Origin of the sequence: Arthrobacter sp. P2b (assembly GCF_900168295.1) — a bacterium.
GTDB lineage: Bacteria > Actinomycetota > Actinomycetes > Actinomycetales > Micrococcaceae > Arthrobacter.
This window is the reverse complement of record NZ_FVZL01000001.1, coordinates 1-54,846: the sequence shown is the minus strand read 5'-3', so window position 1 is coordinate 54,846 and position 54,846 is coordinate 1. Positions and strand designations below refer to the sequence as shown.

59 protein-coding genes and 1 pseudogene (1 of these 60 only partly in view) are annotated in these 54,846 nt (G+C 67.1%); 33 read left to right on the top strand and 27 right to left on the bottom strand.

Translation table 11 applies throughout. The features are described 5' to 3' along the window. From B5520_RS00300 to B5520_RS00235, 14 genes are all read left to right on the top strand, one after another. On the top strand, positions 1-149 hold the end of the coding sequence (locus tag B5520_RS00300; RefSeq protein ID WP_079595078.1) for an ABC transporter permease. 775 nt of this gene lie to the left of the window's left edge; 149 of the gene's 924 nt are visible here — the last part of the coding sequence; its start codon lies beyond the left edge, outside the window; it ends in the stop codon at positions 147-149. Positions 150-152: 3 nt separating this feature from the next. Continuing rightward, positions 153-968 (top strand): ABC transporter permease, encoded by an 816-nt coding sequence (locus B5520_RS00295; RefSeq protein ID WP_079595077.1) that lies wholly within the window; start codon positions 153-155, stop codon positions 966-968. A 293-nt stretch (positions 969-1,261) separates the two neighbouring features. Next, complete coding sequence (locus tag B5520_RS00290; protein ID WP_079595076.1) at positions 1,262-2,050, top strand: LamB/YcsF family protein; 789 nt, start codon at positions 1,262-1,264, stop codon at positions 2,048-2,050. Between the two features lies 1 nt (position 2,051). Then, complete coding sequence (locus B5520_RS00285; RefSeq protein ID WP_079595075.1) at positions 2,052-2,783, top strand: 5-oxoprolinase subunit B family protein; 732 nt, start codon at positions 2,052-2,054, stop codon at positions 2,781-2,783. Beyond that, positions 2,780-3,787 (top strand): 5-oxoprolinase subunit C family protein, encoded by a 1,008-nt coding sequence (locus tag B5520_RS00280; protein ID WP_079595074.1) that lies wholly within the window; start codon positions 2,780-2,782, stop codon positions 3,785-3,787. Before B5520_RS00285 ends, B5520_RS00280 begins: the two co-directional genes overlap by 4 nt. Positions 3,788-3,842: 55 nt before the next feature. After that, positions 3,843-5,183: an MFS transporter gene (locus B5520_RS00275; RefSeq protein ID WP_079595073.1), complete on the top strand. Its 1,341-nt coding sequence runs from the start codon at positions 3,843-3,845 to the stop codon at positions 5,181-5,183. Between the two features lie 50 nt (positions 5,184-5,233). Next, on the top strand, positions 5,234-5,983 hold the full coding sequence (locus B5520_RS00270) for an SDR family oxidoreductase (RefSeq protein WP_079595072.1): 750 nt from the start codon (positions 5,234-5,236) through the stop codon (positions 5,981-5,983). Between the two features lie 36 nt (positions 5,984-6,019). Continuing rightward, positions 6,020-6,964: a 2-hydroxyacid dehydrogenase gene (locus B5520_RS00265; RefSeq protein ID WP_079595071.1), complete on the top strand. Its 945-nt coding sequence runs from the start codon at positions 6,020-6,022 to the stop codon at positions 6,962-6,964. Next, entirely contained in the window at positions 6,961-7,731 is a 771-nt protein-coding gene (locus B5520_RS00260) for an SDR family oxidoreductase (RefSeq protein WP_079595070.1), read from the top strand. The genes B5520_RS00265 and B5520_RS00260 overlap by 4 nt, the downstream gene beginning before the upstream one ends. After that, a complete protein-coding gene (locus B5520_RS00255) occupies positions 7,731-8,798 on the top strand; it encodes an L-idonate 5-dehydrogenase (protein ID WP_079595069.1) in 1,068 nt (355 codons plus the stop codon). Before B5520_RS00260 ends, B5520_RS00255 begins: the two co-directional genes overlap by 1 nt. Then, complete coding sequence (locus B5520_RS00250) at positions 8,795-9,337, top strand: gluconokinase (RefSeq protein ID WP_254865423.1); 543 nt, start codon at positions 8,795-8,797, stop codon at positions 9,335-9,337. The genes B5520_RS00255 and B5520_RS00250 overlap by 4 nt, the downstream gene beginning before the upstream one ends. A 287-nt stretch (positions 9,338-9,624) precedes the next feature. Continuing rightward, positions 9,625-10,980 (top strand): MFS transporter, encoded by a 1,356-nt coding sequence (locus tag B5520_RS00245; protein WP_079595835.1) that lies wholly within the window; start codon positions 9,625-9,627, stop codon positions 10,978-10,980. Between the two features lie 79 nt (positions 10,981-11,059). Beyond that, entirely contained in the window at positions 11,060-11,878 is an 819-nt protein-coding gene (locus B5520_RS00240) for an oxygenase MpaB family protein (RefSeq protein ID WP_079595068.1), read from the top strand. Beyond that, positions 11,871-12,785 carry a DUF817 domain-containing protein gene (locus B5520_RS00235; protein WP_079595067.1) on the top strand — a complete coding sequence of 305 codons (915 nt, stop codon included), beginning with the start codon at positions 11,871-11,873 and terminating at the stop codon, positions 12,783-12,785. The genes B5520_RS00240 and B5520_RS00235 overlap by 8 nt, the downstream gene beginning before the upstream one ends. On the opposite strand, the gene B5520_RS00230 is transcribed toward B5520_RS00235, so the two are convergent. From B5520_RS00230 to B5520_RS00215, 4 genes are read right to left on the bottom strand one after another with little or no spacing between them, the layout of a single operon-like run. Beyond that, positions 12,782-14,161 carry an LLM class flavin-dependent oxidoreductase gene (locus tag B5520_RS00230; RefSeq protein WP_079595066.1) on the bottom strand — a complete coding sequence of 460 codons (1,380 nt, stop codon included), beginning with the start codon at positions 14,159-14,161 and terminating at the stop codon, positions 12,782-12,784. The two genes, B5520_RS00235 and B5520_RS00230, sit on opposite strands and share 4 nt — an antisense overlap. A 25-nt stretch (positions 14,162-14,186) precedes the next feature. Continuing rightward, the gene (locus B5520_RS00225; RefSeq protein ID WP_079595065.1) at positions 14,187-14,930 is read right to left on the bottom strand and encodes an ABC transporter ATP-binding protein; all 744 of its coding nucleotides are present in this window, start codon (positions 14,928-14,930) and stop codon (positions 14,187-14,189) included. After that, positions 14,906-15,769, bottom strand: a complete 864-nt coding sequence (locus tag B5520_RS00220; RefSeq protein WP_079595064.1) for an ABC transporter permease — start codon at positions 15,767-15,769, stop codon at positions 14,906-14,908. Before B5520_RS00220 ends, B5520_RS00225 begins: the two co-directional genes overlap by 25 nt. After that, on the bottom strand, positions 15,766-16,881 hold the full coding sequence (locus tag B5520_RS00215) for an ABC transporter substrate-binding protein (RefSeq protein ID WP_079595063.1): 1,116 nt from the start codon (positions 16,879-16,881) through the stop codon (positions 15,766-15,768). Before B5520_RS00215 ends, B5520_RS00220 begins: the two co-directional genes overlap by 4 nt. A gap of 462 nt (positions 16,882-17,343) precedes the next feature. Here B5520_RS00215 and B5520_RS00210 point away from each other — a divergent pair, with 462 nt between their 5' ends. Then, positions 17,344-18,501 carry a PQQ-dependent sugar dehydrogenase gene (locus B5520_RS00210; RefSeq protein WP_079595062.1) on the top strand — a complete coding sequence of 386 codons (1,158 nt, stop codon included), beginning with the start codon at positions 17,344-17,346 and terminating at the stop codon, positions 18,499-18,501. 4 nt (positions 18,502-18,505) lie between these two features. After that, a complete protein-coding gene (locus B5520_RS00205) occupies positions 18,506-19,240 on the top strand; it encodes an SDR family NAD(P)-dependent oxidoreductase (RefSeq protein ID WP_079595061.1) in 735 nt (244 codons plus the stop codon). A gap of 8 nt (positions 19,241-19,248) precedes the next feature. Here B5520_RS00205 and B5520_RS00200 read toward each other — a convergent pair whose 3' ends face one another. Then, the gene (locus B5520_RS00200; RefSeq protein ID WP_079595060.1) at positions 19,249-20,142 is read right to left on the bottom strand and encodes a helix-turn-helix transcriptional regulator; all 894 of its coding nucleotides are present in this window, start codon (positions 20,140-20,142) and stop codon (positions 19,249-19,251) included. A 137-nt stretch (positions 20,143-20,279) separates the two neighbouring features. On the opposite strand from B5520_RS00200, the gene B5520_RS00195 reads away from it, so the two are divergent. From B5520_RS00195 to B5520_RS00180, 4 genes are all read left to right on the top strand, one after another. Further along, complete coding sequence (locus B5520_RS00195) at positions 20,280-21,518, top strand: multidrug effflux MFS transporter (RefSeq protein ID WP_217700295.1); 1,239 nt, start codon at positions 20,280-20,282, stop codon at positions 21,516-21,518. A gap of 100 nt (positions 21,519-21,618) precedes the next feature. Further along, positions 21,619-22,659 (top strand): NAD(P)-dependent alcohol dehydrogenase, encoded by a 1,041-nt coding sequence (locus B5520_RS00190; RefSeq protein ID WP_079595058.1) that lies wholly within the window; start codon positions 21,619-21,621, stop codon positions 22,657-22,659. Positions 22,660-22,837: 178 nt separating this feature from the next. After that, positions 22,838-23,614, top strand: coding sequence for a hypothetical protein (locus B5520_RS00185; protein ID WP_079595057.1), 777 nt, complete (start codon positions 22,838-22,840; stop codon positions 23,612-23,614). Positions 23,615-23,664: 50 nt separating this feature from the next. After that, on the top strand, positions 23,665-23,844 hold the full coding sequence (locus B5520_RS00180; RefSeq protein ID WP_079595056.1) for a hypothetical protein: 180 nt from the start codon (positions 23,665-23,667) through the stop codon (positions 23,842-23,844). Between the two features lie 15 nt (positions 23,845-23,859). Here B5520_RS00180 and B5520_RS00175 read toward each other — a convergent pair whose 3' ends face one another. From B5520_RS00175 to B5520_RS00125, 11 genes are all read right to left on the bottom strand, one after another. Further along, positions 23,860-24,456 carry a GNAT family N-acetyltransferase gene (locus B5520_RS00175; RefSeq protein WP_079595055.1) on the bottom strand — a complete coding sequence of 199 codons (597 nt, stop codon included), beginning with the start codon at positions 24,454-24,456 and terminating at the stop codon, positions 23,860-23,862. Beyond that, positions 24,443-26,650: a penicillin acylase family protein gene (locus tag B5520_RS00170; protein ID WP_079595054.1), complete on the bottom strand. Its 2,208-nt coding sequence runs from the start codon at positions 26,648-26,650 to the stop codon at positions 24,443-24,445. The genes B5520_RS00175 and B5520_RS00170 overlap by 14 nt, the downstream gene beginning before the upstream one ends. 131 nt (positions 26,651-26,781) lie before the next feature. Beyond that, a complete protein-coding gene (locus B5520_RS00165) occupies positions 26,782-27,060 on the bottom strand; it encodes a hypothetical protein (protein WP_079595053.1) in 279 nt (92 codons plus the stop codon). An 82-nt stretch (positions 27,061-27,142) separates the two neighbouring features. Continuing rightward, positions 27,143-28,171 carry a LacI family DNA-binding transcriptional regulator gene (locus B5520_RS00160; protein ID WP_079595052.1) on the bottom strand — a complete coding sequence of 343 codons (1,029 nt, stop codon included), beginning with the start codon at positions 28,169-28,171 and terminating at the stop codon, positions 27,143-27,145. A 105-nt stretch (positions 28,172-28,276) separates the two neighbouring features. Beyond that, positions 28,277-29,122 carry a CPBP family intramembrane metalloprotease gene (locus B5520_RS00155; protein ID WP_254865461.1) on the bottom strand — a complete coding sequence of 282 codons (846 nt, stop codon included), beginning with the start codon at positions 29,120-29,122 and terminating at the stop codon, positions 28,277-28,279. Between the two features lie 84 nt (positions 29,123-29,206). Continuing rightward, entirely contained in the window at positions 29,207-30,151 is a 945-nt protein-coding gene (locus tag B5520_RS00150) for a tetratricopeptide repeat protein (RefSeq protein ID WP_139386190.1), read from the bottom strand. 110 nt (positions 30,152-30,261) lie between these two features. Continuing rightward, complete coding sequence (locus B5520_RS00145; RefSeq protein WP_079595050.1) at positions 30,262-30,459, bottom strand: hypothetical protein; 198 nt, start codon at positions 30,457-30,459, stop codon at positions 30,262-30,264. Positions 30,460-30,651: 192 nt separating this feature from the next. Further along, positions 30,652-30,834, bottom strand: a complete 183-nt coding sequence (locus B5520_RS00140) for a hypothetical protein (protein ID WP_079595049.1) — start codon at positions 30,832-30,834, stop codon at positions 30,652-30,654. Positions 30,835-31,023: 189 nt separating this feature from the next. Continuing rightward, on the bottom strand, positions 31,024-31,884 hold the full coding sequence (locus B5520_RS00135) for an ABC transporter ATP-binding protein (RefSeq protein ID WP_079595048.1): 861 nt from the start codon (positions 31,882-31,884) through the stop codon (positions 31,024-31,026). Beyond that, a complete protein-coding gene (locus B5520_RS00130; protein ID WP_254865422.1) occupies positions 31,881-32,981 on the bottom strand; it encodes a FecCD family ABC transporter permease in 1,101 nt (366 codons plus the stop codon). Before B5520_RS00130 ends, B5520_RS00135 begins: the two co-directional genes overlap by 4 nt. Continuing rightward, positions 32,978-34,054, bottom strand: a complete 1,077-nt coding sequence (locus tag B5520_RS00125) for a FecCD family ABC transporter permease (RefSeq protein ID WP_079595047.1) — start codon at positions 34,052-34,054, stop codon at positions 32,978-32,980. The genes B5520_RS00130 and B5520_RS00125 overlap by 4 nt, the downstream gene beginning before the upstream one ends. A 125-nt stretch (positions 34,055-34,179) precedes the next feature. Between B5520_RS00125 and B5520_RS00120 the strand changes: the two genes are divergently transcribed. Beyond that, positions 34,180-35,187 carry an ABC transporter substrate-binding protein gene (locus B5520_RS00120; protein WP_254865421.1) on the top strand — a complete coding sequence of 336 codons (1,008 nt, stop codon included), beginning with the start codon at positions 34,180-34,182 and terminating at the stop codon, positions 35,185-35,187. 8 nt (positions 35,188-35,195) lie between these two features. Then, complete coding sequence (locus B5520_RS00115) at positions 35,196-36,113, top strand: siderophore-interacting protein (protein ID WP_079595832.1); 918 nt, start codon at positions 35,196-35,198, stop codon at positions 36,111-36,113. Between the two features lie 3 nt (positions 36,114-36,116). Here the strand turns inward: B5520_RS00115 and B5520_RS00110 are convergent, their stop codons facing one another. The 5 genes from B5520_RS00110 to B5520_RS00090 form a co-directional block, all read right to left on the bottom strand. Next, positions 36,117-36,884, bottom strand: coding sequence for a GAF and ANTAR domain-containing protein (locus B5520_RS00110; protein WP_254865420.1), 768 nt, complete (start codon positions 36,882-36,884; stop codon positions 36,117-36,119). Continuing rightward, entirely contained in the window at positions 36,881-37,132 is a 252-nt protein-coding gene (locus tag B5520_RS00105) for a hypothetical protein (protein WP_079595045.1), read from the bottom strand. The genes B5520_RS00110 and B5520_RS00105 overlap by 4 nt, the downstream gene beginning before the upstream one ends. Before the next feature lie 2 nt (positions 37,133-37,134). After that, on the bottom strand, positions 37,135-37,863 hold the full coding sequence (locus B5520_RS00100; RefSeq protein WP_079595044.1) for a GAF and ANTAR domain-containing protein: 729 nt from the start codon (positions 37,861-37,863) through the stop codon (positions 37,135-37,137). 184 nt (positions 37,864-38,047) lie between these two features. Beyond that, positions 38,048-38,383, bottom strand: a complete 336-nt coding sequence (locus B5520_RS00095) for a hypothetical protein (protein WP_079595043.1) — start codon at positions 38,381-38,383, stop codon at positions 38,048-38,050. Between the two features lie 9 nt (positions 38,384-38,392). After that, complete coding sequence (locus B5520_RS00090; RefSeq protein ID WP_079595042.1) at positions 38,393-39,112, bottom strand: GAF and ANTAR domain-containing protein; 720 nt, start codon at positions 39,110-39,112, stop codon at positions 38,393-38,395. Between the two features lie 71 nt (positions 39,113-39,183). On the opposite strand from B5520_RS00090, the gene B5520_RS00085 reads away from it, so the two are divergent. Continuing rightward, positions 39,184-39,918, top strand: a complete 735-nt coding sequence (locus B5520_RS00085; protein WP_079595041.1) for a GAF and ANTAR domain-containing protein — start codon at positions 39,184-39,186, stop codon at positions 39,916-39,918. 26 nt (positions 39,919-39,944) lie between these two features. On the opposite strand, the gene B5520_RS00080 is transcribed toward B5520_RS00085, so the two are convergent. Next, on the bottom strand, positions 39,945-40,682 hold the full coding sequence (locus B5520_RS00080; RefSeq protein ID WP_079595040.1) for a Type 1 glutamine amidotransferase-like domain-containing protein: 738 nt from the start codon (positions 40,680-40,682) through the stop codon (positions 39,945-39,947). Positions 40,683-40,736: 54 nt separating this feature from the next. Between B5520_RS00080 and B5520_RS00075 the strand changes: the two genes are divergently transcribed. Together B5520_RS00075 and B5520_RS00070 are read left to right on the top strand one after the other, a co-directional pair. After that, positions 40,737-41,069, top strand: coding sequence for an ArsR/SmtB family transcription factor (locus B5520_RS00075; RefSeq protein WP_079595039.1), 333 nt, complete (start codon positions 40,737-40,739; stop codon positions 41,067-41,069). 14 nt (positions 41,070-41,083) lie between these two features. Continuing rightward, the gene (locus B5520_RS00070; RefSeq protein WP_079595038.1) at positions 41,084-41,581 is read left to right on the top strand and encodes an SRPBCC family protein; all 498 of its coding nucleotides are present in this window, start codon (positions 41,084-41,086) and stop codon (positions 41,579-41,581) included. A gap of 104 nt (positions 41,582-41,685) precedes the next feature. Here B5520_RS00070 and B5520_RS00065 read toward each other — a convergent pair whose 3' ends face one another. Continuing rightward, entirely contained in the window at positions 41,686-42,204 is a 519-nt protein-coding gene (locus tag B5520_RS00065) for a PaaI family thioesterase (protein WP_079595037.1), read from the bottom strand. Positions 42,205-42,272: 68 nt separating this feature from the next. Continuing rightward, on the bottom strand, positions 42,273-44,630 hold the full coding sequence (locus tag B5520_RS00060) for a beta-galactosidase (RefSeq protein ID WP_079595036.1): 2,358 nt from the start codon (positions 44,628-44,630) through the stop codon (positions 42,273-42,275). Between the two features lie 124 nt (positions 44,631-44,754). Between B5520_RS00060 and B5520_RS00055 the strand changes: the two genes are divergently transcribed. Further along, entirely contained in the window at positions 44,755-45,351 is a 597-nt protein-coding gene (locus tag B5520_RS00055) for a DnaJ family domain-containing protein (RefSeq protein WP_079595035.1), read from the top strand. 64 nt (positions 45,352-45,415) lie between these two features. Here the strand turns inward: B5520_RS00055 and B5520_RS00050 are convergent, their stop codons facing one another. Beyond that, positions 45,416-45,949 (bottom strand): GNAT family N-acetyltransferase, encoded by a 534-nt coding sequence (locus B5520_RS00050; protein ID WP_079595034.1) that lies wholly within the window; start codon positions 45,947-45,949, stop codon positions 45,416-45,418. 485 nt (positions 45,950-46,434) lie between these two features. On the opposite strand from B5520_RS00050, the gene B5520_RS00045 reads away from it, so the two are divergent. The 3 genes from B5520_RS00045 to B5520_RS00035 all read left to right on the top strand — a co-directional run bounded on the left by B5520_RS00045 (position 46,435) and on the right by B5520_RS00035 (position 49,662). Beyond that, positions 46,435-47,784 (top strand): HNH endonuclease, encoded by a 1,350-nt coding sequence (locus B5520_RS00045; RefSeq protein ID WP_079595830.1) that lies wholly within the window; start codon positions 46,435-46,437, stop codon positions 47,782-47,784. 300 nt (positions 47,785-48,084) lie between these two features. Continuing rightward, positions 48,085-48,702 carry a uracil-DNA glycosylase gene (locus B5520_RS00040; RefSeq protein ID WP_079595033.1) on the top strand — a complete coding sequence of 206 codons (618 nt, stop codon included), beginning with the start codon at positions 48,085-48,087 and terminating at the stop codon, positions 48,700-48,702. An 18-nt stretch (positions 48,703-48,720) separates the two neighbouring features. Next, complete coding sequence (locus B5520_RS00035) at positions 48,721-49,662, top strand: hypothetical protein (protein ID WP_079595032.1); 942 nt, start codon at positions 48,721-48,723, stop codon at positions 49,660-49,662. A 9-nt stretch (positions 49,663-49,671) separates the two neighbouring features. On the opposite strand, the gene B5520_RS00030 is transcribed toward B5520_RS00035, so the two are convergent. Together B5520_RS00030 and B5520_RS00025 are read right to left on the bottom strand one after the other, a co-directional pair. Continuing rightward, entirely contained in the window at positions 49,672-50,916 is a 1,245-nt protein-coding gene (locus tag B5520_RS00030; RefSeq protein WP_079595031.1) for a type II toxin-antitoxin system HipA family toxin, read from the bottom strand. Next, positions 50,913-51,179 (bottom strand): helix-turn-helix transcriptional regulator, encoded by a 267-nt coding sequence (locus tag B5520_RS00025; protein WP_079595030.1) that lies wholly within the window; start codon positions 51,177-51,179, stop codon positions 50,913-50,915. The genes B5520_RS00030 and B5520_RS00025 overlap by 4 nt, the downstream gene beginning before the upstream one ends. Before the next feature lie 233 nt (positions 51,180-51,412). On the opposite strand from B5520_RS00025, the gene B5520_RS00020 reads away from it, so the two are divergent. From B5520_RS00020 to B5520_RS00005, 4 genes and pseudogenes are all read left to right on the top strand, one after another. After that, complete coding sequence (locus tag B5520_RS00020) at positions 51,413-52,102, top strand: FadR/GntR family transcriptional regulator (protein ID WP_104443662.1); 690 nt, start codon at positions 51,413-51,415, stop codon at positions 52,100-52,102. Positions 52,103-52,125: 23 nt separating this feature from the next. After that, on the top strand, positions 52,126-53,184 hold the full coding sequence (locus B5520_RS00015) for an asparaginase (RefSeq protein WP_079595028.1): 1,059 nt from the start codon (positions 52,126-52,128) through the stop codon (positions 53,182-53,184). Between the two features lie 6 nt (positions 53,185-53,190). Further along, complete coding sequence (locus B5520_RS00010) at positions 53,191-54,606, top strand: aspartate ammonia-lyase (protein WP_079595027.1); 1,416 nt, start codon at positions 53,191-53,193, stop codon at positions 54,604-54,606. A gap of 10 nt (positions 54,607-54,616) precedes the next feature. Further along, positions 54,617-54,846, top strand: a pseudogene (locus B5520_RS00005) (amino acid permease); the annotation flags it as partial.

Here is a 54,846-nt window from a genome sequence, read left to right as displayed (position 1 = left end):
GCGTGCAGGTCCTGGCCACCGAGATCTACGACCAGACCACCGGCCTGCTCAACTGGCCCTTCGCCGCGGCCCTGTCCGTCATCCTGCTGGTCCTTTTCGGCCTGATCATCGCCGTCTACCAGCGCCTCACCAAAAAGATCGGAGGCTGACCCGTGAGCGACGTCAAAGTATTCAAACCGCGCTTCAACCCCGCCAAACCCGCCTTTGGGCTGCTGGTGTTCCTGCTGTACCTGTTCCTGCTGGCACCGCTGCTGATCGTCTTTGTGGTGTCCTTCGCATCCAACCAGTACCTGTCCTTCCCGCCGGAGGGGCTGACGCTGAAGTGGTACGAGATGCTGCCGCAGGAAAGCACGTTCATGGAGGGCATGAAGGTCAGCCTGATCGTGGCCGTCATCGTCACGCTCATCGTTTTGGCCCTGGGCGTGCCCGCGGCGCTGGCCCTGGACCGGTTCGATTTCAAAGCCAAGGCAGCCGTCCAGTCGTTCTTCCTTTCGCCGCTGCTGATCCCCAGCATCGTGCTGGCCCTGGGCATGGTCCTGCTCTTCGGGCCGCTGGAGCTGAACAACACCTACGCGGGCATCATCATCGGCCACGTGGCCATCACCATCCCGTTCGTCATTCGGACCACGCTGATGAGCCTGGCAACGACTGACACGTCGTGCGAGGCGGCCGCCCGCATCCTGGGTGCAGGCTCGTGGACCGTGTTCCGGCGCGTCACCCTGCCCATCATCCAGCCGGGTGTCATCGCCGGGGGCGTCATTGCCTTCATCGTCTCTTTCGACGAAGCGGTCATTTCGCTGTTCGTGGCTGAATCAGGACTGCCCACCCTGCCCGTGCAGGTGCTGCGGTACGTGGAGAACTCAGCGGATGCCGCCGTCGCCGCCCTGTCCGTGATCCTGATCCTGATCTCCCTCGCCGTGGTGGTGGTCGTCGAGCGGGTCATGGGGCTGCGCAAAGCCCTCCGCTGACGCTCACGCCAGCCACGCCACCTTCCTGAGCACGAAAGCGTCCTGCCCGGTCCGCAACAGCGGGCCGGGCAGGACGCCGTGCAGGGCAGGCGTGGGTCATAACCGGCACCTATCCCGTGACACCTATTACGTCTTTGTGTGATCAAAGTCCCGGTGTCAGACTTTTTCTACAAGCCCGGTAATCCGGGCCACGGGACCAGGCCCCACCGGCCGGTCCACCCACTTCCGCTTCCGGCAGCCGCCGCTGTGCCCCTGGCCAGTGCTGCGCCAACACCCCACAAAGGAGGGCTCACATGGGACCCACAGTTGATCTCGTAGCAGATCTCGGAGAAGGCTTCGGCGCCTACTCGATGGGCGACGACGCGGCCCTGCTCGAAGTGGTGTCCAGCGCCAACATTGCCTGCGGCTTCCACGCGGGCGACCCGGACATTATGAACGCCACGGTCGCCGAATGCGTGCGTCGCGGCGTCAGCATCGGGGCCCACCCGAGCTTCCCGGACCTGCGGGGTTTCGGCCGCCGCGCGATGGACCTCACCGCAGATGAAGTCCGCAATGACATCCTGTACCAGTTCGGCGCCTTGAGCGCCTTCGCCGCCTACCACGGGGCCGGCGTCGTCCACCTTGCACCGCACGGGCGCCTGGGCAACCTCGTGGCCACCCGGGCGGATTACGCAGAAGCAGTGGCTGACGCCGCCGCCCGCATCAACCCGGACCTCATCGTTTTGGCCCAGGACGGCGAGCTCGCTGACGCCGCTGCAGCCCGGAACCTCCCGCTGGGCATCGTGGGCATCGCGGACCGCGCCTACGAGGCGGACGGCACGCTGGTACCCCGCAGCCGCCCTGGCGCCGTCATCCACGATCCCGCGGCCATCGTGGCCCGCACCATCCGGATGGTCTGCGAAGGAGTCATCGAAACCGTCGCCGGAACGGACCTGCCAATTGTCGCCGACACCATCCTGCTCCACGGGGACACTCCGGGTGCCGTCCAGCTGGCCCGCCAGGTCCGTACTGAACTGGAACGCGCCGGCGTGACCATCGCACCGCTCACCCAGGTCCTGGCCTCAAAAGTGAAAGCCGCCTGACATGACCACCACCCCAACTCCAGCACTGCCTCCGGTGCAGGTCTTCGAATCCGGGGACGCCGCACTGCGCGTGGTCGCTTCCTCCCCGGATCGGGAAGCCAACTGGGCTGCCGTCCACGGGCTTGCCGAATGGCTGGACGCTGGCGGGCCCGACGGCGTCCACGGCGCAGTGCCCACCTACGACTCGCTGCTCGTGGAATTCGATCCCGGCGTCACCTCCGCACGCCAGGTCCGGGCCTTTGTCCTGCTGGGCCTGCGGCAGCTCGAATTCACCGGCGCCCCCGCCCGGACACCCCGGGAATTCAGCGTCCCGGTGGTGTACGGCGGCGAGTACGGCCCCGACCTGGAGCGGGTTGCCGAGCAGCAGCAGCTGTCCGTCGAGGAGATCATCGGGCTGCACACCGCCAAGTCCTATGTGATCCGCTGCCTGGGCGCGCCTGCCGGTTCACCCATGATGGACGGCCCCGATTTCCCGCTGGCCGTCCCGCGGCTGAAGGATCCCCGGCTGTCCGTGCCGACAGGTGCCGTATCAGTGGCCGGGCGGCAGGCAGTGATCGCCCCGGCGGCGGCGCCCGGGGGCTGGTGCGTCATCGGCCAGACCCCGCTCACCGTCCTCGACGCCGAAGCCGAGCCGCTGGTTCCCTACGTCCCGGGCGACACCCTGCGCTTCCACCGGATCCAGCCTGAAGAATTCGCCACCTACGCTGGCCGCAAACTGGAGGCAGCGCGATGAGCCTGATCATCCAGCAGCCCGGCAACTCCGTGGTCACCGACCTGGGACGCTTCCGCGGCCCCCGGTTCGGGCTGCCCGTCAACGGCGCGCTGGACCAGTTCTCGGCCCGGGCCGCCAACATCCTCGCAGGCAACAACGACAACGCCCCGCTGCTGGAGATCACCGCGCTGGACTTCCGGATGCGCGCCACCACGGACATCCTGATCGCCGTCACCGGAGCCCCACTCCACCTCACAGTGGGCGGCCGGGAATGCCAGCAGTGGGAACCCGTATCCGTCCGGGCGGGGGAGACGGTGGCGCTGCGCCGGATCAACGGCGGCCTGCGGGCCTATGTCGCGGTCCACGGCTCAGTGGAGGCGCCGGTCCTCCTCGGCAGCTGCGCGCCGGACACCGTGGTCGGATTCGGCCTGCGGCTTGCCGAAGGCACCGAGGTGAAGACCACCCGCAGCGTCCCGCCCATCCGCCAGCCGTACTTCGACCTTCCCCTGTTCCGGCTGGGCCTGACCCGGCCGGAATTCCACAGCACCGCCGTGGTGGAGGTGACGGACGGCCCGGATGTGGACGAGTTCGGCGATACCGCTGACCTGCTCTACAGCACCGAGTACACCGTCAGCGGCCGCAGCAACCACATCGGCCTGCGGCTGGGCGGAGCACTTCCGGAACGCCAGTCCACGACGGAGGTGTTGTCCCGTGGCGTGCCGGTGGGAGCCATCGAGGTGCCGTCCCGGGAAGAACTCCTGGTGCTGCACCGCGGGCGCGGCGTCACCGCCGGCTACCCCGTCCTGGCCGTGGTCACCAGCCGCTCCCTTGACGTCCTGGCCCAGGCCCGGCCGGGCCACAAAATCAGGTTCCGCAAGACCACGGTCCCCGAAGCGACAGCGAAACACCGGGCAGCGCTGAGGGAACTGGAAACACTCCGTTCCACTATCGCCACAGTGTTCCCGCTCCTCGGCATCGGCAACCAGCCGGGCCATACACCGCTCGCACCGGCAGCCGGAACCTGACCGGTCTCGCCTCAGCCCCAAAGCATTGTTACCATCCCCTTAAGTAAGGAAAGCCATGTCCACCTCTACGCACGCGGCCCAGCCGCATCAAGAGCGGCTCAGCAGCAAGCAGACCCGCAAGGTCGTCACGGCCGGCTGCGTCGGCATTTTTGTGGAGCTCTATGACAACGGCATCTTCGCCTTTATGGCCGGAACGCTCGCCCTTGTTTTCCTGGCACCCGGAAACCCGGACAACGCCCTGCTCTTCGTTTTCGCCGGCTACGCCGTGTCCTTCTTCGTGCGCCCCCTCGGCGCCGTCGTCTGCGGCTACCTGGGCGACCGGATCGGGCGGCAAAAGCTGCTGGTCTTTGTCATTCTGCTGATCAGTGTGGCCACCGCAGGCATCGGACTGTTGCCTCCTTATGCGGCCATCGGCGTCGCGGCCCCCATCCTGCTGGTGCTGCTGCGCATGCTGCAGGGCTTCTCCGTTGGCGGCGAAGCCGCCGGTGCCATGACCTTCCTCGCCGAGCACGCACCCGAAGGCAAGCGCGGCGTCATCACGTCCTACGCGCAGATCGCCTCCTTCGCAGCACTGCTGACCGGCACCCTGGTTGCCTACTCCATGTCCCCGTGGCTCACCCAGGCAGCGATTGACGGCGGTGGGTTCGGTGCGTTCGCCTGGCGCATCCCGTTCCTGGTGGCCATCCCCATGGGCGTCATCGGCTGGTACATCCGCAAGGCGATCAGCGACACCCCCAACTTTGAAAAGCTCAAGGAAGAAGGCGGGCTCTCTGCCAACCCGCTCAAGGAAGCCTTCGCCTCCGCCGAACACCGCCGCGCCATGCTGCTGGCCCTCTTCATCCCGCTGATGAACGGCTCCGGCTACTACGTCCTGTTCTCCTACATGCCCACCTTCCTGAAGGGCAAGCAGCTCAACTTCACCATCGGCGAAGCCCTGCTCGTCACTGCCTGCAGCCTGGTAGTCATCTGCATCGCCATCCCCTTCATGGGCGCCCTCTCGGACCGCGTGGGCCGCAAGAAGGTCATCGCCGGCTCCGCCATCGCCATGGCCGTCCTGGGCATCCCGTCCTACGCGCTGATCGCCACCGGTGAGATGGCGTTCGCCATCCTGGGCGCCAGCATCATGGCCGTAGTCTTCGCAGGGCACACGGCAGTAATCCACATCCTAATCGTCGAACTCTTCCCCACCCGCGTCCGCTACTCCGCCTACGGCCTGGGCTACAACATCTCGTCCGCACTCTTCGGCGGCACCGCGCCGCTGCTGATGACCTGGCTGATCTCGTCCACCGGCAACATCTACATGCCCGCCTTCTACGCCGTAATCACCGCGCTGGGCACCCTTGCCGCTGTCAGCACGGTCAAGGACCGGGCGCACCAGCCCCTCCGCGACGCCTAACTTCCACTTCACTGAGCAGCAGCACTGCGCTGCACCACAGGAGATTTCCCATGACTTTTTCCGATTATTCAACTGCCCTCGTCACCGGTGCATCCACCGGTATGGGCGCTGCCATCGCCGAACGCCTGGCCAAGCGCGGGCTCACCGTCCATGCGCTGGCACGCAACGAGGACCGCCTCAAGGAACTCGCCGACAAGACCGGGGCGGTGCCCCACGTCGTGGACTTGACGGACACCGCGGCGCTGACCGCCGCCGTCGGAGGCCTGGAAGTGGATGTCCTGGTGAACTGCGCCGGCGTCTCCCGGCCCGGCAACATCCTGGACTCCAGCGAGAGCGACATCGACGAACTCGTGGACGTCAACCTCCGCGGCCTGCTCCAGCTGACCAGGCTGGTCCTGCCCGGCATGGTGGAGCGCGACCTGGGGCACGTCATCAACGTCAGCTCGATCGCCGGCACCTACAACTTCTACGGCCACACGGTCTACCACGCCACCAAGGCCGCCGTGCACCAGATCTCCCGCCAGCTCCGCAACGACACCGTGGGCAAGCGCATCCGCGTCACCGAGATCTGCCCCGGACGGGTGGAAACCGAGATCTTCGGCCGCAACATGGGCGGCACGCCGGAAGCGATGGAGGAGGCATGGAAGACCTACTACGAGGGCTACGAGTCGCTCACCACCGATGACATCGTTAACGCCATGGATTACGCCATCGAAACACCCCGGCACGTGAATGTTGGCATGCTGGAACTCATGCCCACCTTCCAGGTCCCCGGCGGCCTCACCTTCGACCGCCGTTAGACCGAGCCCCCACCAGCCCGATTGATAGGTTTCCCAATGCAAACAGTCCGTACAGTCAGCTTTCCCGACCGGCAGCTCCTCGACGACCTCTCGCCCCTTCCCGAAGGGCTGCGGGGAGTGGTGTGGGACCTGGAGTCGGATCCCGACGGCGGGACACTGGCTGAGATCGACGGCGTCATCCTCCCGTACATCAATGCCGGCGCCGTGTTGGGTTCCCTTGCCAAGGTTGAGTCGCTGAAGTTCGTCCAGACACAGTCCACGGGATACGACGGCGTCATTGAGGCGGCCGGCCCGGCGGCAGGCGTCGCAAACGCCTCCGGTGTTCATGCGGCTGCGACGGCGGAACTTGCCATCGGGCTGATCCTGGCAAAGCTGCGCGGCATCGACCAGGCGGTCCGGGACCAGCAGTACGGCCTCTGGCGGCCCGAGCGGCGCCAGTCCCTCGCGGACCGGCGCGTGCTTTTGGTGGGCGTCGGTGGAATCGGGCACGAGATCGCCCGCCGCCTGGAGCCCTTCGAAGTCGCTGTCACCCGGGTGGGCAGCTCGGCCCGCACTGATGAGCACGGCGAGGTGCACGCATCTTCGGAACTGACCGCGCTCGCCGCGAGCCACGACATCCTGGTGTCAGTGCTGCCCCTGAATGAGCACACCCATCAGCTGATTGGTGAAGAGGTCCTGGCGGCCCTCCCGGACGGCGCCCTGGTGGTCAACGTGGGCCGCGGCTCCGTGGTGGACACCGCTGCGCTGACCAAGGAAGTCCTGTCCGGACGCCTGCAGTGCGCCATCGACGTCGTCGACCCGGAGCCGCTGCCGCAGGACCACCCGCTGTGGTCCACCACCAATGCCCTGATCACGCCCCACGTGGGCGGCAACGCATCGGCGTTCCAGCCCCGGATCCTCAAGCTCCTCCGCAAGCAGCTTGAGGCCCTGGCCACCGGCCAGGCCCCGGCCAACCTGGTGCAGGCAGGACCCTTCGCATGAGTTCACTATTCGACCTGACCGGCAGGGTTGCCCTGGTAACCGGTTCGAGCCGCGGGATCGGCAACGCGCTGGCCCGCGCACTGGCCGACGCCGGCGCAACAGTTGTGCTGAACGGCGTCAACGAGGAACGGCTCAAGGATGCCGCTGCCGCCATGGCCGCCGACTTCGCGCCCGGCCGGGTGCACAGTATCGCCTTTGACGTCACAAGTGACGCAGAGGCGGCGCGCGGCATTGCCTGGGTGGAAGAGCACGTGGGGCCGCTGGAAATCCTGGTGAACAACGCCGGCATCCAGCACCGGGTACCGATGCTGGACCTGGACGTGAAGGACTGGGAACGGGTCATCTCCACGGACCTGACCAGTGCCTTCCTGGTGGGCCGCGAGGCGGCCCGGTTCATGATCCCGCGCGGCCACGGCAAGATCATCAACATCTGCTCCGTGCAGACTGACCTGGCCCGGCCCACCATCGCCCCGTACATCGCGGCGAAGGGCGGACTGCGGAACCTCACCCGTGCCATGACTGCGGAGTGGGCGGCATCCGGGCTGCAGATCAACGGAATCGCGCCGGGCTACATCCATACCGAGATGACCCAGAACCTGGTGGACGACGAGCAGTTCAACTCCTGGATCCTGGGCCGCACCCCGGCCAATCGCTGGGGGACTGTCCAGGATCTGGCCGGGCCCGCAGTCTGGCTGGCGTCCAGCGGTTCGGACTTCGTCAACGGACAAACGATATTTATCGACGGCGGAATGACGGTGGTGGTCTGATGGTTCTTGATACCTCCCTCGCTGTTACAGGTCCGGCGGTTGTCGCCCACGCAGCCGGTGACCTCCGAGTCGACGAACTCACCCTCGCCTCTCCCGCTCCGGAAGAGGCCGTCGTCGAGGTGCACTACGGCGGCATCTGTGGGTCCGACCTGCACTACTGGCTCCACGGCGCCGCCGGTGAATCGATCCTGAAGGCGCCGCTGGTGCTGGGGCACGAGATTTCCGGCACCGTGGTCCGTGCCGCCGCGGACGGGACCGGTCCCGCCGTCGGGACCCCTGTGGCGGTCCATCCGGCCACTCCCGGCCCCGGTGCTGCGCGGTATCCGGCGGACCGGCCCAACCTTTCTCCGGGCTGCACCTACCTGGGCAGCGCTGCACGCTACCCGCACAAGGACGGCGCCTTCAGCCGGTACGTGAACCTCCCGACCCGGATGCTCCGGACGCTGCCGGACAGCATTGACCTGCGTACCGCGGCGCTGATCGAACCCGCCTCCGTGGCATGGCACGCCGTGGGCAGGGCCGGCGACGTTGCCGGGAAGACGGCCCTGGTGATTGGCAGCGGCCCCATCGGCGCACTTGTGGTCGCCGTCCTGAAACGCGCCGGCGCGAGCCGGATCACCGCCGTCGACATGCATGACAAGCCGCTGGAAATCGCCACAGCCGTGGGAGCGGACCACGTTATTACCGCCGGAGATGCTGACGCTATCGCCGCCGTTGAGGCCGACGTCGTGATCGAATCCTCCGGCAACCACTACGGCCTGGCCTCTGCCATCCAGGGCGCCGCCCGCGGCGGCACCGTGGTCATGGTGGGGCTGCTGCCAACCGGCCCGCAGCCGGTGCTGATTTCCCTGGCCATCACGCGGGAGCTTGAGCTGAAGGGTTCGTTCCGGTTCAACGATGAGATCGACGACGTCATCGCGGCCCTCGCGGACGGCTCGCTGCAGATCGGCCCCGTCATCACTCACGATTATCCGGTGGAGCAGGCGCTTGAGGCTTTTGGTGTGGCCCGCAACTCGGCGGAGTCGGGAAAGGTGCTCCTGAGCTTCGGCGCAGGAAGTGCCTCGTGACGGTGCTGCCGCCGCTGGTGGTGATGGGTGTTTCCGGATGTGGGAAGTCGACGGTCGGATCCCTGCTGGGGGAGCGGCTCGGCGTTCCCTTCTTCGACGGCGACGACTTCCACCCCGCCGCCAACAAGGCCAAGATGGCCGGCGGGGTGCCCCTGAACGATGACGACCGGGCGCCGTGGCTCGCCGAAATCGGTGCCGCACTGGCCAACCCGCCCAGCGGAGCGGACTCCTGCATCATCGCGTGCTCCGCGCTCAAGCGCACCTACCGCGACCTGCTGCGGAGCTTCACGCCTGACATGGTGTTCATCCACCTCGCAGGCGACGCAGCCACCATCGCGGACCGGCTCGGCAGCAGGGTGCACGAGTACATGCCTGGCAGCCTGCTCGCCTCCCAGCTGGCCACGCTGGAACCCCTGGAATCTGACGAGGCCCATATCGCCGTCGACATCGTGGCTGACCCGGCGTCGCTGGTGGAACGGATCGTTCAGGAACTGGAAGTAGCTCGGGCCGAGCGCGCCGGTGCCGGCCGCCAAGAGTAGCGCCAGGTTCAATCACTGCTCCACACAACAAAAGCGGGCGACGCCGGAGAACGGCGACGCCCGCTTTCGGCTTTGCTCCTGGAGGACTGCGACCGGGAATCCGCTTTCCCTTTGCTTTGACGTGACGCGCAGCACTGCCTATAATCGAGTGAAACGATTCAAAAGAGTGACCTGCATTCCGCCGAGTGAGGATGATCACCAACTCCACCAGCGGCCCCCAGTCACCAAGACAATCCGGAATGGAAGCACTCCGGTTCCTTGCCAACGAAGACGAAGGAAATCAGCGCATGAGCATAACGCCCACCGTGCATGCCCAACCCGGCCTCACAGCCGGTACCGGGGGCAGGGATCCGAAGAGGGCCGCAATGAGCGGCTGGATCGGCGGCGCCCTTGAGTACTACGACTTTGCGTTGTACGGCCTTGCCGCCACGCTCATCTTCCCCGCCATCTTCTTCCCGTCCGAAAACCCCACTGTCGCGATCATCGCCTCGCTGGCGACTTATGCGGTGGGTTACGTCTCCCGCCCCGTCGGCGCCATTGTCCTGGGGGCATACGGCGACAAGCACGGGCGCAAGAACGTGCTTGTCATGGCCATGCTGCTCATGGGCTTCGCGACGTTCGCCGTCGGGCTCCTGCCCACGTACGGACAGGTGGGCATCCTCGCCCCCGTCCTCCTCGTGATCCTCCGCCTGGTGCAGGGGTTTGCGGTGGCAGGCGAACTCGGCGGCGCCAGCGCCATGATCGTGGAGCATTCGCCTGACGCCCGGCGCGGCTTCTTCGCAAGCTTCAGCCTTCAGGGAACGCAGGTGGGCTCCATCCTGGCCACCGGCGTCCTGCTTCCGCTGGCTGCCCTTCTCCCTGCCGACCAGTTCCAGACCTGGGGCTGGCGCATTCCGTTCCTGCTCAGCGCCTTCGTGATCCTTGCCGGGTACATCATCCGCCGCCGGGTCCAGGAGCCCCCGGCCTACCTGGCGCAGTCTGACAGCGCTGCGGCGAAGCGCCGGTTCCCGCTCCTCGACCTCCTGCGCACCCACCCGAGGGTCATGATCCTGTGCGTCATTATGACGTTCACCAACGTGATCGGCATGGCCACCCTCATCTTCGGTGTCTCCTACGCCACCCAGGAGGGCTACGGCATCGGCTTCTCCAGCAGCGAGTTCCTGTGGGTGACCCTCGTGGCCAACATCGCCGCAGTAGTGACCATCCCGATGTTCGGCGCCCTGTCCGACAAGATTGGCCGGCGGGTGCTGATGGTGGCCGGCGGACTCGGCGGCGGCCTGGCCGCGGGCGGCTACCTGTGGGCGATCGACCAGAGGAGCCTGTTCCTGGTCTTCGTCAGCGTTGTGATCGTCCAGGGAATCTTCTTCCAGATGTGGAACTCGACGTTTGCCACGTTCTTCCAGGAGCAGTTCCCCATGCGGATCCGGGTGACCGGCTTCGCGGTGTCACAGAACGTCGGCCTCATGATCGCATCCTTCTTCCCGAGCATCTTCACCGCCGTGGCTCCTCCCGGCTCGGCCAACGTTCCCGTGGTCATCGGGCTCATCACCTTCGGCATTTGCCTCGTCGCCGCCGTGGCCACCTTCCTGTCCACAGACACCAAGGGCAAGTCCCTCGAGGACCTCGAAGTACACAAGGCCTGACAGCAATAGACAGCAGAAGGGGCGACGGCGGGAAGTTCCGCCGTCGCCCCTTCTTTGGCTCCTCCGGTACCCTGTTGAGATGGTGCGAGGAATGGCCGACTACGGCGGAGAAGGCATCCTGCTCGCCGGTGCGGGACGGGCCCTCCTTCTGCAGCTTGCCGACCCGGCCGTCGGCCGCGGCGTTGATGAGCACAGCACGTTCGTGGGGCGTCCGGTGAACCGGCTCAAGGGAACGCTGACATACGTCTATGCCATCGTGTACGGCACTGACGAGCAGGTGAACGAGGTCCGCCGCCGCGTGAACCGGGCGCATGTTCCGGTCCGCCGGGCCGATAACGAAGAATCCCCCGGGTACAGCGCCTACGACCCCCACCTCCAGCTCTGGGTGGTGGCCACGCTTTACGACACGGCGATCACCATCATCGAAAAGATCTACGGCCCGCTCGACGACGAGTCAGCCGATGCGATGTACCGCGACTATGCGAGGATCGGCACAGCCCTGCAGCTTCCCCCGGACATGTGGCCGGAGGACCGGGCGGCTTTCCGCCGCTACTGGGACCAGCGCATCTCCACCCTCCGAGCCGAGACCGGCGGGGTGCGCGTGGGCCGCGGCCTGCTGTTCCCGAAGCACACGGCGCTCTGGTACCGCGCCATCATTCCGCCCGCCAGGTTCCTCACCGCCGGGTTCCTGCCCCCGCACGTCCGGCAGGACTTCGGCCTGCCGTGGAGCGGCCGCCACCAGCGCCGCTTCGACCGCACCATGCGCGTCCTCGCCCTCACCTACCCCAAACTTCCGCGGCGGATCAGGCACTGGTTCAAGGACTACTGCCTGGGCGAGCTGGATAAAGACCTCCGCAAGAACCGACAGTCCGCCCAGCGTCAGGGAGTACGTGCGTAGTTCCACCCAGGTAGAGCAGCGGATCGACGAACGGGCCCGCCGCTTCCTGGCCAAGGCCCCGGCCGGCGGTCTTACAGCAAGGCTCACCGAGTTCATCGTCTTCGGCCTCAAACAGGGCTGGGCCTGCATCTTCGGCGCAGCCCTCCTCGCGGTCCTCACGGCGGCCCGCCTCTGGTACCCGGACACGGCGGCGCTGGCCCGCAACGACTTCCTGACGCTCGCCGCCGTCACCATCCAGGTCCTGATGGTCGCCTTTAAACTCGAGACCCTCCGTGAACTGCGGGTGATCATCCTGTTCCACCTGGTGGGCACGGTGATGGAGCTGTTCAAGACCGACGTCGGTTCCTGGTCCTACGAGGCCGAAGGCTTCCTGCGGCTCGGGGCGGTGCCGCTCTTCAGCGGCTTTATGTACGCCGCGGTGGGCTCCTACATGGTCCGCGTCTACCGGCTGTTCGACCTGCGGTTCGCCAGTTATCCGCGGCGCTGGATCACGGCAATAATGGGCGCGGCCATCTACGCCAACTTCTTCACCCACCACTACATCTGGGACCTGCGCTGGGTGCTGCTTGCCGCCGTCGTGGTCATTTACGGCCGGTGCGTGATGCACTTCCGCGTGTTCCGCAAGCAGTTCCGTATGCCGCTGGTCATCGCGTTCCTGCTGGTGGCGCTGTTCATCTGGATCGCCGAGAACATCGCCACCTGGTCCGGCGCCTGGCTGTACCCAAGCCAAATGGACGGCTGGCACCCCGTGGGCCTGGAAAAGCTGGTGGCCTGGTTCTTGCTGATGATCATCTCAGTGGTGCTGGTGGCGTGGGTCTACAAGCCCCAGCCGCCTGCAGCGGCGGAAGGAGACGACGGCGACGGCGGCACCCGCCGGGGCGCCGCCGTCGAACCTTCCGCCCGCTAGAACGCCGATCCGATGGATGCCAGTTCCCCGGCACCCGAGCCGGCGTAGCGGTTGGCCGGGCGCTCCAGCCCGTAGTGTTCCCGCAGCGTCCTGCCGGTGTATTCGGTGCGGAACAGGCCGCGTTCCTGGAGGATGGGCACCACCTGGTCCACGAACGTCTCCAGCCCCGAGGGCAGCACCGGCGGCATGATGTTGAAGCCGTCCGCCGCACCGCCGTCGAACCATTCCTGGATGGCGTGGGCAACCTGGACCGGGGTACCCGTAAAGGTGCGGTGTCCGCGGCCGCCGCCCAGGCGTCCGATCAGCTGGCGTACGGTGAGCTTCTCGCGGCGGGCCAGCTGGACGATCAGTGTGTAACGGCTCTTCGCGCCCTCGATCTCGTCCTCGCTGGGCAAATGGTCCGGAAGCTGGCGGTCCAGGGGCAGGTCCTCCGGGGAGACACGCAGGGTCTTGGCCAGCTGGATCCGGGCGTATTCCGGTTTGATCAGCCGGTCCAGTTCCCGCTCCAGCTCCAGGGCTTCCGCTTCCGTTGCACCAATGACCGGCACGATGCCCGGCAGGATCTTGATGCTTTCGGGATCGCGTCCCACGGCGGCGGTGCGCTTTTTGAGGTCCCGGTAGAACGCCTGTGCATCAGCGAGCGTCTGGTGGGCGGTGAAGACGGCGTCCGCGTAGCGTGCGGCGAGGTCCTTGCCGTCCTCCGACGAGCCGGCCTGGACGATCAGCGGGTGGCCCTGCGGCGAGCGGGGCACGTTGAGCGGGCCCCGGACCTTGAAGTGCTTGCCCTCGTGGTCGATCACGCGGATCTTGTCGGCATCGCCCCACACGCCCTCGGCCTTGTCCGCGAGCACTGCGTCATCCTGCCAGCTGTCCCACAGCTTCTGCGCCACCTCGATGAATTCGGCGGCACGTTCGTACCGGACGGCGTGGGCGGGCTGGTCGTCCACACCGAAGTTGCGTGCGGCGTCCGGGCCTGCTGTGGTGACCACGTTCCACCCCGCGCGCCCGCCGCTGGCCCAGTCCACGGATGCGAACCGGCGGGCCAGGTTGAAGGGTTCGTTGTAGGTGGTGGAGGCGGTGGCGATCAGGCCGATGTGTTCCGTGGCGCCGGCGATGGCGGTAAGGAGCACGGTGGGCTCAAGCTTGCCCGAGGGGCGCCGGCCCACCTCGCCGAAGAGCACGGGGGAATCGGCGAAGAAGATCGAGTCCAGCTTGCCGCGCTCGGCCGTCCGGGCGAGCTTTTTGTAGTGCTCGATGTCCGTGCTGGAGTGCGGGTCGCTCTCCGGCAGCCGCCAGGATGCCTCGTGATGCCCGGTGCTCATCAGGAAGGCGTTGAGGTGGAGCGGGCGGTTCCGGGAGGGGTTTTCGGAAGTCATGGGATGGTCCTTCAGGTCGGGAGGGTCAGTGGCTGGTGCCGACGACGCCAAGGTCGGCAAGGAGGTCGCGGCGCAGGGCTTCGTGGCCGGCGGCATCCACCGCGGTGCTGACGTCCGGCGTTACAGTGCGGACGGTGGCAACGCGGCCGTGGTCCAGCACCACGATCCGGTCCGCGAGGGCGATGGCTTCGTCAACGTCGTGGGTCACCAGCAGGACGGCCGGGCGGTGCAGGGCCACCAGGTCCTGGAGCAGCCCGTGCATCTTGATGCGGGTAAGGGCGTCGAGCGCGCCGAAGGGCTCGTCGGCCAGCAACAGCTGCGGCTCGCGGACCAGCGACCGGGCCAGCGCCACGCGCTGCTGCTCGCCGCCCGAAAGCTCGTGGGGCCAGGATTTTTCCCGGCCGGCGAGCCCCACTTCGGCGAGGGCGTTGCGTGCCCGGGACTCGGCGTCGTGCTCCCGAAGGCCCAGGGTGACGTTGCCCAGCACGCTGTCCCAAGGCAGCAGCCGCGAATCCTGGAAGACCACGGAGACGCGGTCCGGGACGGTAATGACGCCGCTGCCTTTCACGTCGTGGTCCAGCCCGGCGAGGGCCCGGAGCAGGGTGCTTTTGCCGCAGCCGCTGGGGCCGAGGAGGGCCACGAACTCACCGGGGGCGATGTCCAGGTCCACGCCGTTCAGGACGCCTTTCGGGCCAAAGCCGCGGATCAGGTTCCGGACCGAGACTGCGTTGGTTGCGACGGCGGTCAGCCCGCCAGGGTGCGCTGCCATGAGAGGGCCTTTCGTTCGAGGAAGCGGACGGCGCCGTCGGACAGTAGGCCGAGGATGCCATAGACGGCCAGTCCGAGGACGATGATGTTGGTTTGGCCATAGGTGCGGGCGAGCTCCATCATGTAGCCGATGCCGCTGGTGGCGTTGATCTGTTCAACCACCACCAGGGACACCCAGGCTCCGGTGACGGCGAAGCGCAGCCCCAGGAAGAACCCGGGCATGGCGCCGGGAAGAACCACCTTGCGGATGAAGGCGGTGCGGCTGAGCCCCACGGTCTGGGCCAGTTCGACGTAGCGCAGGTCGATGCCGCGCAGGCCGGCGTGGGTCTGCAGGTAGATGGGGACGAAGACGCCCAGGGTGATGGTGAGGACCTTCATGGTCTCGTCGATGCCGAACCACAGGATGAGGAGCGGAATCAGGGCGAGGCCGGGGATGGCGCGCTTGATCTGCACCGGCCCGTCGATCAGTGCCTCACCTACGCGGCTCAGCCCGGACACGAGGGCCAGCAGGGCGCCGACCACGATGCCGAAGAACAGCCCCAAACCGGCCCGCTGGGCGGAGATGGCGAGGTTTTCCTGCAGCCTGCCGTCGGCCAGGAGTTCCCCGGCGGTGGCCACCACGGTCCAGGGTTCCGAGAGGATGCGCGGGTCCAGCAGTCCTGTTGCCGAGGCTAGCGTCCACAGCGCCAGCAGGGCGGCGGGGCCCAGCAGCCAGGCCAGGCGCCGCCGCCGTCCGGGGCCCAGCCTCCTGCCGGTGGGCCGCACGTCCTCGCCTGCCGCGAGGGCCGGGTCCAGGTGGGGTTCGACGGCGGGACGTTCCAGGACCGGGGCCGCGCTCATGCTGCACCGCCCTTGCCGGCCGCGGCGAAGGCGGTGCCGGCGATGGCCTCGAAGCGGGTGTCGTAGAGGTCCGCCGCTTTCAGTTGCGGCTTCTTCTGCTCCCTGGCCAGCAGGTCGATGGTCTGCTGGTGCCGTTCGATCGCTTCCGTCCAGGTGGTGGGGACGTCCCGCTTGCCTGCGGCGTCGATCAGGTACTGGCCGTCCTCGGCGGAGAGTCCCTGGTCCTTGATGTAGTAGCCTTCGAGCCATTCCTTGGGGTGGTCCTCGATCCAGCGCTGGGCCTTGCCCCATGCCTCGGCGTACTTGGCCAGCGCGGCGGCCTTGGCGGGATCGGCGAGGACCTTGGCGGGGGAGTACAGGTGTCCCGGGTCGTCGCGGAGGCCGTGGCGGAGGGTGGTGGCGCCGTCGGCCTTGTACTTCGCGAGGTACCGCTTGATCTGGACGCCGCCCAGCGGCGCTGCGTCAACCTGCTTGCTGGACAGCGCGGAGGAGTAGGCGTCGCCCGTGCTGGGCAGTTCGATGAGCTTCACGTCGTCCTGGGCGAGCCCGGCCTTTTCAAGGATCCGCAGGACCAGGGCGCCCTGGGCCTGGCCCGGGCTGTACGCCAGCTTCTTGCCGCGCAGGTCCTCCAGTTTGGTGATCCCGGAGCCGGGGGCGACGCCGAGTTCGTACAGCGGGTGGTTCACGGCGTCCTGCCGGTAGGCGCTGGCGATGATCCGGACGTCCAGCCCGGTCCAGGTGGCGTGGATGGGCGGGATGTCCGCCACCGAGCCGACGTCCAGGGCGTTGGCCCGGAAGGCTTCGGTGGTCTGGGGGCCGCCGGAGATGTTGGCGAACTTCACGTTGGTGCCGTCCAGGTCCTTGATCAGGCCGGACAGTTCCAGGGCAACCCGGATGCTGGGATCACCCACGGTGATGGTGGTGCCCGCGGGAACGGACGTGGCGAGCGGGGCGAAGGACGCCTGGCTGGTGGGGTTGCCGGCGGTGGCGGTTCCGCCGCAGGCTGTCAGGAGCCCGACGGCGGGAATCGCCAGGAGTGCGCCCAGGGCGCGCCGCCGGCTGAAAGCACGGTTGGAGGACTGTTGGGGCGGGGAGGATGCAGCGGGGGACATGCTGTGCCTTTCGAAAGGACGGTATGTGGGCATCAGGGCGCGACGAAGCACCGGGGGACCCGGATAACCGGGGAAAAGGGAAGGAGGTGCGTGCCGCCGTCGGACGCTGTGGCGGTGGTGCTGCTACGTCAGCGGCTGGTGGTTGAGCTTGTCGAAACCAGGGACTAGGTGCACATTCGGCGGAGGCAACACGAACCGAAAGTGCGGGTGCCTTGCGGGCGGTTGGATGGATGCGGCATCGGTCCTCCTGTTCACTGTCAGTTGGTGTTGCGCTTGGCCTGGCGTGTGCCGTGGAAACACCTAAGCACGGGCTGCAGGGCGATGGCCAGCACCCCGCAACGGAAGCGAAACGGAAGGAAACGGCGCTACTTATGGCGCCATCCGGGGGACAAACCGGGCAACCTGGCGCCACGACGCGCAACGGGGGTTAATGTGACTGGAACGAGTCGTTAGGAGAAGTACATGCGCCATTGGGCCCTTACGGCAGCTGCCCTCGGGACAGGCATCCTGCTGGCAGGCTGCACGGCACCGCCGCCCGCGCCGCCGTCCAGCACGTCCCCTGCCCCGGCGTCATCCGCCCCGGTTCCGTCCGGGCCACCTGCATCTCCACCACCCACATCCGAACAGTCCAGCGAACCCACCAGGACGGCGGCCGGCACCATCGGCGGCGAACCCCGGCCGGTGGCAACGGACCTCCAGGCCCCGTGGTCCGTGGTGTTCCGCGACGGCACGCCGCTGGTCAGCGAGCGGAACAGCGGACGCATCCTCGAACTCGCCGCGGATGGTTCCTCGCGGTCTATCGGGACGGTCGACGGCGTGGCGGACCGGGGCGAGGCCGGGCTGCTCGGTCTTGCCGTGGGCAGCGGGGGAGACCTGTACGTCTATTCGACGGCGGAGGACGGCAACCGGGTCCAGCGCTTCCCCGTCAGCGGTGAGGCGGGATCGCTGGCCCTGGGACAGCCGCAGACACTCCTTGACAGGATTCCCGCCGCGAGTACCCACGACGGCGGCCGCATCGCCTTTGGTCCCGACGGCATGCTGTACGTGACGGCAGGGGACGCGCAACAGCGCGACAGCGCCCAGGACCGCGACTCACTGGCCGGCAAGATCCTGCGGATGACCCCCGAGGGCGATGTTCCGGCCGACAACCCGTTCCCGGGCTCCCTGACCTACAGCTACGGGCACCGGAACCCGCAGGGCCTGGCGTGGGCGGACGACGGAACCATGTTCGCCACCGAATTCGGGCAGAACACCTGGGACGAGCTGAACATCATCACCGCCGGCGCCAACTATGGCTGGCCCACCGTCGAGGGGATCGCCGGCAGGGAGGGCTTTGTGGATCCCGTGCAGCAATGGCAAACCGGGGCCGCCAGCCCCAGCGGCATGGCCCATGCCGGCGGAACCCTGTTTATCGCCAACCTTCGGGGACAGGTCCTGCGGTCGGTCCCCGTCTCCGACCCCACCACATCCACCGAGCACTACAGCCGCGAGTACGGCCGGATCCGTGACGTCGCACTGGCTCCGGACGGCAACCTGTGGTTCCTGACCAACAACACCGACGGCCGGGGTGACCCGGAGCCCGGGGATGACCGGATCCTCGCAGTCCCACTGGTTGAGTAGTGGCATGGCCAGGGTACTGATTACCGGTTCCGCCGGCGGGCTTGGGTTGAATGCCGCGAAGGAACTGATCCGGCTGGGCCACGAGGTGGTGCTGCACGCCAGGAACGAATCACGGCTGGACGCCGTGTCCGGGCTGCGGGACCAGGCCCGCGGCGCGGTGTCCGGCAACCTCGCCGACCCCGCAGAGGCCATAAGGGTTGCGGAGGAGGCCGAGTCCTTCGGCCCCTTCGACGCGGTCATCCACAACGCCGGCGTCTACCGTGGCCCGGACATCTTCAGCGTGAACACGGTTGCGCCGTATGTCATGACCGCCGTCATGGGCAGGCCGCGCCGGATCGTTTATCTCAGCAGCGGCATGCACCACTCCGGCTCCACGGACCTCGCCACGGTGGACTGGGCGGATGCAACGGGCCGGCCGGGCGCCTACTCGGACAGCAAGCTGTACGTCACCGCGCTCGCGGCGGCGGTGGCGGTGCGCTGGCCGGAGGTCGCCAGCAACGCGGTGGATCCCGGCTGGGTCCCGACGCGGATGGGCGGCCCAGGCGCGCCGGATGACCTGGAACTGGGACATGCCACCCAGGTCTGGCTCGCGCTGGACACCGGCAACACTGCCGGGTCAGGCGGGTACTGGTTCCACCAGCAGCGGCGGAAACCGCACCCGGCGGTGGACAGCGAAGCGTTCAGGGCCGAACTGCTGGACCGGCTGGAACAGTACACCGGTATCGGACTGCCCGAGTAATCTTCCGGCTAGCTCCGGGCGTGGGCCAGGGCTGCCTCGACAATGTTCTCCGTGGCAGCCCAAGACGCCAGGAGCTTCAGGGCCTCGTCTGAGGGGCTGCCCGGCGTGGCGGGGTAGACCGTGAGGGTATGGCCCGGGTCCTCCTCCAGGCCCAGGACCTGGTAGTTCAGTTCGAGCAGGCCCACCACCGGGTGCTTGAAGATCTTCGTTCCGGCGTAGTGCCGCCGGACATTGTGGGCTGCCCAGCGGGTCCGGAATTCGTCACTGCGCATCGAAAGCTCGCCCACCAGTTCGGCGATGCCCTTGTCGTGCGGGCTGCGGCCCGCTTCCCGGCGCAGGATGGCCACGTTCACGTTGGCCGCCCGGTCCCAGTCGGTGTAGAAATCGTGTGCCCGGGGGTCCAGGAAGATGAACCGGGAATGGTTCGCCGGCCGGGCCGTGCCGCGGTACATGTCTGAGTACAACGCATAGCCCAGGGTGTTGGCCGCCACGATGTCCAACCGGTTGTTCCCGATAAAGGCCGGCGCCCCCGTAATGGTGTCCAGAAGGTACTGCAGCTCCGGCCGCACCCCTGACGGGGCAGAGCCGCCGGCGCTCGCAGCCCGTTTGCGTCCCGATGTGTTCGCCGCCCGGGCGAGGTCGTAGAGGTGGTCATGTTCCGCGCGGTCCAGCTCGAGTGCCCCCGCAATGGCGTCCAGCACACTGTCGGAAACCCCCGTAAGGTTTCCGCGTTCCAGCCTCGTGTAGTAGTCCACGCTGACCCCGGCCAGCCGCGCCACTTCCTCACGCCGCAGTCCCGGCACCCGCCGCCGCCCGCCGTACGGTTCCAGCCCCGCCTGCTCGGGTGTGATGCGTCCACGGCGGGTCGAAAGGAACTGTCGTACCTCGGCTCGGTTATCCATAGGGACACGTTACGACGAAACCGAAAGCCGTAAGGAGGGTCTGCCAGAACCAGTTACGGCAGGACCCTCGCTACGTTTCCCGGCAGCCCCTTGGATGGAACAGTCCCCTTTGCCACTACCGGATGGAGCACCACCGCATGCGCGCAAGCGTCACGCACTCCCGGGACGGCCTCCGGCCGGCGCCCGGTGCCGTGCCTGCCACCCTGGTTGCCACGGTCATCTTCCTGACAGCCGTGGCACCGCTGGCCACCGACATGTACGTCCCGGCCTTCCCCCGGGTGTCCGAGGAGTTCGGCACCACCGCATCCGCTGTGCAGTTGACGCTGACCACGTTCTTCGCCGGCATGGGACTTGGACAGCTGGTGGGCGGCCCCTTCAGCGACCAGCGCGGCCGGCGGCTGCCGCTGGTGGCGGGCACCATCCTGATGACAGCGGCGTCCATTGCCTGCGCCACCGCACCGGACGTCGGGATCCTGATGCTGGCCCGGTTCCTGCAGGGCTTCGGCGGCGGCTGGGCCATGGTCATCGGCCGGGCCGTCATCGTGGACCTGGCCCATGGACCGCAGCTGGTCCGCGTCCTCAACCTGGTGATGGGAATAGGCGGCGTAGCACCCATCATCAGCCCCCTCCTCGGCGCGGTCATCCTCCAGCTGACCGGGTGGCGGATGACGTTCTGGTCGCTGGCCGCCCTCGGCATCCTGATGACCCTCTGCGCGCTGTTCATCGTTTCGGAGACGCTGCCGCCGAAAAAGCGGCACGCAGGCGGGCTGCGGGAATTCGGCCGCGCGGCGAAGGCCGTCCTCTCAAACCGCCGCTTTGTCGGCTACGTCGTGGTGGCGTCGTCGGCCTTTATTGCCCTGTTCGCCTACGTGGCAACGTCAGCGTTCATCCTGCAGAACATGAACGGGCTCTCGCCCGTGGCGTACTCGATCGTCTTCGCGGCGAATGCGGGCGGCATGACCATCGCCGCGCTGGTCTCGGCGCGCCTGGCGGGGCGCGTGCCGACCCGCCGCGTCATCCTCACAGGCCAGGTCATCGCCCTCGCCGCCGGGGTGGCCATGCTGGCCGGAGCCCTGTGGTGGGCCACACCGCTGCTGGTGGCGATGGGCAGCTTCTTCGCCCTCATGGTGGCGCAGGGCCTGATCAACACCAACGGCGGCGCCCTCGCCTCGGCGGAGGTGCCCGAACACCCCGGCACCAGCTCGGCGGTACTCGGACTTGTCCAGTGGACCACCGCAGGCGTCGTCGCGCCGATTGCCGGGCTGGGCGGCTCCGGGACGGCCGTCCCCATGGCGCTGCTCATGATCGGCGGGGCACTGCTGTCCCTGTTCGGCCTCCTCGTCCTGGCCCGACCCGCTAAAGGGGTTCTGCCGTAACCCGTTACAGCAGGGCCCTCGCCGGGCACCCTAACTGAGGGTTTGATGTTAATGAACCCCTGTAGCATTTCGTTATCCCCCAAAGAACCACAGGAGAACCATGACCACCGTCAAGGCCTATGCATCCCCGTCCGCCACAGAGGACCTCGTTTCAACCACCATCGAGCGCCGCGCCGCCGGCCCTCACGACGTCCTGATCGAGATCAAGTTCGCCGGCATCTGCCACTCGGACATCCACACCGTCCGCGGCGACTGGGGCCCGCAACAGTACCCGCTGGTTCCCGGGCACGAAATCGCCGGAGTCGTCACCGAGGTGGGTTCCGCCGTCACCAAGCACGCCGTGGGCGACCGCGTGGGCGTTGGCTGCATGGTCAACTCCTGCCGCGAGTGCGCCAACTGCGTCAAGGGCGAGGAGCAGTACTGCCTCAACGGCATGGTGGGCACCTACGGCGCCGTTGACCGCGACGGGACCATCACCCAGGGCGGCTACTCCACCCACGTGGTGGTCACCGAAGACTTCGTGGTGCGCATCCCCGAAGGCATCGAGCTCGACGTCGCCGCGCCGCTGCTCTGCGCCGGCATCACCACGTTCTCTCCGCTGCACCGCTGGGGCGCCGGCCCGGGCAAGAAGGTTGCGGTCGTGGGCCTCGGCGGACTTGGGCACATGGCCGTCAAGCTCGCGTCCGCGATGGGCGCCGACGTCACCGTCCTGTCCCAGTCGCTGAAGAAGCAGGAGGACGGGCTGCGCCTGGGCGCCACCAGCTACTACGCCACCAGCGACCCCTCCACCTTCGAACAGCTCGCCGGCTCGTTCGACCTGATCATCAACACGGTCAGCGCCTCGATCGACATCAGCTCCTACCTCCAGCTGCTGACCCTCGACGGCGCCCTGGTGAACGTCGGCGCCCCCGCCGAGCCGCTGCCGGTCAACGCCTTCGCCCTGATCACGGGTCGCCGCTCCTTCGCCGGTTCCATGATCGGCGGCATCCGCGAAACCCAGGAGATGCTGGACTTCTGCGCCGCCCACGGCATCGGGGCCGAGGTCGAGGTGATCCCGGCCGACAAGATCAACGACGCCTACGAGCGCGTCCTGGCCTCGGACGTCCGGTACCGCTTCGTGATCGACACCGCCACCCTGTAACACGGACATCGCGACGGCGGGCCGGTTCCTTGCGGGACCGGCCCGCCGTATGCACGGGGCCGGGAGCAGTTTTGTTATTCGCCGCAACGGTTGGGCGGCAATCCAGCAGTTTCCGGTCCTTCCTGCGCCCGCGGTTCCACAATGAAGGGACAGGTTTTTCGTACCCTGGGAGGGTGTGATGAGAAGGTCCCGCGGTCTGTTTCCCGCATTGATTCTGGTTGGTGTTGCGGTTGCCGGATGCGGCCCGCAGGCAGGGCAGCCCACGGCCACCACGCCGGCTGCGACGACCACTGCCCCCACCCCGTCCGCCACTGCCGCGCCGCCGTCTGCCTCGCCGTCGGCCTTGCAGACGGCCACCGCAACGGCCACCGTGGAACCTACAGCCACCGCCACAGCCACCAAGGCGGCCTGGAAGACATTCACGACGGCGGACGGGCAGCTGGCCTTCGACCTTCCGCCCGCGTGGAGCGTGCGGGACCCGGCCGGGGAGCTGCCCGAAGGGGGCGGGGCTTTCGCCGAGGTGACCAACGAAGCGGGCCGGCCACTGGCCACGCTGCGGACCAACATGGCCACGGGATCCACCTGCATGGAGAAGTACCCCTTCTCCGAGTTTGAGTCCCAGCAGATGCCGGCCCTGGCCCAGAACGGGGATGTGCCCCGGTACGTCTTTGAAACCCGCGGCGACGCCACCGCTCCCGGCCCCGCCGATACCCCGGCTGCCGCTTACGGCATCACCACAGTTGAGGCTCCCACCGGCGACACTGCCTGCCCCATCTTCCATTTCTTCACATGGCCGCCCACCGCCGCCATGTTCGGTGCCTTCTACAACCCGGACAACAACAGGACCCCCGGCAGCGAGTCCTTGCCGTACCTTGAACAGGCCCGGAAGTACATGGACACCACCGAATACCAGAACATCCGGCGGATGATCACCTCGCTCCGGCCGGCCGGCTAAACGGCCCGGTATTCCGCCATCCGGGCCGCCAGCCACAACGAATCACTGTCATGAACTATTACAGCCCGGCGGCGCAGGAAAGAGCCCTGGATGCCGCATACGACGCAGTGGAGAAAGTCCTCGACGGAATGTTCGCCCCGTTGAGCCGGCACGCGATGAACGCACGCTGGAACCAGGCCTGCGAGGCCATGGCCAAGTACCTGGAAGCAAAGGACAGCGGCGAAGAGTAGGGCCCGGGCCGGGCCCTACCCGGCCGGACGTGCTTCGAACTTTTCCCGGGTCAGGAACACCAGCCGCGCTTCCTTTTCGGCCAGCTGGACCGTGGGACCGGCCTCGAACCCGAACCCCACGAAGCGCCCGATCGCCTTGCTGTTCCTAGCGTCCGGCTCCGCCACCACCCGGTCCTTGGCCGGATCCGAGAACAGGAACCGGACCAGGCCGGACAGCAGGGTGGGCGTGAAGTTGGGGACCGGGCGTGCGGCCGGGGCCAGCAGCAGGTGCAGGCCGGCGTCCTCAGCCCGTGCCGGGTAGGCCTCCGCCACCGGATCTTCCAGGGGCTCATAGGTCTGGAAGATGCCGGCCGGCTGGCCGTCCACCGTCATCAGGTATCCGTGGTGCGTGTCCAGGCTTTCCAGGAACAGGTAGATGTCCCGCACTTCGTCCCGGTCCAGTCCGTTCATGCCCCAGAACCGGGCCCGATCCTCGCGCACCCAGCCATGGATCAGGTCCGCGTCTTCCTCCGGCGCCAGGCGGAGCAGCCGCAGCCGGCCCAGCCCCGGAAGGTCCTCCTCGTAAACGGCCTCCCGGTCGGCGTACGGAAGGGCGGTGTCAGTGCTGGTCATGGTTCTCCTTCGTGAGCTGGTCCCAGTCGGTGATGACGGGGAGAAGTTCGCCGGCGGCCCACAGCTGCATCTGGCTGAGGAAGTTGTCATCGGCAGGGTTGCCGGACGCACCGAACGGCACGATCCACCGGCTTTTCGCCCGGTCCGAAAGGTCCCACACATAGCGGGCCACCGGTCCGCGGAACGAGGCGTCCGTGACCCCCGGCAGGCTTTCCGTGCACAGCACGCAGCCGGTGTCCCCGGACAGGGCGGTGGGCGGAACGGTGGGCGCAGCGGCACCCGTCGCCGGGTAGTCCGCCACCGCATGCAGCGGCAGCACGGTATGGGTTTCTCCCCAGGCAGCGGACGACGGCGCCGCTGCCGCCACCTCAAGCGCCTGGCTCACCGCGGCAGGGACGTCGATCCCGAAGGCGGCCCCTGTGGCGAGGATGGTTTCGAGCGCGAAGCCCACCCTTGCCACCGGGTTCAGCCACGGCGCGAACAGGGGAGAGTGCCCGGCCGGCGCGGCGAGCGGTGCCAGCAGGGGAGTCCCGGCCAAGGCCACCACCAGCGCTGACCGCCACGCCGCAAAGGAGGCTGCGTCCGTGCTGCCGGCATGCATCTGTCCGTCCCAGCCCAGCAGCCGCTCCCGCAGTTCCACCGCACCGGCGGACAAGGGCAACGCGGGGTCACTTCCGGCCCCATTTCGGCGTTGGATTGGGCGCGGAGTGACCCCGCGTTGCTTGGTGGTGCTGCGATCCAGATCCAGGTCCACCAGCACTTGGCGCAGCGCAGGCCAGGATCCGAGCCGGCAGTCCATATGGATGCGCTGCATGTCGTCAGCGGTGAGTCCAGGAGCAGTGCTGATCCCGGTGTCACTGCTGAGCCCGGTGGCGGCCTGTTCTTCCAGCAGCTGCCGGATGCGCCGTGCCCGGTGGGCAGGGGCGAATTCCAGGCCGGTCAGGTCCCCGCCGCCTGAAGCACGGTCGTTGGCGTTGACGGCCAGCCTGTCCACGCGGGACGCCGGCAGGTCCACCCAGTCCCCGTGCCACTGGTGGTCCGGGGATTCCGCCGGAACAGGCCGGACCCGGTTCTCCGGGTTGCGCACCGGAACCTTGCCGGCCACCAGCTGCCGGACATCCCTGCCGGAATCTGCGGCCAGGACGCAGTTGACCGGCTCCACCCATGCTTCCAGGGCAGCCTCAATGTCACCGGCGGAACGGCTCCGCAACAGCGGCAGGAGGGCCTCGAAACCCAGCCGGCCCGCAGCCCTGGACGGTGTCCGCAGGCTCAGCGCGTCGCCGTCGGGCCCGCCGGAAATGACCGGCCCGCGCTGTGTTTCGATGATGTCCACGGTCTCGGCGGATGCGCCGCGCACCAGGATCTTTTCCTGATGGTTCGCGGGCACCGGCTCCCAGCCGTCCGGCCCGAGGGCCAGCAGGGCCCCTCCGTCCCGGCGCAGCTGCTCGCTGTAGAGGTCCTGGTAGTCGGCCATCGCATTGGTGACGGCCCACGCCGCGGACCCCGTGTGGCCGAAGTGCGGCAGCCCGGGTACGCCGGGAAAAGCCAGCCCGACGACGTCGAACTCCGGGCAGGCGAGCCGCACCTGCTGGTAGACGCCCGGCAGCTCCATAAGCCGGTGCGGGTCCTCGGCGACCAGGGGCGAACCCGTGGCGGTCAGGCCACCGGCAACAGCCCACGCGTTGCTGCCGGCCCACACGGGCGCCTCAATGCTGAACAGCCCCACCGCATCCGGGCCGAGGGCCTTGGCCACCTGGTCCCGCCAGAGCTTGTTGGGAAAGGTGCTGAACAGGATGTGGTGGACCAGGAAAACACCCAGCGGAGTCCACGGCTCCCAGGTGGCGGGCGCGGTGCCGGTGTCCCCGAACTCGCGGGCGTCCCGGCGGCCGGAGCGAAGGGCATCGTTGACGCCGTCCACGTAGGCCAGGCACCACTGCTGCGTGGCGGGGCCCAGGTTCTCGAAGCAGCGGCGTGCCGTGTCATCGATGCGGGCCTGGCGCGCAAACCGGTCCCACGGCAGCCCTTCAGGGCCCAGCTGTTCGGCGGTCCGGCCCTCCGACCGCCAGCGCTCCATTTCGATCTGCCAGGACCGGTCCGTGGCGGCGTTCTGCCCCTGCAAAAACGCCAGCTCATGAGCCGAGCCGGCGCGCAGGTGGGGAATGCCCCAGGGGTCGCGGAAGGTCTCAGCGGGCATGGGATCGCGGAGCTGGTGAGGTGGTGGGCACGTGAAATCCTTCTTCTTAGGTAAGCCTAAGTAAGGGTACGTGGCCGGTTCCAGCTTGCCCAAAACGCGGGGCGCAACAAAGCGGCGGGCGGACTCCGCGGTCAGGAGCCGGAAGGGTCCGCTTCGCTGTCGATCTCCGCCAGCACGTCTGCCGCGTTTCGGTTGCCGCCGGCCGCAAGACGCCGCAGTTCGTCCAGGTCGTTCCTTTCAGCGGCCAGCTCCACCAGCTGGTCGGCCGCATCCCGGCTTCCGGAGGCTGCCAGGCTGCGGAGCTCTGCCATGTCCCCGCGTTCGGAGGCCTGCTCGATCAGCTCATCGACGGCATCGGAATCACCGCGGGCGGCGCGCTGCCTCAGCAGCTCAAGCTCCGGATCGGACATGATGCGCCTTTCATGAGGAGTGTCAGTTCCCAGTATGGCCCTGGATTCCCGGGTTACGGTTCCCCGGCACTGGTTCCCGGGGTCAGCTGCGGACCGGCCCTGTTGATTCCCGGTAGATCAGTTCCATGGGCGGAAGCACCAGGGGGTTGGCGGGTGGCTGTTCGCCGCGGATCCGTGCCGTCAGCTCGGCCATGCTGCGGGCACCGAGTGCCTCAAGGTCCATGTGCACCGTGGACAGGGAGGGTATGTGGAATTTCGATTCCGGAGTGTCGTCCCAGCCAAACACGCTGACATGGTCCGGGACGGAAATGCCCCGATCGTGCAATGCACGGATGACACCGATGGCCATCTGGTCGTTCGCCGTCACCACCGCGGTGACGTCCGTTGCGGCAGCCACCTCGAGTCCAGCCTCGTAACCGGACGAGGCCGACCAGTCACCTGCGGTGATGCCCAGGGAGTTGAGTCCCAGTGCCCTGACGGTGTCCTCGTACACCGCCCGGCGGTTGTGCGCCGAAGGCCAGCCGGCAGGACCTGCCACGTGGAAAAAGTTGCGGTGCCCCAGCGACGCCAGGTGTTCCACGATGCCGGCCGCGGCTGTGCCGTCGGCGATGCTGCCGAGCGCGCGCATCTGGTTGTCGTATTCGCCGGCAACCACCAGTGGAACACGGGAGGCGTGGCCGGCAGCGGTGGGCGGCGGCTGGGGAACGAAGGAAAGGATGCCGGCAATGTCGTCGCCCGCCAGGAGGGTGTGAAGCTGACGGCTGCGTGCTTCTTCTGTTCCCTCCATGGCCACCACGTCCACCCGGTAGCCGGCGGCATGGGCCGCCGCAGCCGCGCCATTGAGCATCCTTGCGGGGAAGTACAGGGACGCCTCGGGGACCACGACCACCACCCGGTACAGCTCCCGCGACCGCAGCGACCGGGCAGCCAGGTTGGGGGTGTAGCTCAGCTCGGCGAGGGCCTTTTCCACCCGTTCCAGGGTGCTCGGCTTGAGCGCGTTTTTGTCCTTCAGGTAGCGGGAGACAGTCTGGTGGGAAACACCGGCCAGCGCCGCGACGTCGTAAATCGTCGCCGCCTTGGGCCTGTCCCGGCCAACTGCTTCCTGCACCATTTGCTTCCTGCGTCATCTATGGCGGCTCGGCCGCTGCTTTCCGGCGGCCGCGCCGTTCCGACGGACGGATCCGGGCTCCAGCCTAATCCCTCGCGGGGAACAGGATCAGTAGAGGAAGATGTCGATCCACGCGCGGTTGTGGGCGTGGATCAGCACCAGGAACAGCACGAAGTCGAACAGCAGGTGCACGCTGACGATGTAGGAGAGGGACTTCGTCACCGTGAACAGCCGGGCCTGGAGCAAGGCGAACGGGAAGATGAAGAACGGCGCCCACGCATGGAAGCCGAGTTCCCACAGGAAGGATGTGAAGAGCACGGCCTGCAGCAGGTTGGCCTGCCAGTCGGGGAGGTGCCGGCGGAAGAGTGTGAAAGCCGTGCAGATGAAGAACAGCTCATCCCAGATGCCCAGCACGTTGGTTCCGAGGAAGAGCCTGGCTATCCCGTCCACGTCACTGACGGCGGGCCAGTTGTTATAGACGCCGGTGCGGATCATGTAGACCGGCATCAGGGCGTACCCGATCACCAGGACGGCGGGCAGGTACCACTTCTCGGCGCGGGTCCATGGCTGCCCGCTCCTGATGGGGAAACGGATGGCATGGTCCCTGGTGATGAAGCGCGACACGGCATACGGGATGCCCACGGCCACAATCATCGCCGTTCCCATCACCGCCATGTGCTCGGTGCTGATGTCCGTGGTGATGGGGACCAGGCTCATGGCGGTCAGCCCCACCGCGATCAGCGCCAGGTCGATCAGGAGGCGCCTGTTAATGAAGCCCGCCAGGCCAAGGGCCACCGCCAGGAGGAGGAATCCGGAGAGCCGGTCCTCCCGCACAAAGAGCAGGAACCCCGACGCCGATACAAGGGCTGCGGGGATGACGGCCAGTGCCGTGCGGGCCGGTTTAGCTGCTTCCGGCCCCAGAAGATCGGCTTGCGCCGGTGATTGCTGCCTCATCACGTCCCTATGCTTGCAGTGGCGCTTCCGGTGTGATGCCAGTTTACTTGCGGCCCGGAAGCGAAACGAGGGCGGGACACCCCGTCACCACAGCAGCGTAAGGTCCAGGTCCACCGCAGGCCGGGAGCCGGTCCAGGCCTTCAGGATCCCGGTCAGCTCATGTTCGTGGCCGGCCAGCCCCAGCCGGGCGATGTCCGACGGCGCCGGGTCATGATGGTGTCCCTCCTCTGGAGTTCCATGCAAGCACTCCGAGCACATGAGGCGCATCCCGGACCAGTCGTCCAGGCCCAGTCCCCGCTGTTCCAGCTGGTCGGACAACTCCTGGAGGTCGTCCGTGGTGGCTCCGGCAACCCGGGCTTCCCAGGTGGGCAGGCCCGAGTCCTCGAGCCGTTTGAGCTGGTCGAACACGGCGACGTCCTGTCCGCCGAGCCGGCGGAATCCCTTCGGCTCGCCATCGTGCAGGAGGACATCCCTGCACCTGTGCCCGGATTCCGGGAGCGGGACATTCGCGATGACGGCATGGGCCGGGCTACGCCGCCAGCACCAGACCACCTCGGCGGCTCCAGCCGACGGCGGGACCTGGTGGGGGAGGGACGGCTGGTCCGGGTTCAGCCGGATGGGCACCATGCCAAAATTTTCGTCGATGGGTTCAAAGCCGCTTCCCAGGCCCTGGACGCCGTAGGCCGTCCATGCCCGCCGGGCGGTTGCCCAGTCGCCCAGCGCCGTAGCCGCAATGCCCAGGTTCCACGCTGCCGGATTAACGCCGTCGAACTCCTCAGCGTCCCGCGACGAAAAAAGCTCAACTGCACGCGCATTGCGTTCCAGGCTCTGCGCCCACTCACCCTGTGCCTTTGAGAGGAGTCCGGCATGGAACCAGGCGTCGAAGGAATCCGGGGCCAGCCGGAGCATCTCGGAGGCAAGCTGCGCTGCCCTCTTCGCATCCCCAGCCTCATCCGCAGCTGTCCAGTCAGACCACACCTCCGTGGGTCCGCGCCGGCTGCCGAATCCAGTCCATCTGCTTGCCGTCACCCGTCCAGTATGCGGCCCGCCCCTTGCGGGCACCATGGCGGATTAAACGGAAACGGCCGACGGCGGGAGGTCCCGCCGTCGGCCGCTTCCGTGGAGCAGAGGCTGGCTGCCTAGGCGTTCGCCAGGGCCCGGTCCTCGCCGCGCAGGCTAAGGGTGAAGGTGTTGGGGCCGCTGCAGGTGACGGCAACGCGGCAGGTGGTGGTGTTGTGCCGTGCCGAGAGGTCATTGACTGCGGAGTCGAGCGTGTGGTGGAGAGTGGCCTTGTCCCAGATTTTGAGGGTCACGGAATCAGTGGCATCGAACGTCATTATTCAACTTCCATTTCTTGCGGTCTGGCGGCCCGGGGTGTCCGGCCGTGTCCTCGTCGGTGAGGACAAGCATTTGGGAAAGCGCGTTCCCGTCTTTCCATGGTGCATGGTCGCGAGGGAAGAGTGCAACCCAATTTCGGGCGATGTGACCAAACACACCGGCGAGGGTTCGCCCGGGGGATTTGGCGGAGGTTAGGCAGCGCCGCTGTTCAGGCTGAGCGTGAAGGTGTTGGGGCCGCTGCAGGTGACAGCGATGCTGCCCTTGGTGGTGTTGTGGCGGGTGGAGAGATCCTCGACGAGCGCATCCAGCGTGTGGTGCATGGTGGAGCGGTCCCAGATCTTCAGCGTCACGGATTCGGCAGCTTCAAACGTCATTGTTCAGTACTTCCTTGTTTCGGTCCGGCCGGGCCGGGGAAATGGCCTGCTCACGCCCTGCGGCGTCGGCGGCCCCCAAGGGCAACCGGTGGGCCTCATTGCGTCACCAGGATGGATAGGGCTGGAAGTGTCCAGCCCTGCCCTTCCATGGTGCACAAACCGAAACGGCACTCTCAACCAAATCGCCTTTTATTGCGAGTGAATCGCATCACGTGTGACCAGGGGCACAGTGTCGGCCGCCGGGGCCCCTACTGTTCCCAGCGGGATGACGTGCGGGCGGCCCTCCGTGGGTTCCGGCATCACGTGGGCGTCCAGGCCAAACACATCCAGCAGCCGCTCGGAGGTGATGACCTTGGCCGGGGTGCCCTGCGCCACGATGGCACCGTCCTTCATGGCCACGATGTGGTCCGAGTACCGGGCCGCGAGCGAGATGTCGTGGAGCACCATCACCACGGTCCGGTGGTGTTCGCGGTTCAGCCGGCGGACGAGCTCCAGCACGTCAACCTGGTGCGCCAGGTCCAGGTAGGTGGTGGGTTCATCCAGCAGCAGGATTCCCGTCTCCTGGGCCAGCGTCATGGAAATCCAGGCCCGCTGGCGCTGCCCGCCGGAGAGGTCCTCCAGGGGCGTATCGGCGAGGTCCAGGATGTCTGTGGCTTCCAGTGCGGACTCCACCACCAATTCGTCGGAGGCGGAAAACTGCTGGTACCACTTCTGCCGCGGGTGCCGGCCCCGCGAAACGAGGTCCGCCACGGTGAGTCCCGACGGCGCCGTGGGTGTCTGCGGCAGAACGCTGATGCGGGTGGCGATATGGCGGGTGGAATGCTGGCGCAGGGGCGCGCCGTCGAGGAATACCTCGCCGGACCTGGGGTTGAGCAGCCTGCCCAGGCCCCTCAGCAGCGTGGACTTTCCGCATCCGTTGGGCCCGATGATCGACGTTACCCGGGCATTGGGGATGGTCAGGGAGAGGCCGCTGATGATGTTGCCGCCGTCGTAGCCAAGGCTGAGGTCCTGGGCCCGGAGGCCCTCCTGCTGCTCCAAGGACGTGTTCAACTCAGCCTCCGCTGGTATTTGAGGATCAGGTGGATCAGGAACGGTGCCCCCAGCACGGCCGTGGCCACGCCTACCGGCAAGGGGGCAGCAAGGGCATTGGCGGACAGGGTGTCGGCCAGCAGCACGAAAATCGCGCCCACCAGCGCGGATACTCCCACGGAGGGAATCACCGTGGAGGTCAGGGCCCGGGCAATCCGCGGGCTGGCCAGCGCAACGAACGCCACCGGACCAGCAGTTACAGTGGCCACGGACGCCAGGAGGACGGCGAGCGCCAGGACTATCAGCCGGACGGCACCTATCCGGGTGCCAAGGCCGACGGCGGTGTCCTCGCCCAGGCTGGTCAGCAGCAGCCACCGTCCGGTGGCCATGGCGGCAAGGAGCAGCACGGCAGCGCTGAGCGCCATGGGCTGCACGGTCTCCCAGTCTTTTCCGTTCAGTGAGCCCATCATCCAGGTCAGCGCCTGGGCCGCGCTGGTCACGTCGCCCAGGGTGAGGATCCAGGTGGTCAGGCTCGCGGCGAGTCCGGAGATGCCCAGGCCGGCCAGCACCAGCCGGTAGCTGTCCAGGCCCCGCCGGTAGGACAGCAGGTACACGGCCACGCCGCTGAGGATGCCCGCGGTGAACGCCGCAGCGGGCATGCCCACGGTCGCCGCTAGGCCGCTGAGTCCCGCGTGGCCCCCGCCGGCAATCACCAGCACGCTGACAGCCCCCAGCGACGCGCCTGCCGTCACGCCCAGCAGGTCCGGGCTCGCGAGGGGATTGCGCGCCACGGTCTGGGTGATGGCTCCTGCCGCAGCGAGGGATGCACCGACCACGACCGCGGCCACCATCCTGGGTGCGCGGAACTCCGTGACGGCCAGATGGATCCTCGTATTGGACTCGTCGCCCAGCAGCGCCCTGAGGACGTCCGGGTAGGCCATGGGGGTGCCGCCGAAAGCGACGTGCAGGGCCATGGCCGCCACCGTTGCCAGGATCAGCAGCGAGGCCACCACCATCACGCGGACGTTGAGCCGGATGGATACCGGGCCGACGCGCAGCGCCCTGATTTTTGTGGCACTCGGGCTGGCCTGCAGCCGGGTTCTCTGGAGAACTGTCATAGCGTTGCCAGCCTCCGGCGCCGGGCGAGGTAAACGAAGAAAGGTGCTCCCACCACTGCCAGGACCACGGCGACGGACAGTTCGCCGGGCCGGGCAATAATGCGGCCGGCGGTATCGGCGAGGAGCACGACGGTTGCCCCGGTAAAGAGCGAGAGCGGCACCAGCCAGCGGTAGTCCGGCCCGGTGATGGCACGGGTGATGTGCGGGACCAGCAGTCCGGCGAAGGCGATGGGGCCTGCCAGGGTTACAGCGGTTCCTGCCAGGAGCGTGACAGCGCCGATGCCCACGGCCCGCGCCCGCAGTACTGAAATACCCAGGGAAACAGCGGCGTCCGAGCCCAGCGCAAGGGCGTTCAAGGCCCGGATGTTGAGCAGGGCCAGCACAACGCCGGCCGCGATGAAGGGCCAGGCCAGCTCCAGGACCCCGGTCCGTCCCGCCAGCGAACCCACCTGCCAGAACCGCAGGGTGTCCAGGGCCTGGTCATTGAGGAGGACAATTCCTGCCACGAGCCCTGAGCACAGAGCGGTCACGGCCGCTCCGGCCAGGACCAGTGTGACCGGGGTGGCGCCATACCGGGCTGCCGATCCGATCATGAACACCAGGACACTGGCAACGAGTGCCCCGGCGAAGGCCAGCGCCGCCTGGGTCAGGGCTGGAAGGTCGCCGGCCAGGGCGGTGGCAGCCACGATGGCCAGCGCCGCGCCCTGGTTGATGCCGAGCAGGCCGGGGTCCGCTACCGGGTTCCGGGTATGGCCCTGCACCAGGGTTCCTGCCAGGCCCAGGCAGATCCCGGCGCAGATTCCCAGGACTGTGCGGGGCCAACGCAGCTCGCGAATGGTCACGTCCATGACGTTGCCCGTGGGGGTGAACACCGCGTGCCAGGCCTCCTGGAGCGAAGACGGCTGCCCTCCGATACAGATGCTGAGCACGCAGGCGGCAATCAGTGCCAGGGCCGATACGATCAGCCAAACCGTGCGGTTCCGCGGCACCTTCCGCCGTGGGGCCGGCGCGGCCGTCCGTGCCGGATCTGTCCGGGCCACGTTCGGAGACGGCTCTGCATTCAGGGTTTTCACATGGGACTTTCTATTACGTCACGGGTTTGTGAGCTAATCCGCCAAATCCTGCTACAGTCTACGGCGGCGCAGGTAAGCCTTACCTAATGCGTCGCATCCCCGCATCGTTTGTGAAGGCATTCCCCGTGAAAATTCGCATTGTCCAGCAGCTCACCGCTGCTGCCGCCGGCCTGGTACTCCTGGCCACCGCGGCCTGCGGCTCCCCGGCCGCCACCACCAGTGACACCACTTCCGCCGCTCCCGAAGCAGCAGGCTTCCCGCTGACCATGGAACACACCATGGGTTCAACCAGCATCGAAACGGTCCCCAAGCGCGTTGTTGCGCTGGACCCCAGCTACATCGATGCTGCCCTGCTGCTCGAGGCCGACCTCGTGGGTTACGTGCAGTACCGGCAGGATCCCAACGCTCCGTTCGCCCCTTACCTCGGCGATGTAGCCGATGCCACCAAGGATTCGGTGAACGTCGGCACCCTGGCCGAGCCCAACCTGGAAAAGATCCTGGAACTGCAGCCGGACCTGATCGTGTCGGCGAAAGTCCGCCACGAGGCCCTGTACTCGCAGCTGTCCAAGATCGCGCCCGCGATTTTCTCCGTGAGCACCGGACCCACCTGGAAGGAAAACGTCGTTTTCCTGGGCGAGGCGCTGGGCAAGAAGGCCAAGGCCGAGGAACTGGTCAAGGCCTACGAGGATCGCGCCGCGAAGGTGGGAGCCGAGATCCTGGCCAAGAAGCCGGACGCAACCTACTCCCTCATCCGTTTCACCGGCGGCGATACTGCCCGGCTCTACTCCTCGAACTCCTTCATTGGCGAGATCATGGCGGACATGAACATTCCGCGCCCCAAGGACCAGCCGGACAGCGAGAAGGAGATCTTCGTACCGCTGTCCGCCGAGCAGATCCTCCAGGGCGACGCCGGACTGGTGATGGTCAGCGCCTTCATCCCGGCCGGAGCCGAAGGCGACAAGGCCCGCGCGCAGCAGGAAGCGTTCCAGTCGAACCCGTTGTGGGAGCGGCTCCAGGGCGAGGTCATCAACGTTGACGACGCCACGTTCCTGGCTTCGGTCAGTATTCAGGGCGCCCACGCTGTGATCACTGACCTGGCCAAGCACTACGGCGTGGATCCGCAGCTGCCGTAATGCCCCTGATGGCTGCCGCAACCCTGGTTTCCCGGCACCCCGTGCGGGTGTTCGAGGCCGTGGTGTCGGAAGTGCGGGACCTGAGCCCGCGCTTCCGCCGCATCACGTTCACCGGTCCGGCGCTGCAGGCGTTCGGGGTGCCCGGACCTACCCTGGACCTCCGCATCAAGCTGCTGCTGCCCACCCCTGGCCATGACCTCCAACCGCCGGGCACGCCCGGCGGACTCCTGCAGGCGGGGTGGTACCAGGACTGGCTCCGGCAGGAGCAACCCGGCCGCGGCTCCATCCGCAGCTACACCGTCCGGGCCCTGCGGCATGCGCCTGCGGGTCCGGAACTCGATATCGACTTTGTGCTGCATCAGGGACCCCGCGACCATGCAGGGCCGGGATCGCGGTGGGCGCAGGAGGCGGAGGCCGGCTGCCGGGCGTGGTTTGTGGGACCGGACGCCACTGCGATGACGCCCGCCACGCCTTTGCCCGAAGCGGGGATCAACTGGAAGCCGGGCAGCGCGCAGCACGTCCTCCTGGCCGGTGACGAAACGGCGGTCCCCGCCATCAGTTCCATCCTCGAAACGCTTCCGCCCCACATCGGCGGGCACGCTTTCCTGGAAGTCCCCGAAGCCGCGGACGTCCTTCCCCTGGCCACGCGCAGCGGCGTACGGATCACCTGGCTGAACCGCGACGGCGGCGCGGCACCACGCGGCCTCCGCCTGGAGCAGGCGGTCCACGCCGTCGTCGAACGCAACGGAGGGTGGCGCTCCACCTATGCGTGGGTGGGTGCGGAAGCCGGGACGGTCAGGACCCTTCGCCGCTGCCTGGTGGCTGCCGGCGTGGATCCGAGATCCTCGGAATTCCGGGGCTATTGGAGCCTGGGGAAAGCAGGTTCCGGGGCCAACGGCGTGCCGGTCACAGCTCCGAACTCCTAGCAGTCACACGTCGAAGTGGGTGGAAATCTGTTTCTCCCCGGAGATGGACGCGATCACGGATGCGGCCACGTCGCGGAGCTTGGTGTTCCGCGTGCTGGACGCTTTGGTCAAGATGGCAAACGCTGTGTCCCGGGTGCACCTGTTCTCGGCCATGATGGCGCCCACGGCCATGTCAATCACGGTGCGTGACTGCATTGCCGCGGCCAGATCATTTCTGGCCTCGCTGAGCTGGGTGATGCGCAGGACCAGCCGCAGCGAGCTTGCCGCCTGGTGAGCGAAGGCCTCCACGGTGCCGATGTCGTCACCGGAGAAACCGTTACTGCAGCCTGAATAAAGGTTAAGTACCGCCTCGGCTTCACCGGCAAGGTCCAGGGGCACGGCAAGGATGGACGACACCCCTTTTCCCGCAGCCGTCCGGACGTACGGCGCCCACCGCCGCTCGGCGGTGAGGTCCGGCACCAGTACGGTGGCTTTGCACCGGAGGGCGGTAAGGCACGGGCCGTCTCCGAATCCGTTTTGCATCTCGTCAAGGGCGTGCGCCACGGCGTCGCTGGACGCAACCGCTTCCGGCCGCTTGTGCCGAAGCACCGTGACGCCGCCGTGGATGCGGTTGCCGGGAACGGACAGCCGGGACGCGGCCAGGACGGCCAGTTCAACCAGGAAATCCCGGATGTCAGGGCTTTGCAGGACCATTTCCTGCAGCGTCAGCTCCGTGTCCGCCAAAGACTCTGCGGCCCGTGACCCTTCAGGTGAGATGTGGTGGTCCTTCACTCGGTATCACCTTCCGTCATTTCGGCCATCGCCGTGGTGATGAGCCCAACCTGCGCGGCCGGGAGGTCCAGCGCCTCATTGAGGTACGCGTCCAGGGACACCTCATCGATGTCCCCGCCGATCCCGTAGTAGTACGTCCATAGCTTGACCAGCGGGAGCTCCGTGTCCCGGAAACGTTGCGCTGCTCCCCGCCGCTGTTCCGCGGCGTCATTCAGTTCTTCAGGTCCTCCGGTCCCCTCAGAATACATTCCTACCCTCCATCCAGCCGGGCCGCGGAGAAGCTGCCTCCGTCAACAATGTCGGTCGCAATTTGCTGGATCCTGCGGTTGCTTGACACAGCGGCGAGCTGGAGCAGCTCCAGCGCACCGTCCCGTCCGCCGCGGTGCTGGAGCATGATGAGGGCAATGGCTGCGTCAACTACGGCGCGGGACTTCAGCGCTCTGCGGAGGTGTTCCGGATAGGCCTGCGGCGCGTGCAGCCGGAGGGCCAGGCGGAGGATGCGGGACATCGATGCCGCGTGCGTTTCCAGGAGGCTGACGGTTTCTTCGTCGAACGCGTGGGCCTTTCGGGCGTAGCAGTTCAACGCCGCGCGTGAGGAGTCGTCAGTGCGGATGGGCACGGCAAGCATGGCTTGCACGCCCTCGCTGAGGGCGGCCTGCGCATACTTTCCCCACCGCTGGTCGGTGGCCATGTCCTCAACCAGCACGGCACTCTGCTGCCGGACGGCTGTGAGGCATGGTCCGGCGTCGGCCGCGTACTGCCTCTCGTCCAGCCGCCGGCCCAGATCACTGCTGCTGGACATCGTGGAGGGGGCGCCGTTGCGCTCTACCGTGATAGTGCAGAACACCGTACGGGTGTCCGCGCCCAGCAATGTTGCGGACATGGTGGCGAGGCCCAGGAGGAAGTCGGAAAATTCGGCGCTCCCGAGCAGCAGGTCCTGATATTCATCGGAGGTAGTCAGTGCATCGCTGCCGGCCATGAGGCCTCGATCCCTAGTTGCGCCTTGCTGTCACCCTGGCTGTCGGCCCCTGCGCTCATTGCATTCCGGCCCGTGTATTCAACCCCCGGATCCTGTTGCTATCCCGAAATTTCCTACTTCCGACACTACGCCCCTGCAGGGGTTTCGGATACGGCAGGAGGAACCCCTCACGGGCAGCGCGGCTTTATTCGTCTGGCCCGGCGGTACGTCCGTCAGCGCTCCCGCCACTGCGCTCGTCCCGGCTTTCGGAAACCTCGGGTTCAGAGGCGAAATCGTCCGAGTAGGGGGCCCGCGGCCGGGGGAGTTCATCGATCAGTTCGTTGGCGGAGAGGGCCAGCAGGTCACGCTGGACCGGCGGCAGCGAGAGAAGCCCCTGAAGGTATGCCTCCACTTCATACTCGCCGGCGTCTCCGGCCATGCTGAAGTACTTCAGCCAGAGCTCGGACACCGTGATGTCTGCGGCCCGTATTGCTGCGCGGAGCCGGCGCCGTTGTTCCGGTTCGTTTGGATCGAAGCCCATGGGCGCCGCCTAGTCCCCGGACGCCGGCGTCCCGGCCAGAACGGATTCGCTGACGTTCTGCAAGGTGGTGCGCTCTTCCCTGGCCTGCTTCATCAGCTGCTGCAGCGCGGCTGTGTGCGGAACACCCAGCCGTTCCATCAGGACGCCGCAGGCGCGGTTCACCACGTCCCTGCTGTGCAGCGATGACTGCAGGCCTTCCGTCATCTTCTTCGGAGCCTCACTTGCCTGGACGTGCGAGAGCAGCGTTGCAGCCGGGGCAGCGAAGAGCTGGAGCAGGTTCACGCTGGAGGCATCGTAGGTATGAGGGGTTGCCGCATACAGTTTCAGGGCGCCGATGGCTTCCTTGCCGGCCAGCAGCGGAGCACTCACCACAGAATGGATGGGCAGCAGCCTGACCGCATTCCGCCACTCGGGCCACCGCTGGTCGGACTGGACGTCTTCCACCAGCACCGGCTCCTCCGCGGCCCACGCGGTGAGGCACGGGCCCTCGCCGTGGTCGTACTGCGCGGCGTCGGCCTGCTCCACGATTTTGTCCGTGTAGCCGCTGCTGGTGCGGCGGCCACGCGAATCCAGGAGTGAAACACCGGCACCGATGGTTCCGGGCACAGACTCCTTCGCCGCCTGGGCCAGGAGGCGGACCGCCGTCGTCACCTTTTCCTCGGTGAGCAGCAGCCCCTGGATGCGAGCGATCACGGTGCTGAGCTCGTCGAGGGGTAGTTGCTGGGCCATATCCCCAGCATATGCCACCATGTTTTCCCTTACCCGCTGCGGCTGCAGAAGCGCAACAGTAAGATGGCCCCATGTCGAGTTCTGCGGATAACGAGTCTGTGCACCAGCTACAGGAGATCCTGGTGGGCGCGGAGAGCATCGTGGGCTTCCTGGCCGGGCTGTCGGGAATGGCTGCTGCGGCTGTTTCGGAGGCGGCCGATGACCGGATCGAATGCGCGGTCACCCTCAAGCTGAAACGCAGGCCAGCCACAGCTGCAGGCAGCAGTGAGCGGGCGGTGGAGCTTGACCATATCGAGCAAAGCATGGGTGATGGCCCCTGCGTAAAGGCGTTGCGCGAGATGTCAGCGGTGATGATCGACGACGTCGCCCAGGATCCACGCTGGCCTGACTATAACCGGGAACTCGCCGAGCGGAACGTGCACAGCACCCTGGGGGTGCCGCTGGAGATCAGCGGCGACGCCAGTGCCGCGCTCAACTTTTTTGCCACCAAGCCCCGGGCTTTCACCGCTGACGTCTATGACAAAGCTGTGGGATTTGCCGCGGCCGCCCACAACACCCTGCACCTCTCCGTCCGGATCAATACTGCCCAGAACCGCGCTGACGACCTTGAGGCGGCACTCGAAAGCAGGACGGCGATCAACCTGGCCTGCGGCGTGATCATGGCCCAGAACCGCTGCTCGCAGGCGGAAGCCATGGAAATCCTCACCAAGGTCTCCAGCAACCGCAACCGGAAGCTGCGCGATGTTGCCCGGGAGCTGATCGAACAGTTGACGGGCGGCGGCGTCCAGACGCACTTCGACGCGTAGCAGCAACGGGGGCGTGCCGCCGGCCGTCAGGTGGCGCGCAGGACAGCGACGGTGACGGATGCTGCCGCGCCGGTTGCCGCGCTGCGGATATCCCAGCAGTTCCCGGTTCCCATCACCTCAAAATCTTCGGCCCCTGCACCGGGCAGGACGAGGGCGGTGTTTTCGTCGATGGCGACGGCCCTGTCCACCAGCCCCGCCGCAACGGCAGCGACGGCCCGGCCCAGCGTTCCTGCCTGGGCGGCATGGACATCCACCGTGAACGGGACGAGCCGCAGGCCGGTCCGGATGTCGAGGTGGTCCAACCCCTCCGAGCACTCCTCGCCGCATACTTCCGTTCCGTCCACGCGGTACCCGCCAACGAGTGCCCTTCCGGGAGTGACCATGGCCCCGGCGGAAAAACCGAGGTACGGGGCACCGCTTGCCACCCGACGCGAGATAGAGGCCGCCGCGGCGTTCATGCCCTCCATATAGGCGGGCGTCAGTCCCCCGCCCACCACCACCGCGTCCACCCCGTCGAAGAGTGCGGGCTCGGCCGGCCCGTCCTGGCCGAGCAGCACCGGCACCACGTTGCAGGCCAGCCGGGCGCGCAATGGTTCCGCGTACTCGGCCAGGCGGCTTTCCGGGTTGCCGCCCCGGTCATGGACCACCACGGCGATCCGGGCAGGTTCCGTCCGCGCAGCCTGGGACACCTCCTGAGCGAACCGGTCAAACACCTCGGGGAAGGCCAGGTGGTCCGGCCCGGCGCCGGCAAGGAAAATGCTCATGGGCTTCAACGTACCCATTGACTCCCGCTTCCGCGAGGACTAGCGTACAACCAAATGGTTGTAGATCAGCTCCGCGAAGCCGAACTTGATCGCCTCTTCCAGGCGTTCGCAGATTCCACCCGCCGCGACATCGTCCGGCGAGTGACGGTCGGCGAGTATTCAGTCTCCGGTCTCGCGGCCCTCTATGCCATGAGTTTCGCTGCAGTTCAGAAGCACGTGGCGGTGTTGGAGCGCGCATCCCTGGTCACCAAGGAGAAACGCGGAAGGGAGCAGATTGTGCGGGGTAACCATGAAGGCCTGCAGAAAGCCCGCCGGCTGCTCGATGAGTACGAGGCGATCTGGCGGCAGCGTGTTGACCGGATCGCGGACATTTTGGCTGAAGGATAAGGAAGGGTTCTGCAATGTCAGTTATCAGTTCCACCAAGAATCTTGAGGCACTCAGCTTCACGCTCATTGCCGAGTTCGACGCTGACGTCCAGCGTGTCTGGCGCCTTTGGGAAGACCCGCGCCAGCTGGAACGCTGGTGGGGCCCGCCTACCTGGCCGGCCACCTTCGAGGAATTCGACTTCCGGCCGGGCGGAAAAGCCAGCTACTACATGACCGGTCCTGAGGGCGAAAAAGCCCGTGGCTGGTGGCGCTTCAGCACTGTCGAAGGCCCCAAGAGGCTGGCGTTTGACGATGGATTTGCCGATCACAACGGCCAGCCCGTGGATTCCATGGGAACCACGCACGCTTCCGTCAACCTCGAGGGCGCCGGCGACCGCACCAGGATGACCATCCTCTCCACCTTCGAATCGGAGGAGCAGATGGAACAGATGGTGCAGATGGGCATGGAAGAAGGCATGAAAGACGCCGTCGGCCAGATCGACGCCATCCTCGCCGAGCACGCCAACGCCTGAGGCTGCCGGCCACACCACAAGGACAGCGAACGACGGCGGGACCTCCCGCCGTCGTTCGCTGTCCTTTGGTGCGCTGTCCTTTAGTGCCTATGCCTCTGCTGCCGCTATTCCTTCGGCGCCGCCACGGCAAAAACCAGCAGGGAACTCGTGGCGGTGGCCAGGAGTTCGCCGGTTGGCCCCATGATGCGCCCTTCCGCGAAGATCACCCGCGATCCCGTCTTCACCACCGATCCCTCCGCCCGCAGGATGGCGTGCTTGAGGGTGATGGGGCGGAGGTAGCTGACCGAAAGGTCAATGGAGGTGTAGCCGAACCCGGGGGCCAGCGTGCTGTGGGCGGCGCAGCCCACCACGGTATCCAGGAGCGTGCAGGCCAGGCCGCCGTGCACTACACCCAGCGGGTTGTAGTGCGCCTCGGCGGGCCGGCACTCGAACTCCACCCGGCCGGACTCTACGTCCACCAGATCCAGGTTCATGAGTGCGGCCATGGGCGGGCGCGGGATGCTGCCGTCCCGCATCCCGGTGAGAAACTCCAGGCCGGACATCCGCGGCAGGTGTTCCAGCGATATCCGCGGATCGGTCCAGGTGAAGGTCTCCGTGCGCTCCGCTGACCCGCTCGCATCCATGGACTTCTCCTCTTCGACGGCCCGTGCTTGCCCGGGAAACTGCCAACCGTGTCCGGGACAGTGCCAGCTTAGGCGACGCTGCTCGCCGCCTTCTCCTGCCACCCGGTCCACGTGGTCAGCCGGACCGCGTCCAAGGCCAGCAGATCACCGGGTATGGTTTCCCTCCGCTGTTGTGCTTCGGCCGGCAGCCCCACCTTGGCCCGTGGGGACAGCGGGAGAATCTGCAAAACCACGTCGGCGCCAGGCCTGATGCCGCAGTCTGAAACGTTGAGGAGCCAGGGCGAGCCGTCCCAGAACCGGTCCGCCACGGCCACGCCGTCCACCAGGATGCGGGCAACATCGCCGGCCCAGTGGATCTCAAGCTCTGCGTGGGCTTGGGCGAATGCCCCGGCCGGCAGGTCCAGGCTGTACGCCTGCGCCAGCCCGTCGATCACCTCGGGTTCGGGAGCGGCGGCCCGGTTTGCCGCCTCTCCATAGGACGCTGGAACCGGGCGGGCCGGGCGTACCAGCCGGGCCTCGATGCTGCGTTCGCGCCGAGGAACGCTGTCCGCGTGCCCGATGTCCACGGGTACGAACGAGCGCGTCCGCGGGTCGTAGCGGTCCACCGCGGGTTCTCCCTGTGATCTTCCAGCCAGCAGCCCGTCGCGGTCCAGCCACAGCGGGTCGGTGGAGAACACAAGGTCGCGGCCGCGGCGGCCGTCCAGAATCCACGCCTGGTCCGCGAGCCCGGCCGGGAGGAGCAGGACGTCGAGGACGGCGTCCCCTGACTGGGCAGTCAGCACTACGGGTTCGCTGACGGCGAGGCGTTGCGTGCGGCCCGGTGCGGAGAGTGTTGGCCCACTGACCTCGGTGCCCGAGGCGAAGCGGAGCTCCACCGGGACGCTGGCCTCGGCGGCCAGGACCAAGGTTGGTACAGCGCCCGGCGCAGCTTCCAGCACTGTCAAGGGGGACGCTGTGGCCCATTCAAGGGTCACACTTCCCACCTCCAGGTTTATCGGCCAGTGGGCGATGGTTCCCGCCGGCACGTCGACAGGGACCTCGGGAAAGGTGACCGGGCCGCCGTCGAGCATTACCTCAAACTGCGCTCCACGGTAAGTATCGAGCGGGATGTGCGGCTGGTGCCACGTGATGAAGAGGAAGCCCGCGGATCCGTCGCTGCGCAGGGCCCACCGAAGCGTGTCGGTGTCGTCGATGCCCGCCGGCAGCACCTCGGGCAGGGTGGAGGGCATTTCTGCGAGGCGGTCGCCGAAGGCCGCCAGGAATGCGTGCTGTTTCCGGAGGGCGGCGAAGCTGGGCGCGAGCCGGCCTGATGCTCCGATCGGTGCGTGAAAGTCGTAATCGAACCGGGGCAGGTCATTCGGGTACCCAGTCGCCTGCGACTCCTGCAGCCCGTCCGCCGGGTTCATGCCGCCGGCAAACATGTAGTAGCCCTGCCAAGCGGAGCCGTTGCCGATCTTGTTGTGCGCCACCGCTGCCACGTCGAGCCCCCGCGGCCACGGCCGGCGCTGGTAGGCACAGGCCATGCCGCCCGCAAGCTCGCAGGTGGCCGGCGGGAACAGGGCCGACGGCGTGCGCGGCGCACGCGTCCCGCTTCCGTTCCCGAACTGCTCCCGAAGGTCCGCGCCGATGCCGGGGTCGTCCCAGACGTGGCTGAAGAAGAAATGTTCGCGGAACGTCGGATCCCATGGGGCGTCGGCGTCCACCCAGAACCCGTCACCGTAACCGCCGAAAAGCGGCAGGACCTCGCCGTCGGGAAGCTCGGCACCACCCCACGCCGTTGCGGTCCAGACGGGGGCGGACAGGCCGGCATTCCGTGCAAGCTTCTTGAGCTCGGTGATGTGCCCGGGCTGGTCGTACAGTTCGTTTTCCAGCTGGATGCCGATCACGTTGCTGCCGGGGCCCATCAGCCCGTCCAGTTCCTGCCCCAGGTAGCCGAACCAGCGCTTCACCAGCTCCAGGTAGGCGGCATCATTGGTCCGGTGCTTCACCGGGGCCGCCTGCACCCAGTCCGGGAAGCCGCCGTTGCGGACCTCGCCATGGCACCAGGGGCCCACCCGCAGCACCACGTCCAGCCCTGCTTCCGCGCACAGCCGGACGAACGCAGCGACGTCCAGGCCGCCGTCGAAACTGGCCTTTCCCTCCGTGCGCTCGTGGTGGATCCAGAAGATGTAGGAGGCCACCACGGTGATTCCGCCGGCCTTCATCAGCCGCAGCCGTTCCTCCCACCGCTCCCGGGGCACCCTGCTGAAATGGAGTTCACCGGACACCGGAATCCCCGGTTTTCCGCCGATCTCCAGGTAGCGGTTGGTGACACGGAACCTTTCGTGGCGGTCCAGCGTGTTGCTCATGGCCGGCGAGGTGAGCGGAGAGTCCCATGCTTGATGGATGGCGCGGAGGGTGTTGGACGCGGGTGAGGGGTTGGGCATAGGACAGAGTATTGCATAGTTCGGGAAGCGCTTTCCCACATGATGTGCGGGCAGGCGTTGAACCCTGCGGAAGGCTTCGAAATACTTGAAGGAAGGCACTAACCGAGGTAAGGCGGTGGCACGGATGGGCAGCGGGACGGGGGATTTCCGGAAGCGGCTGGAGCGCGCCGCCGAGGTACGGTCCTACCGCGGAGCGGGAATCAGCGCTGAGGAGGAAGCCGCCCTCGACGCCCTGGATGAGAAGGAGCGGGAGAAGCGCCGCAAGGTGAGCGACGCCGCCAGGGCCGAATACCTGGTCCGCGACGCCATGGCGCAGGGGAAGTTCGACAACCTGAAATACGCCGGCAAGCCGATTCCGGGGCTGGGGGAGTCGTACGATCCCGACTGGTGGGTCAAAGGCCTACTCCAGAGGGAGAACATCAGCGGCCTGGGCCCGCCCGCAATCCTCCTGCGCACCGAGGACGCCGAGCTGGATGCAAAGCTCGATGCCCAGTACACGGAGCAGCAGGTCCGGGACCTCCTGGTGGACTTCAACAGGCGCGTCATCGACGCACGGCGACAGCTCCAGGGCGGCCCGCCCGTCATCACCAAAACCCGGGATGTCGAGGATGAGGTGAAGCGCTGGCGCCAGCGCCGGGCGTCGCGGGCCGTTGAGGCGACGGCCGAGCCTCCGGAAGCACCACGCTCTTGGTGGCAACGGCTGTGGAAAGGGACTGGGTAGGAGCCGTACGACGTCGGTGCCTCCCGCCGTCGTCGGCGTGCCTTTCAGGGACGTTCAGTAGCTTTCAGGGGCTTCCAGCCAGTTCAAACAGCTCGCAGAGTGCGTTGTAATAGCGCCCGGTTTGTCCTTGGTGGACCAGCCCGATCCGGATGCACACCTTCTGCGAGGCCGTGTTGGCCGGTGCCGTTACGGCCACAACCTTGGGAAGGCCGCTGTCCATGGCGTAGGCGAGGACGGCTGCGGCGGCCTCCGTTGCATAACCTTGTCCCCAGAAGTCCGGGTGGAAGTGCCAGCCGATTTCCGTGTCCCCGGACGGCTGCAGCGGCAATCGGCCCGACGCCGGGATGGACTTCAGGAGCAGGGTTCCGGCGAGTTGTCCTCCGGCTTTGAGCTGGACCGCCCACACCGCATGGACCGGGTGACCCATGTCCCGCCACGCGCGGATGCGTTCTTCGGCCTGGGCCCGGTTCGTCATGACCTGCGGCGGGTTGCCGATGAAGCGCTGCACCTCCCAGCGCGAGTAGAGATCCAGCACGAAGTCCGCGTCCTCCGGCTCCCACTGGCGGAGGATCAGCCGCTCCGTTTCGAGGGTCTTCACGCCGCTTATTGTGGCAGAGGGACTGGGCCTTGCCCCGGTTTTCCACATAGGAACTTTTGGTCCCGGCAATTGTCACACCCTGCTGGAAGACTTTGTTTATGGAAGCGGTTAGGGCTTTGGAAGGGGTCAGCGGGGCGGGCATTCCCTGTGTGCCGGCTGCTTATGCTGAATCGTTGGTTGCTGATGTCCGGTCCGTCGACACCGTCCTGGAAGCTATGGCTGGCGTCCCGCTGGGCGTCGCTGTTCAGGACGCCCAGGCTGCCGTGCCGCCGGTTGCTGATGTCCGGAACGCCCAGGCTGCTGTGCCGCCGGTCGCCGACGTCCGAAAGGCCCTGGCGGCTGTCCCGTCGGTTGCCGCTGTCCGGGAGGCCCTGGTGGCTGTGCCGTCGGTTGCTGATGTCCGGGAGGCCCTGGTGGCTGTGCCGTCGGTCGCTGATGTCAGGGTTGCCTTGGATGCGGTGCGGGTCTGCGCTGATGGTGCCGGCATGATTGATCAGCTGCGGGAGCTTGAGGATTTGAAGTCTGCCGCGGCTGCTAAGCAGGCCGATATCGCTGTTGCTTTTGACCTGTTCCAGCGCCGGGTCCAAGTCGCCGCCGGGGTCCCTGCCGATGAACTCGGTGCCGGCGTGGGTGCCCAAATTGCGCTGGCGCGGCGGGAATCACCGTCCCGGGGCGGGCGGTTGTTGGGCCTGGCCAAGGCCGGAAAGGAAATGCCGCACACCTTTGCGGCGTTCCGGGCGGGTCAGCTGAATGAATGGCGCGCCACGCTGGTCGTGCGGGAAACAGCCTGCCTGTCGGTCGAGGACCGGCAGGCGGTGGACGAAGAGCTCGCCGCAGACACCGGCACGTTCACCGGCGCCGGAGACAGAGCCATTGTTGCCGCTGTCCGGGCCGCCGCCTACCGGCGGGATCCGAAGTCCGTGGCGCGGCGGGCCAGCCGTGCCGTGACCGAACGCAATGTGAGCCTTCGTCCGGCGCCGGACACCATGACCTACCTGACCGCGCTGCTGCCCGTCGCCGAGGGTGTGGCCGCGTACGCTTCCCTGACCCGGCACGCCGATACCTTGCGGTCCTCCGGTGATGAACGCTCCAGGGGCAAGATCATGGCCGATTCCCTGGTCGAGCGCGTCACCGGCACCCCGGGCGGGATCACCGGGATCGACATCCAGCTCGTGATGACCGACCGCACCCTTTTTCAAGGTGACAGCGAACCCGCCCGGCTCACCGGCTACGGCACCGTCCCCGCACAATGGGCGCGCGAAAACATCCTGAACAGGACAACCGGCACCGGTTCAGCGGGGATGGCCGCCCCGGACGCTGGTTCTGGCACTGCTGTTGGTGTTGGCTATGGTGCTATTGCTGGCACTTCTGATCAGCATGAATTGTCCGTCTGGGTCCGCAGGCTCTACACAGCCCCCGGCACCGGTGAGCTGGTCGCGATGGACTCAAAAGCCAGGCTCTTCCCGCCCGGGCTCCGCCGCTTCCTCCAGGTCCGGGACGACACCTGCCGTACCCCCTACTGCGACGCGCCGATCCGGCATGATGACCACGTCGTCCCCTGGCACAACGAGGGCCCAACCACCGCCGGCAACGGCCAAGGGCTCTGCGAAGCCTGCAACCACACCAAGGAAAACCCCGGCTGGACCGCCAAACCCATCCCCGGAACCCGCCACACAGTCGAAACCCGAACCCCAACAGGCCACACGTACCGATCGACCGCGCCCCCACTGCCAGGGACTTCACGGGAGGTGGCCCCTCTGCCCGAGGCTCCTCACCATCAGGCGACGCTGCCCCAGCGTCGCCTGACCGAAAAGCGGTGCCCGGCAGGCAGGTGACAGCTGGAACTGAGCCAGCCATCCGTCGTCGTACCGTTCACAATCCGCTTCCGGAACCGGTTCGGTGCCAGGAAGCGATGAAGCATGCTGTCCACGTGCTGGGCAGGGCAGGGCCAGCAGGTTGGAGCGGGCAGTAGTTTGGAGCGGGCAGTAGTTTGGGCAACCAGCAACCGCCACTCGGCTCCCACTTGTGCCGTGACAGAGGTTGCCGCTGAATTTCCCCTGCCCACCCTCATCCGGGGAAGCGTAGAGTGGCCTAAGACGCCTGATTCTGGACGCCTTGCTGCTGAGGGAGAAATCGTGACGATTGATTGGGACGAAAAAAAGGCCCTGCTACAGGAACCGAACATCGCGAAGGTAACCCAGCTTTGCGACGAACTGATGGAAAAGAAGCCGGGCTCAACCGTCCCCTACATCGATCCGGTGCACGACGAGGACGAATGCCGGATAGTCAGCCTGCAGGTCAGCCCGGGAAAGGGCACCGAGTCCGGATTTGTCTCCCACTACAACGATGATGAAGCCGCCCGCCGCGCCACCCAGATCTACGAACTCGCCGAGCTCGATCCCCGCTACGTGATGCCGTGGAACGCCTACCCGTGGGTCCGCGACCCCGGCAGCCCATCAGCGCTGAGCGTGCAGGAAAAGACTGACGGCCTCCGCCCCTTCCGACAGTTCCTCAAAATCAACTCCCGCGTTTCCGCGATCATCGCCCACGGCACCGACGCCTCCAGCTTCCTCACCCTCTTCGAAAAGACGTACCACTCGTCCTTGAAGAACAGCGGCATCAAGGTCTACAAGGCCACGGCGCTCGGGGGGCGGGCATTCGCCGTCTCCGAAGCCAAACAGGAGGAACTCCTGGCCAAGAACGTGGAGATCTACAAGGACGCCATGCAGCGGGCAGGCATCCAGCACCTCTGACACGCCGTCATACAGAAAGTGCTTGACTGGCTGCTCGACTCAGACCCGGCCATCCGCTGGCAGGCCCTCTGCGACCTTACCGATGCTTCGGAACATGAAGTCCTGGCCGAGCGGAAACGCGTCGCGACCCAGGGCTGGGGCGCCCGGTTGCTTGCCCTGCAGGGAGCGGACGGCCAATGGGCAGGCGGCACGTACTGGCCGGCCCAGGACGACGACCCCGACAACCAGCCCTGGACCGCCACCACCTACAGCCTCCTGCTACTGCGCGACTTTGGCCTGCTTCCTGACAGCCCGGAGGCCCGCCACGCGGTCTCCCTGGTACGGGAGAACAGCCGTTGGGAGGAAGGCAACCAGCCCTTTTTCGAGGGTGAGGTGGAACCCTGCATCAACGGCATGACTGCCGCACTGGGAGCCTATTTCGGCGAGACCGTGGAAAGCGTGGTTGAGCTCCTCACCAAGGAACAGCTGGCCGACGGCGGCTGGAACTGCGAGGCCGAACGCGGCTCCACGCGTTCCTCATTCCACAGCACGATCTGCGTCCTGGAAGGGCTGCTGGAGTTCGAACTCGCGACCGGCGGGACGCCAGAGTCCCGCGCCGCCCGGAGAACCGCCGAGAAGTACCTCCTGGAGCGCCAGCTGCTGCGGCGGAAATCCACCGGCGAACTGATCAGCAGGGACTGGCTGCTCTTCTCCTATCCCACGCGCTGGTTCTACGACGTCCTCCGAGGCTTGGACTACTTCCGGGCAACTGGGGCCGCGCCGGACCAACGCCTCGTTGAAGCGGTGGAATTAATCCGCTCCAAGCAGCAACCGGACGGCACCTGGCTGCTGGAGAACACCCACCCCGGCAAGGTCCACTTCGCGCTGGAGGATGGAGACGGGCTGCCCAGCCGCTGGAATACGCTGCGAGCACTCCGGGTCCTGCGCTGGTATGACGGGTCCCGACAACAGGACGCGTGAGGCGGACCGCTATCCTTCCAGCAGGCGGCGCCGGTGCTTGAGCTCCTTGACCCACGCCCTGGTGACCATGTCGGGGAAGGGCGAAGCGCCGTCGTCGTTGTCTTTCTGGATGGTGACGGCGGCGAAGGCGGTCCCTGCCTCCAGGTCGGCCACCAGCGGCCCCGACGCTTTCAGCGCTAGCTCAAGCCCCTGGACGGCAGCGCGCTCGGGAAGTCCAAGCTCCGTGGCCCACCCCAGGAAATGGCGGCGCGAGATGCCCGTCCGTTTGCCGTTCATGGTCAGAGCCAGGGTCTTGTCGCCGTAAACGACCGTGGAGGGAATGTCGTACACCGGTGCGATGGCCCATTCACCGGAAGGATGCCGGACCATGGACACATTCTTGGCGTGCAGATCCCCGTTGCCGGTCAGCCAGGCAAACGCCCCCTGGATGGCGAGGTTCCGAAGCGCCGGAAGGGGCGCGGAGCAGTGGTCCGCCAGCGCGTGGCAGACCTGCCCGTAGCCAACGTTGTACTTGTCGGCCGGATAGAGCTTGAGCACCTGCGCGCCGTCCTCCACCGCGAGGCGCAACACGTCGTCAGGGCCGCCACTGGCGACGGGCACACGGTCGAAGCGTTCCACCAGCAGCCCCGGCCTGCCGGCAACATCCCTGATCAGCTGGACCCGGCTCAGCGGGATCCGGAGCTTGGCGGCGTAGCGGAACATCACCAGTTCGTTCTCCACCACGTGCGGGAACTCGGGCGCGTTGAGCTTCAGGATGAATCTCTTCCCGGCGCTTGCCACGGGAAGGGAAATCATCCCGGCGGACAGCTTGTCCTGGACGCCGGCCAGCGCCACGGGGTCGATCAGATCCGGGTCACCGAGCAGCTGATCGAAGTCCACGGGAAGCTTCGGATCCAGCTGGACCGCATGCTCATCGGGGTCCAGCGGCTCCCCGTGACCCACGATCTGGACGTCGCCCACAGGATTTCCGCCTGCCGCGATGAGGAGGGACAGGTCGTCGTCGGCACTGGTTTTGATGGACCGCCGCAGGGCATTGAGCCGGCGGCCCTCCGGGAGGAGGCCGGTGAAATAGGGCGGAGCAGCGCCCGCAGCAGACAGGACCGGCTCGTTGGTGGGCGGCAGGGACGTCGCGACGGCGGGTCCCCCGGATGCGAGATACGCCGGGAGGTAGCTGAAGCGGGTCCCGCCGTCGTGCCTTTCCAGCCTGGCCGCCAGCACACCTGCCTTGTAGATGTCAGCGATGCGGTGCCTCATGGCACGGCCACTTCCCGGGCCCCGGGACCGGCTTCAGCGCGGCGGGCCTGGCTGGTTTTGGTTGCGACCTGAAGCTCGAGCCCGAGGGTGTTGAGGACCGCAAGAAGCGAATCCAGCTGGATGCTCGGCTTACCCTGCTCCACAAAACGGACAAACCGCTCAGAAACGCCGGCCATGTCAGCCAGGTCCCGCTGCGTGAGGCCGAGCGAGGTGCGGCGCGACCTTACTTCCGCGGCCAGGATCCGGGGAAGCTCCTGAATCATGACCCTCCCATAGGTACGATCGTGCCGATCTTTTGTCTTATTGGAGAGGATACGCCCGGGCATCCTGTAAGAAAAGGGAGAAACGGCACGAACGTACCTTTCGCCAAGCCCCGAGCTTGCCTCCGCTGACACCTCGCATTGACACCTCGTGTGACCGGTGCCATATTTAAAGCGTGAACCTGTCAGACAGCCGGACAGCAGGACAGCCTGCAGCCGGAGCAGCCGCCCGCGGAATGGCCGCCAGCCACGCCTCGGCGCGCCCCTTGGCGCGGTTGAGTGCTGCGGAGGCCGTATTCAACGCCCTCCGCGAGGACATTGAGTCCGGGCTGGTAGCAGTGGGCAGCAAGCTCAGCTCGGAGGCCACGCTTTCGCAGCAGTACGGAGTGAGCCGCTCGGTGATCCGGGAAGCCCTGAGGTCCTGCACCGCCTTGGGCCTCACGGTCACCAAGACGGGCAAGGGCACCTTCGTCGTGGCCAACAAGGTGGCCAATGACCTCACCCTCGGCCAGTACTCAGCCCGGGACCTCACGGAGGCAAGACCGCACATCGAGGTTCCGGCAGCGGGGCTGGCGGCCGAGCGCCGTACCGACGAGGAACTGGAAACCCTCCGCCACATCGTGGCGGCCATGGCCACCGAAACAGATCCGGAATCCTGGGTTGCCCTGGACTCCAGCTTCCACGCTGCGATCGCACGCGCCAGCGGCAACAAGGTGTTCGCCAGCGTAGTGGCCGATATCCGTGACGCCCTGGCGCACCAGTCGGAAACCCTGAACATGGTGGCAGACCGGCAGCACGCCTCCGACGTCGAACACCAGCAGATCCTTGCCGCCATCGAGGCCGGCTCCGCGGAAGACGCCCGCGCCGCCATGGCCCACCACCTGCACGCCGTGGGCGTTGCCCTCGACTCCATCCTGAACAAGTAACTCCAGCAACCTTCAAGGAATTCATGCTCTCCCCTGCGCTTTCTGCTGCCCACACTGCTGCCGCCCTGCCGCAGCACCAGCCCCTGGTCGCCGCCATCCGCGACGGCCTCGTGGAAAGCGTCCATTACGGCTCGGCCATCGCCCTCGCCGCAGATGGCTCAATCCAGGCAGCAGCAGGCGATCCGCTGGCTGCGTTCTACCCCCGGTCCTCCCTGAAGCCGCTCCAGGCCGTCGCCATGATCCGGGCAGGACTTGAACTCCCCGCGGACCTCCTGGCACTGGCCGCGGCAAGCCACTCCGGCGCAGCCGAACATCGGGACGGCGCGCTGCGCATCCTCGAACTGCACGGCCTGGCCATCACCGACCTGGAGAACAGCACGGACCTGCCCTACGGCGTGGCCGAGCGCGAGGAATGGCTTCGCACCGGCGGCCGGGCCACCCAGCTCACCCAGAACTGCTCCGGCAAGCACGCCGCCATGGCCGCCACCTGCGTGATCAACGGCTGGCCGGTGCGCGGCTACCTTGACCCCGCCCACCCGCTGCAGCAACTCGTTGCCCGTACCGTCACCGACCTGGCCGGGGAGCAGCCCCTTGCCATCAGCACGGACGGCTGCGGCACCCCGCTGTTCGCACTGACCCTCCGCGGCATGGCCCGCGCCTTCGGCCGCCTCGCCCGGGCGGCCGGTCCCCTTGGGAACGCGTCCGACGGCGGCGCCTCGCCTGATGTACCTAGCACGGAAGCCGCCGTCGGACTCGCCATGCAGCAGCACCCGCAGATGGTGGCCGGCGAAGGCCGCGACGTCACCGGGCTCATGCGGCTGCTCCCCGGCGCTGTCGCAAAGGACGGCTTCGAAGGCGTCCAGCTGGTGGGCCTGCCCGACGGCAGCGCCGTGGCCGTCAAGATTTCCGACGGCGGCGACCGCGCCCGGATGCCCGCCACCGTCAAACTGCTGGAAGCCCTCGGTGTGGACACCGCGCCGCTCGCCGCCATTGCAACGGCGCCCGTGCTGGGCGGCGGCCACCAGGTCGGCCAGCTTCAAGCCACTGATTTCCTGTCCAAACCCGTCAACGAAGCCCCGTAAGGACCCATGACTATCATCGAAACCGCCGCGGACATCCGCTCCGAGCACGACCTGCTCGGCGACCGCGACGTCCCCGCCGCCGCCTACTGGGGCGTGCACACCCTCCGCGCTGTGGAGAACTTCCCCATCACCGGCCAGAAGCTCTCCTCCAACATGCACCTGGTCCGCGGCCTCGCGGCGGTGAAACTCGCCGCCGCCCGCACCAACCGGGAGCTTGGACTGCTGGATGCCGAACGGTCGGCGGCCATCGAACAGGCATGCCAGGACATCCTGGACGGCCGCCTCGCCGACCAGTTCGTCGTCGACGTCATCCAGGGCGGCGCGGGAACGTCGTCGAACATGAACGCCAACGAGGTCATTGCCAACCGGGCGCTTGAAATCCTCGGCCACCCCAAGGGCGACTACGCCCGGCTGCACCCCAACGACCACGTCAACCTCAGCCAGTCCACCAACGACGTCTACCCCACCGCCGTGAAGCTCGGAACGATCTTCGCCGCACGGGAGCTGCTGGACGCACTGGCCGAACTCGAGGAAGCCTGCGCCTCCAAGGCCCTCGAGTTCCGCACCGTGGTGAAGATGGGACGCACCCAGCTGCAGGACGCCGTGCCCATGACTTTGGGACAGGAATTCGGCACCTACGCCATCACCATCGGCGAAGACCGGCTCCGCCTGGCCGAGGCCGAACTGCTGATCCACGAGATCAACCTCGGGGCCACCGCCATCGGAACCGGACTGAACGCCCCCGCCGGCTACGCCGCGGCAGCCTGCAGGCACCTTGCTGAGATCACCGGCCTGCCCCTGGTCACCGCCCCGGACCTGATCGAGGCAACCCAGGACGTAGGGGCGTTCGTGCACCTGTCCGGCGTGCTCAAGCGCGTTGCCGTCAAGCTCTCCAAGATCTGCAACGACCTCCGCCTGCTTTCCTCCGGCCCCCGCGCCGGCTTCGGCGAAATCAACCTGCCGGCAGTGCAGTCCGGCTCCTCCATCATGCCCGGCAAGATCAATCCGGTGATCCCGGAAGTGGTCTCCCAGGTGGCTTACGAAGTCATCGGCAACGACGTCACCATCACCATGGCGGCCGAAGCCGGGCAGCTCCAGCTCAACGCCTTTGAACCGGTGATTGTCCACAGCCTCCACAAGAGCATTTCCCACCTGGAAGCAGCCTGCCGCACCCTCACGGCCCGCTGCATCCGGGGCATCACCGCAAACACCGAACACCTCCGCCTCACCGTGGAACAGTCCATCGGCCTGGTCACCGCCCTGAATCCCCACCTGGGCTACGCCACCGCAACCGCCATCGCCCAGGAGGCACTTGCCACCGGCAAGGGCGTGGCCGAGCTCGTCCTCGAACACGGGCTCCTCACCAACACCCAGCTCCAGGAACTCCTTAGCCCCGAACGCCTTGCCAACCTCAGCAAATAGGACATCCCCCATGACAAATCCCCCCATCACGGACCACACAGTCCCGCCGCAGGCCCATGCTTCCGAGTCGGCGTTGCATGCCGAGGACAAGGGTTACCACAAGAACCTCAAACCGCGGCAGATCCAGATGATCGCGATCGGCGGTGCGATCGGTACCGGCCTGTTCCTGGGCGCCGGCGGGCGGCTGAACGCAGCGGGCCCGTCGCTGGTCATCGCGTACGCGGTCTGCGGATTCTTCGC

Excerpts from the sequence above, each read along its gene's own strand:
- B5520_RS00290 (WP_079595076.1), top strand. The coding sequence starts at position 1,262 with ATGGGACCCACAGTTGATCTCGTAGCAGATCTCGGAGAAGGCTTCGGC.
- B5520_RS00285 (WP_079595075.1), top strand. The coding sequence starts at position 2,052 with ATGACCACCACCCCAACTCCAGCACTGCCTCCGGTGCAGGTCTTCGAA.
- B5520_RS00280 (WP_079595074.1), top strand. The coding sequence starts at position 2,780 with ATGAGCCTGATCATCCAGCAGCCCGGCAACTCCGTGGTCACCGACCTG.
- B5520_RS00275 (WP_079595073.1), top strand. The coding sequence starts at position 3,843 with ATGTCCACCTCTACGCACGCGGCCCAGCCGCATCAAGAGCGGCTCAGC.
- B5520_RS00270 (WP_079595072.1), top strand. The coding sequence starts at position 5,234 with ATGACTTTTTCCGATTATTCAACTGCCCTCGTCACCGGTGCATCCACC.
- B5520_RS00265 (WP_079595071.1), top strand. The coding sequence starts at position 6,020 with ATGCAAACAGTCCGTACAGTCAGCTTTCCCGACCGGCAGCTCCTCGAC.
- B5520_RS00260 (WP_079595070.1), top strand. The coding sequence starts at position 6,961 with ATGAGTTCACTATTCGACCTGACCGGCAGGGTTGCCCTGGTAACCGGT.
- B5520_RS00255 (WP_079595069.1), top strand. The coding sequence starts at position 7,731 with ATGGTTCTTGATACCTCCCTCGCTGTTACAGGTCCGGCGGTTGTCGCC.
- B5520_RS00245 (WP_079595835.1), top strand. The coding sequence starts at position 9,625 with ATGAGCATAACGCCCACCGTGCATGCCCAACCCGGCCTCACAGCCGGT.
- B5520_RS00240 (WP_079595068.1), top strand. The coding sequence starts at position 11,060 with ATGGTGCGAGGAATGGCCGACTACGGCGGAGAAGGCATCCTGCTCGCC.
- B5520_RS00230 (WP_079595066.1), bottom strand. The coding sequence starts at position 14,161 with ATGACTTCCGAAAACCCCTCCCGGAACCGCCCGCTCCACCTCAACGCC.
- B5520_RS00225 (WP_079595065.1), bottom strand. The coding sequence starts at position 14,930 with ATGGCAGCGCACCCTGGCGGGCTGACCGCCGTCGCAACCAACGCAGTC.
- B5520_RS00220 (WP_079595064.1), bottom strand. The coding sequence starts at position 15,769 with ATGAGCGCGGCCCCGGTCCTGGAACGTCCCGCCGTCGAACCCCACCTG.
- B5520_RS00215 (WP_079595063.1), bottom strand. The coding sequence starts at position 16,881 with ATGTCCCCCGCTGCATCCTCCCCGCCCCAACAGTCCTCCAACCGTGCT.
- B5520_RS00210 (WP_079595062.1), top strand. The coding sequence starts at position 17,344 with ATGCGCCATTGGGCCCTTACGGCAGCTGCCCTCGGGACAGGCATCCTG.
- B5520_RS00205 (WP_079595061.1), top strand. The coding sequence starts at position 18,506 with ATGGCCAGGGTACTGATTACCGGTTCCGCCGGCGGGCTTGGGTTGAAT.
- B5520_RS00200 (WP_079595060.1), bottom strand. The coding sequence starts at position 20,142 with ATGGATAACCGAGCCGAGGTACGACAGTTCCTTTCGACCCGCCGTGGA.
- B5520_RS00195 (WP_217700295.1), top strand. The coding sequence starts at position 20,280 with ATGCGCGCAAGCGTCACGCACTCCCGGGACGGCCTCCGGCCGGCGCCC.
- B5520_RS00190 (WP_079595058.1), top strand. The coding sequence starts at position 21,619 with ATGACCACCGTCAAGGCCTATGCATCCCCGTCCGCCACAGAGGACCTC.
- B5520_RS00185 (WP_079595057.1), top strand. The coding sequence starts at position 22,838 with ATGAGAAGGTCCCGCGGTCTGTTTCCCGCATTGATTCTGGTTGGTGTT.
- B5520_RS00180 (WP_079595056.1), top strand. The coding sequence starts at position 23,665 with ATGAACTATTACAGCCCGGCGGCGCAGGAAAGAGCCCTGGATGCCGCA.
- B5520_RS00175 (WP_079595055.1), bottom strand. The coding sequence starts at position 24,456 with ATGACCAGCACTGACACCGCCCTTCCGTACGCCGACCGGGAGGCCGTT.
- B5520_RS00170 (WP_079595054.1), bottom strand. The coding sequence starts at position 26,650 with ATGCCCGCTGAGACCTTCCGCGACCCCTGGGGCATTCCCCACCTGCGC.
- B5520_RS00165 (WP_079595053.1), bottom strand. The coding sequence starts at position 27,060 with ATGTCCGATCCGGAGCTTGAGCTGCTGAGGCAGCGCGCCGCCCGCGGT.
- B5520_RS00160 (WP_079595052.1), bottom strand. The coding sequence starts at position 28,171 with ATGGTGCAGGAAGCAGTTGGCCGGGACAGGCCCAAGGCGGCGACGATT.
- B5520_RS00155 (WP_254865461.1), bottom strand. The coding sequence starts at position 29,122 with ATGAGGCAGCAATCACCGGCGCAAGCCGATCTTCTGGGGCCGGAAGCA.
- B5520_RS00145 (WP_079595050.1), bottom strand. The coding sequence starts at position 30,459 with ATGACGTTCGATGCCACTGATTCCGTGACCCTCAAAATCTGGGACAAG.
- B5520_RS00140 (WP_079595049.1), bottom strand. The coding sequence starts at position 30,834 with ATGACGTTTGAAGCTGCCGAATCCGTGACGCTGAAGATCTGGGACCGC.
- B5520_RS00130 (WP_254865422.1), bottom strand. The coding sequence starts at position 32,981 with ATGACAGTTCTCCAGAGAACCCGGCTGCAGGCCAGCCCGAGTGCCACA.
- B5520_RS00115 (WP_079595832.1), top strand. The coding sequence starts at position 35,196 with ATGGCTGCCGCAACCCTGGTTTCCCGGCACCCCGTGCGGGTGTTCGAG.
- B5520_RS00105 (WP_079595045.1), bottom strand. The coding sequence starts at position 37,132 with ATGTATTCTGAGGGGACCGGAGGACCTGAAGAACTGAATGACGCCGCG.
- B5520_RS00100 (WP_079595044.1), bottom strand. The coding sequence starts at position 37,863 with ATGGCCGGCAGCGATGCACTGACTACCTCCGATGAATATCAGGACCTG.
- B5520_RS00095 (WP_079595043.1), bottom strand. The coding sequence starts at position 38,383 with ATGGGCTTCGATCCAAACGAACCGGAACAACGGCGCCGGCTCCGCGCA.
- B5520_RS00090 (WP_079595042.1), bottom strand. The coding sequence starts at position 39,112 with ATGGCCCAGCAACTACCCCTCGACGAGCTCAGCACCGTGATCGCTCGC.
- B5520_RS00085 (WP_079595041.1), top strand. The coding sequence starts at position 39,184 with ATGTCGAGTTCTGCGGATAACGAGTCTGTGCACCAGCTACAGGAGATC.
- B5520_RS00080 (WP_079595040.1), bottom strand. The coding sequence starts at position 40,682 with ATGAGCATTTTCCTTGCCGGCGCCGGGCCGGACCACCTGGCCTTCCCC.
- B5520_RS00075 (WP_079595039.1), top strand. The coding sequence starts at position 40,737 with ATGGTTGTAGATCAGCTCCGCGAAGCCGAACTTGATCGCCTCTTCCAG.
- B5520_RS00070 (WP_079595038.1), top strand. The coding sequence starts at position 41,084 with ATGTCAGTTATCAGTTCCACCAAGAATCTTGAGGCACTCAGCTTCACG.
- B5520_RS00065 (WP_079595037.1), bottom strand. The coding sequence starts at position 42,204 with ATGGATGCGAGCGGGTCAGCGGAGCGCACGGAGACCTTCACCTGGACC.
- B5520_RS00060 (WP_079595036.1), bottom strand. The coding sequence starts at position 44,630 with ATGCCCAACCCCTCACCCGCGTCCAACACCCTCCGCGCCATCCATCAA.
- B5520_RS00055 (WP_079595035.1), top strand. The coding sequence starts at position 44,755 with ATGGGCAGCGGGACGGGGGATTTCCGGAAGCGGCTGGAGCGCGCCGCC.
- B5520_RS00045 (WP_079595830.1), top strand. The coding sequence starts at position 46,435 with ATGATTGATCAGCTGCGGGAGCTTGAGGATTTGAAGTCTGCCGCGGCT.
- B5520_RS00030 (WP_079595031.1), bottom strand. The coding sequence starts at position 50,916 with ATGAGGCACCGCATCGCTGACATCTACAAGGCAGGTGTGCTGGCGGCC.
- B5520_RS00025 (WP_079595030.1), bottom strand. The coding sequence starts at position 51,179 with ATGATTCAGGAGCTTCCCCGGATCCTGGCCGCGGAAGTAAGGTCGCGC.
- B5520_RS00020 (WP_104443662.1), top strand. The coding sequence starts at position 51,413 with ATGGCCGCCAGCCACGCCTCGGCGCGCCCCTTGGCGCGGTTGAGTGCT.
- B5520_RS00015 (WP_079595028.1), top strand. The coding sequence starts at position 52,126 with ATGCTCTCCCCTGCGCTTTCTGCTGCCCACACTGCTGCCGCCCTGCCG.
- B5520_RS00010 (WP_079595027.1), top strand. The coding sequence starts at position 53,191 with ATGACTATCATCGAAACCGCCGCGGACATCCGCTCCGAGCACGACCTG.